48 protein-coding genes and 2 pseudogenes (1 of these 50 running past the window's edge) are annotated in these 57,671 nt (G+C 42.0%); 27 read left to right on the top strand and 23 right to left on the bottom strand.

Annotated elements, in window-relative coordinates:
• Together ABMY41_RS08250 and ABMY41_RS08245 are read right to left on the bottom strand one after the other, a co-directional pair.
• Positions 1–377, bottom strand: the 5' end (the start) of a protein-coding gene (locus ABMY41_RS08250) for a TonB-dependent receptor (RefSeq protein ID WP_349274477.1). It extends 1,756 nt beyond the left edge of the window; 377 of the gene's 2,133 nt are visible here — the first part of the coding sequence; its start codon is at positions 375–377; its stop codon lies beyond the left edge, outside the window.
• Between the two features lie 104 nt (positions 378–481).
• A complete protein-coding gene (locus tag ABMY41_RS08245; protein WP_062565077.1) occupies positions 482–1,333 on the bottom strand; it encodes a universal stress protein in 852 nt (283 codons plus the stop codon).
• A 267-nt stretch (positions 1,334–1,600) separates the two neighbouring features.
• Between ABMY41_RS08245 and ABMY41_RS08240 the strand changes: the two genes are divergently transcribed.
• A complete protein-coding gene (locus ABMY41_RS08240; RefSeq protein WP_289096800.1) occupies positions 1,601–2,791 on the top strand; it encodes an MFS transporter in 1,191 nt (396 codons plus the stop codon).
• A 46-nt stretch (positions 2,792–2,837) separates the two neighbouring features.
• Here the strand turns inward: ABMY41_RS08240 and ABMY41_RS08235 are convergent, their stop codons facing one another.
• Positions 2,838–3,029 (bottom strand): helix-turn-helix transcriptional regulator, encoded by a 192-nt coding sequence (locus ABMY41_RS08235; RefSeq protein WP_054551820.1) that lies wholly within the window; start codon positions 3,027–3,029, stop codon positions 2,838–2,840.
• Positions 3,026–3,454 (bottom strand): hypothetical protein, encoded by a 429-nt coding sequence (locus ABMY41_RS08230; protein ID WP_289096801.1) that lies wholly within the window; start codon positions 3,452–3,454, stop codon positions 3,026–3,028. Before ABMY41_RS08230 ends, ABMY41_RS08235 begins: the two co-directional genes overlap by 4 nt.
• A 401-nt stretch (positions 3,455–3,855) precedes the next feature.
• Between ABMY41_RS08230 and ABMY41_RS08225 the strand changes: the two genes are divergently transcribed.
• The 5 genes from ABMY41_RS08225 (at position 3,856) to ABMY41_RS08205 (ending at position 11,969) form a co-directional block, all read left to right on the top strand.
• The gene (locus ABMY41_RS08225; RefSeq protein ID WP_289096802.1) at positions 3,856–7,098 is read left to right on the top strand and encodes a winged helix-turn-helix domain-containing protein; all 3,243 of its coding nucleotides are present in this window, start codon (positions 3,856–3,858) and stop codon (positions 7,096–7,098) included.
• Between the two features lie 15 nt (positions 7,099–7,113).
• Positions 7,114–7,491, top strand: a complete 378-nt coding sequence (locus ABMY41_RS08220) for a DP-EP family protein (RefSeq protein ID WP_289096803.1) — start codon at positions 7,114–7,116, stop codon at positions 7,489–7,491.
• A gap of 158 nt (positions 7,492–7,649) precedes the next feature.
• A complete protein-coding gene (locus ABMY41_RS08215; RefSeq protein WP_349274476.1) occupies positions 7,650–8,630 on the top strand; it encodes a diguanylate cyclase in 981 nt (326 codons plus the stop codon).
• A 134-nt stretch (positions 8,631–8,764) separates the two neighbouring features.
• The gene (locus tag ABMY41_RS08210) at positions 8,765–11,284 is read left to right on the top strand and encodes a TonB-dependent receptor (RefSeq protein ID WP_349274475.1); all 2,520 of its coding nucleotides are present in this window, start codon (positions 8,765–8,767) and stop codon (positions 11,282–11,284) included.
• Positions 11,285–11,420: 136 nt separating this feature from the next.
• A complete protein-coding gene (locus ABMY41_RS08205) occupies positions 11,421–11,969 on the top strand; it encodes a hypothetical protein (RefSeq protein WP_251602530.1) in 549 nt (182 codons plus the stop codon).
• Here ABMY41_RS08205 and ABMY41_RS08200 read toward each other — a convergent pair.
• The 3 genes from ABMY41_RS08200 to ABMY41_RS08190 form a co-directional block, all read right to left on the bottom strand.
• A complete protein-coding gene (locus ABMY41_RS08200; protein WP_289096806.1) occupies positions 11,966–12,871 on the bottom strand; it encodes a tetratricopeptide repeat protein in 906 nt (301 codons plus the stop codon). The genes ABMY41_RS08205 and ABMY41_RS08200 overlap by 4 nt on opposite strands.
• A gap of 67 nt (positions 12,872–12,938) precedes the next feature.
• Positions 12,939–13,676: a hypothetical protein gene (locus tag ABMY41_RS08195; RefSeq protein WP_349274474.1), complete on the bottom strand. Its 738-nt coding sequence runs from the start codon at positions 13,674–13,676 to the stop codon at positions 12,939–12,941.
• A gap of 157 nt (positions 13,677–13,833) precedes the next feature.
• Positions 13,834–15,186 (bottom strand): magnesium transporter, encoded by a 1,353-nt coding sequence (locus ABMY41_RS08190; RefSeq protein ID WP_349274473.1) that lies wholly within the window; start codon positions 15,184–15,186, stop codon positions 13,834–13,836.
• A gap of 425 nt (positions 15,187–15,611) precedes the next feature.
• Between ABMY41_RS08190 and ABMY41_RS08185 the strand changes: the two genes are divergently transcribed.
• A complete protein-coding gene (locus ABMY41_RS08185) occupies positions 15,612–15,974 on the top strand; it encodes a hypothetical protein (protein WP_175078575.1) in 363 nt (120 codons plus the stop codon).
• A gap of 36 nt (positions 15,975–16,010) precedes the next feature.
• Here the strand turns inward: ABMY41_RS08185 and ABMY41_RS08180 are convergent, their stop codons facing one another.
• Positions 16,011–17,009: an AraC family transcriptional regulator ligand-binding domain-containing protein gene (locus ABMY41_RS08180; RefSeq protein WP_175078576.1), complete on the bottom strand. Its 999-nt coding sequence runs from the start codon at positions 17,007–17,009 to the stop codon at positions 16,011–16,013.
• Positions 16,993–17,910: a sensor domain-containing diguanylate cyclase gene (locus ABMY41_RS08175; protein WP_175078577.1), complete on the bottom strand. Its 918-nt coding sequence runs from the start codon at positions 17,908–17,910 to the stop codon at positions 16,993–16,995. The genes ABMY41_RS08180 and ABMY41_RS08175 overlap by 17 nt, the downstream gene beginning before the upstream one ends.
• A 284-nt stretch (positions 17,911–18,194) precedes the next feature.
• Here ABMY41_RS08175 and ABMY41_RS08170 point away from each other — a divergent pair, with 284 nt between their 5' ends.
• Both ABMY41_RS08170 and ABMY41_RS08165 read left to right on the top strand, forming a co-directional pair.
• On the top strand, positions 18,195–20,495 hold the full coding sequence (locus tag ABMY41_RS08170; protein ID WP_349274472.1) for a TonB-dependent receptor: 2,301 nt from the start codon (positions 18,195–18,197) through the stop codon (positions 20,493–20,495).
• A gap of 57 nt (positions 20,496–20,552) precedes the next feature.
• Positions 20,553–22,481 carry a phytase gene (locus tag ABMY41_RS08165; RefSeq protein WP_349274471.1) on the top strand — a complete coding sequence of 643 codons (1,929 nt, stop codon included), beginning with the start codon at positions 20,553–20,555 and terminating at the stop codon, positions 22,479–22,481.
• A gap of 58 nt (positions 22,482–22,539) precedes the next feature.
• Here ABMY41_RS08165 and ABMY41_RS08160 read toward each other — a convergent pair whose 3' ends face one another.
• The 3 genes from ABMY41_RS08160 to ABMY41_RS08150 form a co-directional block, all read right to left on the bottom strand.
• Positions 22,540–24,126: an L-lactate permease gene (locus ABMY41_RS08160; protein WP_349274470.1), complete on the bottom strand. Its 1,587-nt coding sequence runs from the start codon at positions 24,124–24,126 to the stop codon at positions 22,540–22,542.
• 81 nt (positions 24,127–24,207) lie between these two features.
• Entirely contained in the window at positions 24,208–24,792 is a 585-nt protein-coding gene (locus ABMY41_RS08155) for a VTT domain-containing protein (RefSeq protein WP_055021262.1), read from the bottom strand.
• Between the two features lie 59 nt (positions 24,793–24,851).
• Positions 24,852–25,760, bottom strand: a complete 909-nt coding sequence (locus tag ABMY41_RS08150; protein ID WP_289096813.1) for a GGDEF domain-containing protein — start codon at positions 25,758–25,760, stop codon at positions 24,852–24,854.
• 236 nt (positions 25,761–25,996) lie between these two features.
• Here ABMY41_RS08150 and ABMY41_RS08145 point away from each other — a divergent pair, with 236 nt between their 5' ends.
• Positions 25,997–27,229: a TMEM143 family protein gene (locus ABMY41_RS08145; protein ID WP_175078582.1), complete on the top strand. Its 1,233-nt coding sequence runs from the start codon at positions 25,997–25,999 to the stop codon at positions 27,227–27,229.
• Between the two features lie 141 nt (positions 27,230–27,370).
• Positions 27,371–29,410: a S9 family peptidase gene (locus ABMY41_RS08140; RefSeq protein WP_175082728.1), complete on the top strand. Its 2,040-nt coding sequence runs from the start codon at positions 27,371–27,373 to the stop codon at positions 29,408–29,410.
• Positions 29,411–29,443: 33 nt separating this feature from the next.
• Here ABMY41_RS08140 and ABMY41_RS08135 read toward each other — a convergent pair whose 3' ends face one another.
• Entirely contained in the window at positions 29,444–30,574 is a 1,131-nt protein-coding gene (locus ABMY41_RS08135; protein WP_252948727.1) for an ROK family transcriptional regulator, read from the bottom strand.
• A 155-nt stretch (positions 30,575–30,729) separates the two neighbouring features.
• On the opposite strand from ABMY41_RS08135, the gene fucP reads away from it, so the two are divergent.
• From fucP to ABMY41_RS08095, 8 genes are all read left to right on the top strand, one after another.
• A complete protein-coding gene (gene fucP, locus ABMY41_RS08130) occupies positions 30,730–32,019 on the top strand; it encodes an L-fucose:H+ symporter permease (protein WP_289096814.1) in 1,290 nt (429 codons plus the stop codon).
• Positions 32,020–32,099: 80 nt separating this feature from the next.
• Entirely contained in the window at positions 32,100–32,450 is a 351-nt protein-coding gene (locus ABMY41_RS08125; protein WP_054561182.1) for a hypothetical protein, read from the top strand.
• The gene (locus ABMY41_RS08120) at positions 32,450–32,830 is read left to right on the top strand and encodes a hypothetical protein (RefSeq protein ID WP_054560682.1); all 381 of its coding nucleotides are present in this window, start codon (positions 32,450–32,452) and stop codon (positions 32,828–32,830) included. Before ABMY41_RS08125 ends, ABMY41_RS08120 begins: the two co-directional genes overlap by 1 nt.
• Before the next feature lie 84 nt (positions 32,831–32,914).
• Entirely contained in the window at positions 32,915–33,691 is a 777-nt protein-coding gene (locus ABMY41_RS08115) for a transporter substrate-binding domain-containing protein (RefSeq protein ID WP_349274469.1), read from the top strand.
• Positions 33,661–33,831: a hypothetical protein gene (locus ABMY41_RS08110; RefSeq protein ID WP_287242792.1), complete on the top strand. Its 171-nt coding sequence runs from the start codon at positions 33,661–33,663 to the stop codon at positions 33,829–33,831. Before ABMY41_RS08115 ends, ABMY41_RS08110 begins: the two co-directional genes overlap by 31 nt.
• Before the next feature lie 145 nt (positions 33,832–33,976).
• Positions 33,977–35,860, top strand: coding sequence for an acetate--CoA ligase (locus ABMY41_RS08105; RefSeq protein WP_349274468.1), 1,884 nt, complete (start codon positions 33,977–33,979; stop codon positions 35,858–35,860).
• Between the two features lie 112 nt (positions 35,861–35,972).
• Entirely contained in the window at positions 35,973–36,101 is a 129-nt protein-coding gene (locus tag ABMY41_RS08100) for a hypothetical protein (protein WP_349274467.1), read from the top strand.
• 119 nt (positions 36,102–36,220) lie between these two features.
• Positions 36,221–36,790 carry a DUF2799 domain-containing protein gene (locus ABMY41_RS08095; RefSeq protein WP_119852219.1) on the top strand — a complete coding sequence of 190 codons (570 nt, stop codon included), beginning with the start codon at positions 36,221–36,223 and terminating at the stop codon, positions 36,788–36,790.
• On the opposite strand, the gene ABMY41_RS08090 is transcribed toward ABMY41_RS08095, so the two are convergent.
• On the bottom strand, positions 36,776–38,458 hold the full coding sequence (locus ABMY41_RS08090; RefSeq protein ID WP_287242796.1) for a sensor domain-containing diguanylate cyclase: 1,683 nt from the start codon (positions 38,456–38,458) through the stop codon (positions 36,776–36,778). The genes ABMY41_RS08095 and ABMY41_RS08090 overlap by 15 nt on opposite strands.
• A gap of 115 nt (positions 38,459–38,573) precedes the next feature.
• Positions 38,574–39,887: a DASH family cryptochrome gene (locus ABMY41_RS08085; RefSeq protein ID WP_175082719.1), complete on the bottom strand. Its 1,314-nt coding sequence runs from the start codon at positions 39,885–39,887 to the stop codon at positions 38,574–38,576.
• Between the two features lie 234 nt (positions 39,888–40,121).
• Here ABMY41_RS08085 and ABMY41_RS08080 point away from each other — a divergent pair, with 234 nt between their 5' ends.
• The gene (locus tag ABMY41_RS08080) at positions 40,122–41,762 is read left to right on the top strand and encodes a hypothetical protein (RefSeq protein ID WP_287242799.1); all 1,641 of its coding nucleotides are present in this window, start codon (positions 40,122–40,124) and stop codon (positions 41,760–41,762) included.
• Here ABMY41_RS08080 and ABMY41_RS08075 read toward each other — a convergent pair.
• The 3 genes and pseudogenes from ABMY41_RS08075 to ABMY41_RS08065 all read right to left on the bottom strand — a co-directional run.
• Positions 41,759–42,232: a VOC family protein gene (locus tag ABMY41_RS08075; RefSeq protein WP_287242801.1), complete on the bottom strand. Its 474-nt coding sequence runs from the start codon at positions 42,230–42,232 to the stop codon at positions 41,759–41,761. The genes ABMY41_RS08080 and ABMY41_RS08075 overlap by 4 nt on opposite strands.
• A gap of 139 nt (positions 42,233–42,371) precedes the next feature.
• Positions 42,372–45,932: an ImpA family metalloprotease gene (locus ABMY41_RS08070; RefSeq protein ID WP_349274466.1), complete on the bottom strand. Its 3,561-nt coding sequence runs from the start codon at positions 45,930–45,932 to the stop codon at positions 42,372–42,374.
• 321 nt (positions 45,933–46,253) lie between these two features.
• A pseudogene (locus tag ABMY41_RS08065) lies at positions 46,254–46,619 on the bottom strand (MFS transporter); the annotation flags it as partial.
• A gap of 252 nt (positions 46,620–46,871) precedes the next feature.
• On the opposite strand from ABMY41_RS08065, the gene ABMY41_RS08060 reads away from it, so the two are divergent.
• From ABMY41_RS08060 to ABMY41_RS08050, 3 genes are all read left to right on the top strand, one after another.
• The gene (locus tag ABMY41_RS08060; RefSeq protein WP_289096821.1) at positions 46,872–49,241 is read left to right on the top strand and encodes a TonB-dependent receptor; all 2,370 of its coding nucleotides are present in this window, start codon (positions 46,872–46,874) and stop codon (positions 49,239–49,241) included.
• Between the two features lie 154 nt (positions 49,242–49,395).
• On the top strand, positions 49,396–50,316 hold the full coding sequence (locus ABMY41_RS08055) for an alpha/beta hydrolase (RefSeq protein ID WP_289096822.1): 921 nt from the start codon (positions 49,396–49,398) through the stop codon (positions 50,314–50,316).
• A 69-nt stretch (positions 50,317–50,385) separates the two neighbouring features.
• Entirely contained in the window at positions 50,386–50,565 is a 180-nt protein-coding gene (locus ABMY41_RS08050; protein ID WP_289096823.1) for a hypothetical protein, read from the top strand.
• Between the two features lie 14 nt (positions 50,566–50,579).
• On the opposite strand, the gene ABMY41_RS08045 is transcribed toward ABMY41_RS08050, so the two are convergent.
• The 3 genes from ABMY41_RS08045 to ABMY41_RS08035 all read right to left on the bottom strand — a co-directional run bounded on the left by ABMY41_RS08045 (position 50,580) and on the right by ABMY41_RS08035 (position 53,540).
• Positions 50,580–51,947 (bottom strand): alkaline phosphatase PhoX, encoded by a 1,368-nt coding sequence (locus ABMY41_RS08045; protein ID WP_289096824.1) that lies wholly within the window; start codon positions 51,945–51,947, stop codon positions 50,580–50,582.
• 111 nt (positions 51,948–52,058) lie between these two features.
• Positions 52,059–52,712 carry a hypothetical protein gene (locus ABMY41_RS08040; RefSeq protein WP_289096825.1) on the bottom strand — a complete coding sequence of 218 codons (654 nt, stop codon included), beginning with the start codon at positions 52,710–52,712 and terminating at the stop codon, positions 52,059–52,061.
• A gap of 15 nt (positions 52,713–52,727) precedes the next feature.
• The gene (locus tag ABMY41_RS08035; protein ID WP_289096826.1) at positions 52,728–53,540 is read right to left on the bottom strand and encodes a MipA/OmpV family protein; all 813 of its coding nucleotides are present in this window, start codon (positions 53,538–53,540) and stop codon (positions 52,728–52,730) included.
• Between the two features lie 371 nt (positions 53,541–53,911).
• Between ABMY41_RS08035 and ABMY41_RS08030 the strand changes: the two genes are divergently transcribed.
• The 4 genes from ABMY41_RS08030 (at position 53,912) to ABMY41_RS08015 (ending at position 56,602) form a co-directional block, all read left to right on the top strand.
• Entirely contained in the window at positions 53,912–54,841 is a 930-nt protein-coding gene (locus ABMY41_RS08030; protein WP_349274465.1) for a histidine kinase, read from the top strand.
• Between the two features lie 3 nt (positions 54,842–54,844).
• On the top strand, positions 54,845–55,480 hold the full coding sequence (locus tag ABMY41_RS08025; RefSeq protein ID WP_289096827.1) for a response regulator transcription factor: 636 nt from the start codon (positions 54,845–54,847) through the stop codon (positions 55,478–55,480).
• 89 nt (positions 55,481–55,569) lie between these two features.
• Positions 55,570–56,040 (top strand): DUF4920 domain-containing protein, encoded by a 471-nt coding sequence (locus ABMY41_RS08020; protein WP_054560702.1) that lies wholly within the window; start codon positions 55,570–55,572, stop codon positions 56,038–56,040.
• Entirely contained in the window at positions 56,033–56,602 is a 570-nt protein-coding gene (locus ABMY41_RS08015) for a PepSY-associated TM helix domain-containing protein (protein ID WP_289096828.1), read from the top strand. The genes ABMY41_RS08020 and ABMY41_RS08015 overlap by 8 nt, the downstream gene beginning before the upstream one ends.
• A 57-nt stretch (positions 56,603–56,659) precedes the next feature.
• Here ABMY41_RS08015 and ABMY41_RS08010 read toward each other — a convergent pair whose 3' ends face one another.
• Positions 56,660–57,469, bottom strand: coding sequence for a hypothetical protein (locus tag ABMY41_RS08010; RefSeq protein WP_289096829.1), 810 nt, complete (start codon positions 57,467–57,469; stop codon positions 56,660–56,662).
• A 40-nt stretch (positions 57,470–57,509) separates the two neighbouring features.
• A pseudogene (locus tag ABMY41_RS08005) lies at positions 57,510–57,671 on the bottom strand (IS30 family transposase); the annotation flags it as partial.

The raw sequence follows: 57,671 nt of genomic DNA, 5'->3' as shown, positions 1-57,671 counted from the left end.
CTGCTTACCGGTGATACACCAGCAACGACACTGTAAGAGGCAATTTGGTTTGCCGACACATATGAGAGTGGCGGATTCATTTGGTTAGCACACGCTGCTGTAACATCAGCACCATCAACTAAAACTTTAACTCTATCGCCCATCATGCCGTTCATCACCGGCAAGTTAGACACCCCTCCGGCCGCTGAAAAATCAACACCTAAATCTTTCAGTAACGCGTCTGCAGAGCCAACTAATTGATGGTTATTTTGGGCATGACCTTGTACTTCTATCACTTCAATAGAATCATCAGCAAAGGCCGAAATACTTAATACACAGCTAAGTGCTGCAGCAATTTTAGAAAATAAAAAACCAGGGCGAGAAGATTGCGTGTTCATAACTCTTTTAAAATCAAAGCAAATAATTAATGACGCTGATTATAAAACTCATTAATTAGTCTGAACACGTGACATATTGTCGCACCCTGTCACAGGTAAATAACTTAGCGCAACACCACTAAAGGAATACGGCTATCTTCAAGCATTTTTAAGGTCGTGCTGCCTAAAAAGAATTGTCGCCATTTAGAGTGACCAAATGCGCCCATCACCATTAAGTCAACGGCGTGGTCACTTTTATATCGCCACAGCGCTTGGTAAACATCGCCATCGAGCATGCGCGCTCTCACATTAAAGCCATTTTCTGCCAGCCTTGCTGAGGCAGTATCAAGTTTGTCTTGGCAGTGACCGTCTTGTTTATCAACCATCACCAAGTGGCAATCTAAGCCGGATAAAATCCCGCCATTGATAATTTGTGTAATCGCTTTGTCGGTACTTTCACTGCCATCATAAGCCAGCATAAAATTTGTAGGCTCATGAAATTGCGGCGGCACAATCGCAACCGGGGTATGCACCTGACGGATCAGCGTTTCAATATGCGAGCCCAGTACTTTAAAATCATCGTAATGGCCTTTACCAGAGCGACCAATAATCATCACACGGGCATTGTCTTCATGTTCAAGTAAGGCATCAACAAGACTCATTGAAAGCTGCTGTTGCTCAATCTCGGTTAGGCCTGCATGCTCGGCTTTTTTCATTGCTTCATCTAGCAATAATTGACCATGCTGTGACGCCACTTTGTTGCGTTCTTGCTCAAGTTTTGCCAATTGTTCTAACAATGAGGTTTGCGAACCTAAACCAATAATTGCGGTTAAATCATCACTGCCCTGCGGCAAAGGTGGCTCTAATGCATGCAGAAAATTAATTGGATGGCTGGAGCGCTTAGAAATCCAAATAGCCGCTTCTGTCACCGCATCGGTCATGCATGAACCGTCGATACAAGCAAATATCTTTTTCATTACACTCTCCTTCAAACCAATTTAATTAACCAAGTATAGTTGGCTTTTTCTCTGTGTTTATTTTGAACAGCAAAGACTTAAGAAGTTCAGGTTATTTTCTTATAGCAAACAAATATAGAACGTTCCAAAAAGTACTGTATCAACCCCATTAATTTGTATTACAATAGCTCTGGGCACACATCTCTACTCCAGAACAAAGTATTTGTTACTGGCATTTTCAATTATCAAAAATCTATTTTGTTTTTAAATTTATTTTAAAGGAATTACATGACTAACGTAGCCAACTCCCAAGGCAACGCAAGCACGTTTACCATTCTGATAGTATTGGCTTTAGGCACATTCATTTTAGGCCTATCAGAATTTTCTATGATGCCAATGTTGCCCCTGATCAGCGAAACATTTTCGTCTACGCCAGCGCAAAGTGGTTATGCCATTAGTGCTTACGCGATAGGCGTAGTCGTCGGTGCACCGCTATTTATGATCACAACCGCCAACATGCGTAAGCGCAATGCACTGTTGATGTTTGTCACTATGATGTTTTTATTCAATGGCTTAAGTGCTTTTGCAAACTCGCTTGAGCAACTTATTTTATTTCGATTTTTAAGTGGTTTACCACACGGTGCCTACTTTGCCGCTGCTATTTTATTGGCAGCCGACATTGCCCCTGCCGATAAACGCGCAAGCTTTATGTCAAAAGTATTTATGGGTTTAACCATTGCCACTATTGTTGGTGTGCCCATGGTCACCCTAGTGGGGCAAAACTTTAGCTGGCGTTATTGTTTGGCAGGTACCGCTGTACTTGCGTTAGTTGCCTTGGTATTGATTGTGAAATACGTACCTAACGTAAAAAATACCGCGCCAACATCGATTCTCGATGAGTTAAGTGTATTAAAGAACAAGCTCGTATGGACCATTCTAGGTATCATCATTATTGGTTTTGGTGGCGTATTTTGTGTTTACACTTACATTGCCGACACTATTTTAGAAGTCACCCATACCCCTGCTTACACTATCTCTATTGCGATGATCATGTTTGGTATTGGCTGTACTTTAGGTAACTACGTATTAGGTAAAGCCGCCGACCACTCACCGCTGAAAACCACAGGCGCAGCGCTGATTGGTGCGGTGGTATTTGCAGCCAGTTATGTAAGCGCAAGCCATAATATTTGGCTGTTATACGCGGTGATTTTCTTTATTGGTTTTAGTGTTGGTTTGGGTACCGTGATCCAATCGCTATTAATGGATGTATCACCACAAGGGCATGCCATGATTGGTGCGCTAGTACAGTGTGCGTTTAATACAGCCAATGCGATTGGCCCTTGGCTTGGCGGTATGGCTATTGCCGAAGGCGCACTCCCTAGTCAAACAGGCTATGTTTCGGCGGCACTATTCTTAGGTGGCTTTTTAATGTGGTCGTTAAGTGCGATGCAGATGAAAAGACAAAGCTGTAAGCCTTAAGCTCTCAGCTGTCAGTCTGATCGCTGAAGGCTGAAGGTTATCAGACTTACTCATCCTGAAATATCTCTTCGATACTCAGATTGAATAAACGCGCGGCTTTAAATGCTAATGGCAAACTTGGGTCAAATTTACCTTTTTCTATCGCATTAATAGTTTGCCTAGACACATCCAAAAGCTCTGCGAGTTTCGCTTGGGTGTAGTTATGCTCAGCACGGAGCACTTTCAAGCGGTTTTTCATTCTTCGCCCTCGTCGTTTAACTGCTTATTCATCATTAAAAGACTCACTAAATAGGTTAAGCCCATAAAGAGCACGAGATGCGATATATCTTCTTTAAAGCTTATTAAACCACTTGATTGCACCACCGAGTAAGCTAAACCAAATACCAAGCTTGCACCCAAGGTAATGGCCATTGCATTAAGGTGCATACGCTGCTGCAGCTCATCCATTCCATGTAGTTGTCGTTTATTAGATAAAATCATCATGATGCCAACTACTACATTAATTAAGATTGCCACAACACTAAAAACAGTCTGCTCTTGCCATAAAAGATGCGGCCCAAATGAGGCAATTGCTAAAGTAATCACCCATGCAGATGTCCATTTCGCGAGGTTTAGCGTGTTCTGCTTATTACGTTGTTTAAAGGTTAATCCTGTTTTATTCATTATTCTCACCTTAAAAGTAAAGTAAACTTGACTAAAGACTAACCTAGCAACACAAAAAGTCAAACAAACTTTACAAAAAGTTTTGTATAGACGACATTAATATGATTTTTTAATGTCAGAAAAGGCAAGGCGCTTGCTGTTAATCTCATAATATTGTATTAATCAAAGTGTTCCGTAATACCAATTTGCTTAATTAAGTGAGCTATTTTGAGGCAATAAAACCTCGTTGATAACAAGGCAAAAATTTTGTTGTTTAGTTGCTCTAAATGAGAAATTTTTAACGCAGTTAGCGACAGGTTTAATCCCTCAAAATGATTAAGTATTATTGCAAGTTGGTATGATCTTATAAAAAATCGGTCCACTCGGACTGCGTTTCTAACAATAACAATGAAGATAACACTATGAATACGGCACTGTTTTTCGTTGGCGAATGGCAAGTTACCCCGGCTACTAATTCAATCAGACGCGGTGAACAAACAAAGCATCTTGAACCTAAAGCGATGGATGTATTACTGCTGCTTTGCGAAAAACAAGGTGAGCTACTAACAAGTCAAGAAATTATCAGCCATTGCTGGCCAAATGTAGCGCTGGGTGACAACCCTCTACATAAAGTGATCACCCAATTACGTAAAGCCTTTGACGATAAAGCAAGTGATCCGCATTACATAGAAACCATTCGTAAACGTGGTTATCGGGTTATTGCCGAAATCAACTTTCCACTCAACGAAGAACAAAAAGCCAGCCAAACCAGTTGGCAAGGTGATTCGCCCTTTGTTGGCTTAAGTGCGTTTGCACCAGAGCAAGCCGATGTATTTTTTGGTCGTAACAAACAAATTGCCACTTTGCTACAGCGGGTATCGGCTCAAATAGAGTTTGGTCGCGCATTTTGCTTAATTTTAGGCGCCAGTGGTTCAGGTAAATCGTCGTTAGTTAACGCAGGTGTATTGCCCGCTTTAATGTCGAGTAATGGCTACGATGGCATTAGAGTACACAGTTACTGCCAACTCGACTTTGCCGATGTCAGCAAAGAGCGCTTACTGCTTGATTTAGCCTCAACCTTGCTCGATTTAGAAATAAACGACGCACCTGTACTTAGCGATATAAGCGCCGATGCGTTGGCTGAATTGTTATTAACAGATCCAGAACAGGTTATTTCTCGCTGTAAAGCAGCACTTGCAGTACTAAATGCAGAGCGCACTACGCCCTATTTATTTTTATTTATCGATAGGCTCGAAGTGCTATTGTCATCGCCGCTATTTAGCGATGACGAGCGCAACCAGCTTTTAGCACTTATTGAGCGCTTAGCAACAAGTGGCTGCATGATCATTTTTAGTGCCTGTCGTAATGACTTTTACCCGCAAGTAGTTAGTCAACCAAGTTTAATGGCAGGTAAAGCCAATGGCGCACATTTTGACTTATTAGCGCCAACTCGCTCTGAGCTTAAGCAAATGATCCGTTTGCCAGCACTTGCAGCAGGCTTAAGTTGGCAACATCACCCAGAGCATCACACACCGCTTGATGAACAACTTTGTAACGATACTGCCAATAACCCAGATGCATTGCCGATGCTGCAATACACCTTGCAGCAGCTTTACTTGCAGCGCAGCCCAGACAACATATTATTGTTTTCTGAATACCAAGCGCTTGGCACCATCGAAGGAGCCATCGGCCAAAAAGCCGAACAGGTATTTTGCCAATTACCCAAAGACCAACAAACTGAACTTGCCGCAGTACTTTCTAAACTGATCACCTTAAACCCAGATGGCGAAACGCTCACCAGTCGTGCAGCACATTGGAGCGAATTAACCAGCCCTGCTGCGACCAAGCTTGTTCAGGCCATGGTCGACAGCCGTTTGTTTGTGTCGCACCTTAAAAATGAGCAAGCCTGCTTTAGCCTTGCCCACGAAGCGCTGCTGCGCCATTGGCAACGCGCCATAGATTGGGTGCAAGAACACCAACAAAGCTTAGCAATTCAAAGCCGTGTGCAACTTGCCACCGAGCGATGGCTGCTAGAACATAAACACAGCGACTTTTTATTAGCGCAAGGCAAACCGCTGCAAGAAGCACAAAGCCTTGTGAGTAACCCTATGTTTAGCTTATCGAGTGACGAACAAGCGTTAATTAAAGCTTCTAACAATAAAGCGAAACGTAAAAAACGCATGTTACAAATAACGGCGGCTGCACTTGTGTGCTTAACCTTTATTGCCACATTTATGAGCGTGCGCAGCTATCACGCCGAACAAATAGCAAAACAAAAACGCAAAGAGGCCGAAAATTTATTGGGTTTTATGGTCGGTGAATTTGCCGATAAACTCAGAAGCGTTAAGCGCATGGATTTACTGGATGGTATTAGCAACAAAGCCCTTGAGTATTTTACCAATCAAGACGAAGAAGCAGCCTCGTTGTTTGACTTTAGCGATAAACAAGCCGAGTTTAATAACCGTTTTCAATACGCTCAAACCTTAGAGGCCATGGGCGAAGTGGCCTACTCTCGCGGCAAAACCGACGAGGCCTTCACCGCCTTTGATAATGCACGAACGCGCCTAGAATCATTACTAAAAATTCAACCCAACAACCTTGATGTTTTAATGCTTGCAGGGGCTAATGCTTTCTGGCTTGGGCAATTAAACTTTGATAACAGTGACTATACAGGCGCCGAACCTTGGATAAAACGCTACCAAGAGCACAGCAAACAAATGTACACATTAGCACCCAACGATTTTAACTCAATTATGGAGTTATCTTATTCTTATAACTCGTTAGGTTCATTGTACTTAAAGCAATTTGACTACGCTCTCGCAAAACAGAACTTTACTGAATCTTTAAAACTTAAAAACCAAGCCCTTGAGCTAAAACCTAATAACAAAAATCTATTACGCGATAAGACAGATACCATCAGTTGGATTGCAAGTACTGAAGAAAACTTAGGGCATTTCAATGAAGCTCTCAAGATTTTTGAACATGCAGAAAATGAAACAAATAAAATGTTAACTAAGTATCCGGCCGATGCTAGTGTATTAACATCGTTAGCATATAAACATATCCAACAAAGCTACTTATTAAGTTACTTCCCTGATAAATCAAAATCTTACGAAAAAGCAAAGCAAGCAACAGAAACGATGAACAAAGCGAGATTGCAAGATGTTCAAAATAAAACTATTGAAAGAACTTACTATCAGTTTCTAGCTTATCAACTCTCTCTCTCTGATAACCCAAATATAGATAATAGAGTTAGTGAAATAATAGAGTTTTTAGATACTAACAAGTCATCGAATAGACAAGTTATTGGTACAAAAATTAGCTTGATAGAATATTTCATTAATAGAAATAATATTAAAAGGGCTTTAGAACTTTTAAAAAGCCTGGATGAAAATAATATGCTACCCAGTGCACTGGATATAGACAATGCACGACTTTATACAAGAACCTTGTTAATTAGAGCGGGATTGGCTGAATCACAACAAGAAAAAAATGCTTTATGTGAAGACGCAGCAACCACTCTAAATAAAATAAGTAAAAAAACTAAAAGTATAAAATTTACTTACCCATTAATTCAGGCATATACCTGTTTAAATAAATCACACGAAATAGAAGCGACCATTGTTCCTGTAAAAGAATTGGGAATAATTAATTTTCAACTATAAAGTAAAGGAAAAAACATGATTGAAGGTAAAGTATACAATTTCACAGTGAATATTGAATTAGATAGCAACAAAAAAGCTGTATTTACATACTTCCAAGATGGTCAACAAGTATCTGGTGGTGGGGTTGTTACAGAAAGAAATAGTCTTGGTATTTACACCCTAAATGAAGAAACTCAAAAAAGAGGGTTCTTATTTTCTGCCGCTTCATTTAGTAATCATGAGGGTGACTGTGCTAAAGATTTCAGTTACGAGGTTACAAATGCTGGTACGGTAATCAATATTTCAGATACCGATGAAAACAGCGGTACAGCATGTATGATCTTCACGGTTAGCTGCAATGGTGAGGAATATCAAAGCGAAGATCCACAGTTTGAAAATAAAGAAGAAGTATAAAATCTAGAAATAACACCAACAAAAGGCTCCACCAAGGAGCTTTTTTACATTACAAAACAACAAATTAAAACCAGAAGATTACCAGAAGGTTAATTTGCACTTTTTTAAGTAACTTTATAGACACCAAAATCGTTTGCATCGGCAAAAAGGAAACGAACGTGTCTACTAATAAAAATGAACAACCAAACACTGCAAAACCAGAAGCGAAAAACGCACTACCGCAATCTATCAATTCAGAGCAACTTGCACTGATTGCCCAAATGTTTCAGAACATTCCTGAGGGAGTGTTTATCATTAATGGTCAAGGCACGTTTGAATTTGCAAACCCGATGGCGGCACAGCTTTTAGGTGATAACCAAGAAGCGTTAATCGGGCAAAATATTTTACATTACCTACACGACACCGACCGTGATAAATACATGTATACCCTACTTAGTTGGTTAGACCATAAAGACTCGCCGATAAGCCTTGGGCCAAACGAAGTTAAAATAAACCGTGCCGACAGTAAAACCCTTGAGGCGGATTTATGTATATCGAGCCTGCCAAAAAACATTGCCGTTGCAGAAAATTTATTTATTTGTGTATTACACGATTTATCATCACACAAAGAACAATATAATCGTTTAATTAAACAGGCTACCACTGACCATTTAACCGGCCTTGCAAATAGATTAACCCTTGAGGAATCATTAAAAGAGCACTGGCAAGAAAGCGTACAAACCAACCAAGCTATTAGCACTATATTAATCGACATTGATTACTTTAAATTATTCAACGACCGATTTGGTCATGTAAAAGGCGATAAATGCTTACAAAAAGTAGCAACTATAATCGCAGAATCACTCCCTTCTCGCGATTGTTTAGCAGCGCGTTATGGTGGAGAAGAATTCGCCATTATATTACCCCGCTGTCAAAAAGATACGGCCGCCGCCATTGCTAAACATATTCAAATAAAAGTAAATAACATGCCATTTACTGACATAGGTTTACCGAGTGATTTTAGAATAAGTGTAAGCCAAGGAATTTCTTGCGAATTTAATAATCAATATCGTACTTCAGAGGCATTAATTTGCGCTGCAGATACTGCTTTATACCGAGCAAAAACAGAGGGCAGAAATAAAATAAGCATTAGCGCATAGAGGTTAACAAAATGTAAACCCAGTGAGCTAAATAGCTTGCTAAGATAATCATATAGTATACTTTTATGTTATTTGTTTGTTCCTTTTTTATTGATAAACTGCGAAGCGAAATCAACGTTAGATGGGATCCAACAATGACAATTTTTAAAAAAGTACCTTTGCAACTTGCTATTGCAAGTACGCTAGCTACATCAGTGACTGCAATCGCTGCTGAGCAAACAACTGACAACACCGTTCAAGATGTTGAAGTTATTTCTGTTACAGGTACTCGCCGTAGCCTTCGTAGCATTTCTGAAAGTACCGTGCCTGTCGATTTATTAACAAGCCGCGATCTATCAAGCACAGGTCAGCTTGATATGAGCCAAGTATTGGCATCACAATTACCAAGCTTTAACTACCCAAGTGCCACCATTGCTGATGGTACTGACCACGCAAAACCAGCTGTTTTACGTGGCCTTGCTCCTGATCACACATTAGTGCTGATTAATGGTAAACGCCGCCATGCCGGTGCATTATTAAACTTAAATGGTACGGTTGGCCGTGGTTCAACGGCAGTAGATTTAAATAATATTCCGACTTCTGCAATTAAGCGTGTTGAAATTCTTCGTGATGGCGCTGCAGCTCAATACGGTTCTGACGCGATTGCCGGTGTGATCAATATTGTATTAAAAGATGCCGATGAAGGCGGTAGCGTGAGCTACACATACGGTGAATACGACACACAAATGGCAGGCTCTCCTCAGCTACTAAACACCACAACGGATAGCGAAGGCAACTTAAGCTTTGAAACTGGCAGCGACCGTGAAGTAAACGACGGCATTACGCGTACAGCAAGTGCTAATGCGGGCTTTGCACTAGGCGATAATGGCTTTATTAACGTGTCAATTGAGTCACGTAATAACGAGCCAACAAATCGCTCTGGCTTTGATGCACGTGAGCAATATAGCCGTGATGAGAATGGCGATTTAGATTCGCGTGAATTTGACTTCGACCGCTATAACCACCGTTTTGGTAAAGCCGATATCGAAGACTTCGCACTCTTTTATAACCTAGGTTACGAGTTTGATAACTCGCTATCGCTTTACTCATTTGCTAGTTACTCAAACCGTAAAGGTAACTCAGGTGGTTTTTATCGTCGTGCCAACGATTCACGTAACTTAACTGAAGTGTATCCTGATGGTTTCTTACCGCAAATTGATACCGATGTTGATGACTACTCATTTGCGATTGGCTTAAATGGCGAAACTAATGATTGGGCTTGGGATGTAAGCACCAATTATGGTCGTAACGATTTTGGTATTGGCGTAAGCAACAGCTTAAATACCTCGATGGGTGTTAGTAGCCCAACAGAATTTGATGATGGCTCGCTTGTGTATGAACAATACTTAGTAAACATGGATGCTAGCAACACACTAGATTTAGGTTTACCTGATGATGTGTTTGTTACGATTGGTGCTGAGTATCGTCACGAAAACTACCAAATCAAAGCAGGTGAAACAGCCTCTTACCTCACTGTATTAGATGACGATGGCAACCCAGTTGCTGCCGGTGGCGCGCAAGTGTTACCTGGTTTCTCACCAGAAAGTGCAACCGATAAAAGCCGTCATAACATTGCGGTGTTTGCAGAGTTTGATACTTACCTAACGACAGATTGGAACCTTGTATTAGCAGGTCGTTTTGAAGATTACAGTGATTTTGGTAGTACTTTTACCTCTAAACTTGCTTCACGCTACAGCATTAACGAGTCGCTGTCGCTACGTGGTGCAATTAGCACAGGTTTTAGAGCGCCATCACTTGCCCAAACTTCATATAAATCAGTAAGCACTGTCTTTGAAAATGGTGTGCCAAATGAAGTGGGCTTATTCCCTGTTGATGAGCCAGCAGCGCAAGCTTTGGGTGCACGTGAACTTGAAGCAGAAGAATCAGTAAATATGACAGCGGGTTTCATCTTTACGCAAGGCGGTTTTAGCTTAACCCTAGATGCGTATCGCATTGAAATTGACGACCGTATCGTTTTGTCTGAAAACTTAAGTGGCTCAGAAGTTGAAGCGATTTTAGCCGAAGCGGGCGAAGTAAATACGCAGCGCGTTCGTTACTTTACTAATGCCATTGATTCACGTACGCAAGGTGTTGATATTGTTGCGACCTACTCATTAGGTTTAGAAAACTATGGTGATTTACGCTTAAGTGCAGCAGTTAACTTTAACGACACTGAAGTGACGAATGTTAAAGAAAACCCAGCAGAGCTAGAAGCCCTTGGCGATAGCTACGAGTATTTTTCTCGTCGTGAAATCACACGCTTTGAAAAAGGCACACCAGCCGATAAATGGAACCTATCTGCAACATGGGATTATGAAAACTTCCAAACGACATTACGAGCAACTCGTTATGGTGAAGTAGTTGATACATCAAGTACTCCTGATGGAGATGAAGTACTTGATGCTAAATGGATTGCTGACTTAGAAGTGGCTTATCGCCCTGATGAGCAGTGGAAGTTTGCATTAGGCGCCAATAACCTGTTTGATCAGTACCCTCAAGATACTGTAAGTAATATTGGTTATAGCGATTTCAACCAAATTTTCCCTTATAGTGGCTTTGCGCCATACAGCTTAGATGGCCGTTTTATTTACGGTAACATCACTTATAGCTTCTAAAAAAGTCGGTGCTGGCTTAGGCTAGCACCGCAACCTCTTTTATAGCCAAAACCCTCGATTAAAATAATTCGCTTTAAACAACCTTTTTCACACTTGCGACGACTAACTAAATAACATAACCCATTAGGACATCATTATGAATTTAGTACGTATTAGCGTAAGTGCACTCTTAATCACAGCCACTACAGCGTGTATTGGCCTCTCTAATGCCAGCACAACAAACAACCAGGGTGATTATCGCGTTATCACTTTTAAAGACTGTAAAAAGGTAAGCGAAAGTACCCTCAATAACGAACAGATTGCTGCATACCTTGAGCTGGAACGTGAGCAGGTAAAACTAGAAGCGCTAGAACAACCTATTAGTGACATTGAGCTACAAGTTACTGAGTACTCTGAGCAAATAGAAGCAATCACTGAAGAAGCAGTAATTGAAGACGAAAACCATCTGCGAATTAATAAAAGCTTATTAAAAGAGCAAGATAAGTTGGCTAAAGAGCTCAATAAACTTATGGCTGCTCATGATGCCGATTTTAAAGCACTGGAACAGCAAGCAAAATTAATTGAACATGCCGCTAAGCAGTTTGATAAAACTATGAAGCCTTTGATGGAACAAGGTGAGTCAACCCATCTACAAATTTTAGCGCCGGGTGAAGACGAAAAACCAGGGTGTTTTTACACTATCTAAAGCACGTTACCTAGGTGTGCATAAAGTTTCGCATGTGATTGCCGAATGTCTTCTTTATGCACTTGCTTAAACCATTTTAATGCTTGATCTTGCTTTCCTGCTTGCCAATTGATTTCAGCAAGACGTAACTTATATATAGCAATCATATTTCGATCTGAGTCTGAGTCCATGTACTTAAGAGACTGTACATAGATTTCATCGGCTTGCTCATAATTTGCCAGAAGTTGGTGGGTACGCGCTAAATTACCTAAAGCAACAGAGATTTTGCGGTTATGGTTGGTTTTTAAAATCCAGTCAGCGGCGGTTTTTCGGCTTGCAAGTGCACCGTCTACATCACCTAATGAGTGATAAACATTTGCTTTATTCGAAGCCAATTCAAAGTGGAAAATGGGATCTTTGCTTTTGCCAAAGCGTCGCTCTGCCCTATCAAGAATTTGCAATGCCGTTTCTTTATTACCAAACACGTATTGCAAATTAGCCAATTCAACCATACGCATAGGGTTACCAAATGAGTCGAAGATTGCTTGCAGTTTTTCAAAAGCCTTTGTGGCATATTTACGACCAGTTTCAAAGTCGCCTAAATAGTGCATTGATTTGGCGTAATAAAAATACACTTGTACTTGAAAGACAACAGGTAACTCTTCACTGGTTATGAAAGGCTCAGTGCTATCTTTCAAGATTTGAAATTCCATTTTGTCGTAGAAATAATCAAACTGATAAGATTTAATCTCATACCAACGCGCAGAACCAAGTTCACTGCTTGCTAGCTGTTGGTTAATGTAATCTAAGCAACTAATTTGTGATTGTGGATCACAAAACATCTCATGATCACTAAAGTTTTCAGAGGCACTGGCATTAAGGCTCGATAATCCTAACAATAACAAGGCTAACTTTTTCTTCATGCACTATTTTCTCAGTGATAACTCACTCAGAAAACTAACAAAATTTAACAACTTATAACAGTAGTTTTTAATTAAATTGATAGGTGTAACCCAGCACTAAATTTTGATCTGAGCCATAATCACTGTCTTCTGTTGCAGCAAATAGTTTAAAACTTTGTTGCCTATCAAATTGATAACTTGCACCAATAGCGGCGAAATACCCTGAATAATCGTTAGACCCCACCGAATAAGCCGCAGCAGTCATTAATGTCCATTTTTCGGATAATGGCTTTAAAGCAAACGCGCCCAAGTAACCACCATCACTACTGTTTGGAATGAGCACCCAACCCTCAGGGCCAGGTATTTCTGTTGTTAAACACGCACCTTGCCCTGCTAAACAAGCAATTTCACCATCAACATGGCTATAACCACCCATAGCGAAAATTTGCCAACCATAGGGCGCAATATCAAAGTAACTCAGTGGCATAAAGGTGCCAACACTATAGGTTGTACGCTCAGCTCCCTGATCATAACTTTGCTTACCAAAGTTAAAATTAACAATGCCAATATCAAATAGCCACGAGCCACCAACACGCCATTCATCGCCATTGGCACTCACACTGGCATTAAGCTTTTTAACTGCTCCCAAACTTAGCGAACCGGTGATCCTTAATTCATCTGAATAACTTGCTCCAAACTGAGTGACGACCTTGGTGGGATCTTCGCTCAGCTTAGTTTGTTCACCAGTTGTAGTTTGCGCCGCTGATACATTAAACACTGAAATTACCGATAAAGCAGCGAGCGCACCTTTTTTACCTAGTACCATATTAACGTCCTTTTAGTTTGACTGAGTCACAATTCATAATAACTGTGTATTAGGTAAATAAAAGTGTTTATTTTATGTTCTTTGAAAAACTTCACATTAGAGGGAGGATAATCTAGTAAAAGCCGGCTAAACACTACTTTAGCCAGCATCCGATCCCTTAAAGAAGGAGTAAACTACCTAAACCTAGGAAGGTAACAAAACCGACGATGTCGGTGACTGTGGTCAGGATCACAGAACCTGAAAGGGCTGGATCGATTTTAAGCTTATCTAAAATCGATGGGATCACTACCCCTGATAATGAAGCAGCAACCAAGTTAAGTAAAATAGCGATAGTGATGGTTAAACTTAACATGCCATCGTTGAACCAAAAATAAGTGAGTACACCAATCACAAAGGCCCAAACACAGCCATTTAGCGCCCCTACTCTTAGCTCTTTTTTCAGCAGTGCTCTACGGTTGGAGTCGGTAACCTGACCGAGTGCTAAACCGCGCACAATAACCGTTAACGTCTGACTACCTGCAATACCGCCCATAGAAGCGACAACCGGCATTAATACCGCCAGCGCAACCACTTGCTCGATAGTTGCCCCAAACAAACCGATAAACCAAGAGGCCAAAAACGCCGTTGCTAGGTTAATACCAAGCCAAATACCGCGGTTTTTTGCCGATTTAGTGACGCTTGAGAACAGATCCTCGTCTTCACGAAGACCACCGGCTTTTGCAGCGGCTTCGTCGGTCACTTCTTGGCGCAATTCATAAGCTGATGACACTGATAACCGGCCTAATAGTTTGTTGTCGGCATTCACAACTGGCATCGCCATTTGCTCACTGTGAATAACCACTTCAGCAGCCTCGTATAGGTCGTCATCAGCATGTAAAGCCGATACATCAAGGCTCGCGTAATCCAGCAGGCTGTCGTTATCATTAGCTTTAAATAAAGCGTTGATAGCCACTTCACCAATGAGAGTGCCCTTACGGCTGACTAAATAAATCACCTCGGTATATTGCGGTAAACCTTTTTGAAAAATTTTACGCGCCCCTGCCACTGTGAGTTTTTCTGACACTTTTAGCGCATCAAAATCGAGCCAGTGACCTAACTGCTCTGGATTATATTGCTGTGCAAGGTCGTACTGCTTTGTTTGAACTTCATCGAGTTGTCTGCGTGCATAATCAACAAAGCGCTCAGGAATAATTTCTTCAAGTTCAAGTAACTCTTCTACGCTTACTTCGTCAAGTAGCTTAAAGCCTTCGGCTTCTTCTAGACTTTGCAATAACCAACGACAGCTATCGCCACCTAAGTTAATGAAGATTTCATGTTGCGTATCTTCATCGAGTAATTGCCAAATCTCTAAACGCTGTTCTTTAGGTAATGCTTCAAACAATAACGATAGATGTTCTGTAGAAAGCTTTTCTTTAGCATCAGCAAGTAACTTATTTTTGCGTGTTGTGGTGTCACACTGAAGCAAGTCATCAATTAACTGGGGAAGTTGGTCAACAGGATACTCAATCATTTGAGACCTCGGTTAATTACATCAATAACAATAGTCTAACGCAGCTCAGGAAAAATAACTGCTCTGAAAAGGTATATTTTTTGAAACCAAACAATTATCCCCCAGCTGTAAAACATCGTTTTTAAATCACTGTTTCAAGCTAGAGAATCACAATTGCATAAAAAAGCACACTTAAACGCAATTAAGATCTATTACCGTTCGTATTACAATAATAAAAACCAATACTCAATGCCTTTGGCAAAGAAGCGCTTAATAAAGAGCTATTAGCTCTATCGCTTGTTGCTTTTGAACGTACGTTTGATGTTCTTGAATCACTTTTCACGCGTTTTATCGATAAAGCGCAAACGCGTCCTAGTGAAGCTGTTGCACTTTTAGACGATCAACAACTTGAAGGCTTACATTTATTTAGAACCAAGGCGAGGTGTATGACTTGTCATGAAGGTGCTTTACTCAGCGACAATGAATCCCATGTTACGGGGCTACATTTTTATGGTAGAAAACTTCAAGATTTAGGCCGTTTTGATGCCACCCAAGACTCCGCTGATATTGGCAAGTTTAGAGCCCCTTCTCTTTTAGCGTTACAACAAAGTATGCCTTGGATGCACCATGGTGGCTTTCAAAGTTTGCTAGGGATAGTCAACTTCTACAACGCAGGTGGAGCAAGGCCAAAACCGAGAAAAAAATTTAAAGATGATCCAAACTACCCACAGACAACTGAGTTACTGCATAAGTTAGAGCTCAGTAAGGATGAAAAAAATGCACTCATCGCATTTTTAGAAACCCTTTAACTGCACGCTCGCTCTTAGCGATAAGAGCGGGCTTTCTTACCCCTTCAATTGACTTGGCGTAAGCCCGGTCCAGCGTTTAAATGCTCGTCTGAAATTAGCAATATCATAAAATGATAAGCGCATGGCGACTTGCTCATTGCATTGTTCCCGTATGGCAAGTAGGTAAATCGCTTTGCGCTTACTTTGCTCATCATACAAGGTAGAAAAACGTACGCCATGAGCTTTTAATTTACGCTTGAAGGTTGCAGGGCTCATGGCAAATTGGCTGGCTACTTGATCTAAATTTAACGCCGGAGTTTGATAAATTAATCGGCTCACGGCTTCAACAAAGGTGCTATTTGCAGAATTTAATGCCGCTAGTTGCGAGTTAATTTGTGAGAACCTAAAACTACTAAACGCGGGGTTAGTGAGCCTAAGCGCGTTTTTATTCAATACCCAACGGGTTATAGGCTTTTCAAAAGCGACTTTAAGGCCCAAATACTGCTCGTATTCTTGGCTATGTCTGGCGCGTTTATAGGCAAACTCAAACTGACAAGGGACTCGCTCACCCGCCACCTTTTTTAGAACTTGGTAAAACGCGGCGCTGTAAATTTCCATTACGTACTGGCTTATTTCATCATCCAAGCCCACAGCATTTTGCAGCACAATGTAATACTGCTCGTTGTGCACATAACTATAACTAAATAACAAAGGGGCTAGCTGCATGCGCAAATTGTGTAACTGCTTTAAAGCTTGGCCAATGTGCGCTGCATGTAACACGCCTTGGGCGGCAACAGAGGTATCGTTTGCCAGTTGACTGCCTAATAAAAAACCGCTGTCGGCGGACTTCATCAACTGCTTAAACTGCGTCAATAAACGCACTTGCTGTGAAATACTAAACTGATGCTGCACACTCATTAAGTCTTGCTCAAACACCCCAGTGCCTCTGAGTAACTTATGCAATGCAATGCCGCGACTTAAGGCCAGCTCCACCAGCGTGGTGATCAGGCCCTGTGCGGTGAGGTATTTGTCATCTTGATTAAGATACGGCTTCACAATGGCTGACTCTTTGTTGTTTTTGTTGTTGTAACTTAGCGTGTAAACGCGAGCTTAAACTTTGTGGTGTATCGCCTTGTATACTGCCTACTAAGGCCGCTGTTACATCTTGAAACTTTGCGTGTTTTGCACCTTCGACCTTAAATGCACAATGGCTCAGCGCCGAGGTAATTTGCGCCACCAGCTCTTTTGCTTGTACTGCGCTGGTATTTGGCATTAGCACCATAAAGCAGTCTCCTGCATAGCGACACACGACATCGCTAAGGCGGCAATTCATCAATAAAAGCTCGCTCACTTCACCTAGTAAGCGGTCGCCTTCGATAAAACCAAATTCAGCGTTAAAATCAGCAAAACCGCGAATATCAATGGCGGCTAGTTGCAGAGGCTGTGGCTCACTTAACTGCTCTTTTAGCACTGCTTGTAAGTAATCAGCCTTATACAGCCCTGTTATTGAGCACACTAACTCATGCTCACGATGCTGTGCTTCACGGCGCTTTAACTGCCTATTCAGTACGTATTGCTCTTGATGCCACTGATAAAGCCCAAGGCTTGTAAAAATCATGCCAATCGGCGCAGGCAATGATTCAATCCAAGTAAGCCACGTGTTGGTTGGTTGATGTAACCACTCATCAAATAAATCAAGGGAAGCTGAAAACATAAAAAGCCCAAGCCCAAGCACTAAAAAGCTGGTGACTTTGCCGGGCGGCCTCGAAATAAGCAGCGCAGCTATCCAAGTAAGGGTCATTAGCACAATGCCACCCTCACCTAAAATATCTAACCACGCGATATCAGCAAGAGGCTTTAATTCTCCTGCTTGTGCGCTTAGCAAAAACGCAATTACAAACAGAGCAATAACTGCATTGGTTAAAAGTCGATGATGAGTAAAAGGGTTATATCGCATTCTCAGTACCTAACAATAATTCACGCTGCCATGCTAACTCGTTAGCGTTTAAAGCAGCAGGGTCATATTAGCTCAATGATGTGACAGCAAAACGACAGTCAAACCTTGTTAAACCCTTTAAGTACTGTAATTGCCTTAAAAAGATGGGGTTATTGCAGCTCAAAAGTACTTTTAAAACCCTCTAATCACTTGTTTTTACTGGCTGTTAGCGATTTTCTGTCACATTTGCGTCATTTAAGCTGCGTACTTTGCTCATCAAACCAAGGACAACCAGGAGCAAACCCATGAAACAATTTAAAACGAAGGCGTTAGTAAGCGCCCTCGCCTTATGCCAATTTGCCGCTTACGCACAAGACGAACAAAGCAGCGATGAGAAAAAAGTAAAAGTCTCTGAAGAGCTTGTTGTATATGGCGAAATTGGTTATCGCAACCGCTCACAAGAGCTGGCACCGACGCTTGAATACTCACAAGAATACTTTCAACGTTTTGAACCGCTGACTGCCGGTGATGCATTAAAACGTGTACCGAGTGTGACGTTTTTATCAGATGTTTTAGAGTCTGATGGCGCCCGTATGCGTGGCTTAAGCCCAGCTTACACAAAGGTGCTTATCAACGGTGAAGAAGTACCTGGTGCAGGTGCTGACCGCTCATTCTTTGTTGACCGTATTCCTGCCGAGCTAATTGAGCGTGTAGAAATTATTCGTGCTTCAAGTGCAAACCGCTCTGCCGATGCCATTGCCGGTACGCTAAACATTGTATTGCGTGACGGTTACAGCCTAGATGGTGGTTACCTTCGTGCGGGTGGCCTGCGTTATGACGATGGCGAATTAAAAGAAAGCTTTGCAGGTGTTTACGGCACTGAGTTTGCTGGCGGCCGTTTACTACTTGGTGCGAACTTACAAGGTCGTTATAACCCAAAACAAAAATCAAGCCTACGCTATGGCGACAGCCCAGAGAATAACGCTAATTACAAAACCGAAGAATTCGATAACCGCGAAGATCAATCAGATATTCGCGACGGTGACGACACCTCGCTAAACGCCAGCTACGAAATAGCTTTTGATGACGGCAGCAAGTTCGATATCAGCGCAATTTGGGTTGATACCGACCGTACTGAAGATGAGCGTTCATTTGAATATGACGATCCAACAGCAATCAATAACTCAATTGTTGAAGGCGGTAACCTTGAGACCGACAACGCCAATGTGTCTTTCATCGATCAAACCAACTACAACATCAACTCGGGTTATGAGTTACCCATTTTTGGTGGCACCAGTAAATTCAAACTTGGTTTTGCAAGCTTTGAAGAGTCTGTTTACGAGCAAGAAGTAGAAATCGATACCTCTGAGCTACCTATGGTTTTTGAGGAAGAAGAAGAAACCGTAGACCTTGATGACAAAGAATGGTCATTACAATGGCAGCATAGCTTATTTGCAGGCGAGAGCAAAACGATTCAATTCGGTGCCTTTGTCCAAGGTAAAGAACGCGATACTGCGGTTTATCAAGCCGAAGGTGAAAGCGAACAAAGCTTTACCAGCTGGGATCAGTTCAGCAAAACACCACTGTCACTGGCAGGCTTTAACAACGAGTTTGAAGCAGCCGCTGGTGGCGTCAATAAACTCGAAGAAGACCGCCTAGATGTATTTGCATTAGTTAAGCACGAAGACCAAGACTTCTCGTGGGAGTTAGGTGTGCGCTACGAAACAACCGACTCAACCATTACTGACAAAGCAGAAGGTGTAAGCGCTAAAAACGATTATGACTTCTTCTTACCATCGGCACATTTACGCTACAACGTCTCTGAAAACGGCCGTGTCAGTGCATCGGTTGCTCGCAGCTTACGTCGTCCTGACTTTGATTACATCACCCCAGCTCTACTTGAAAAAGAATTAGGCGATAACGACTTTTTAGGTAACCCAGACTTACAACCAGAATCATCTTGGGGTATGGACTTAGGCTATGAATATCGCTTAGGTAAAAGCGGTGTCGTGGGTATCAATGTGTTCTATCGCGATGTCACAGACCTTATCGAAATAGCCAATACAGGCCAACAAGGTTCAGAAGGTGATGGTACTTACATTTTGCAACCGCGTAACACCGGTGATGGCAACGTAAAAGGTATCGAGCTTGATTTATCAACGCCGCTAAGCGCTCTTAGCATGCCAAACACCGGGGTATTCTTTAACTACTCATGGCTTGATTCAGAAGTAGATGACACTTTCGGTAGCCGTAAATTCAACGACCAATCTGACTACGTGTTTAACGTTGGTTTTATTCAAGACCTACCTGATTTAGGCGCTTCGTTCGGTGCAACTTACCGTAAACAAGGTGATGCTTATGGCCGTATCGTGGGTGAAGAAGTAACCACACACTACGGCGCAGACCTTGAACTATTCGTAGAAAAACGCTGGCAAGACGTCACACTTCGTTTAGTGGGCTCAAACCTATTAGATGCAAGTAAAGACGAAACCTTTAACAAGTTCGACACGGTTGATGACCAAATCAACCGCGACTTTGACGAGTATGAACTGGAGTCTGAAGAAGCAGGCCCTGTTATTCAGTTAATGCTGCGCTACGCATTTTAATAAACAAAAAGTTATTAAGGCAGCGCATTGCTGCCTTGTAGTATATTTGGGGATCCCATGAATTTTAAAAAACCACTTAATCTTGTTGCCAGTGCAGTAATGCTAAGCACCCTAGCTGCGTGTAGCCAAACAACGGCAACCGAGGCACCAAGTAAAAACCAATTAACAGCTTTTGGCACAACTGAAAATATGCAAGGCTCACAAGCAGCAGCCCTTGCTGATGACACTTGGCTATTGAGCTCACAAAGCCAAGGCCTGCAACTTATTGATGCCACAGGTAAACAGCACGGATTACAAAAAGGTAATTTCGAAGCGTTATCTGTTAAGGCGATCAACAAAAACAGCTATCTTGTTGCTAGCATCGACAACGAAGCTGACCAAGCGGTGATTTTTAGCTTACAAAAAGCAGCTAAATGGCAGCTAACTGAAATTAGCCGTATCAGCCCACCAAAAGCAAAACCTGAGGCGGTGTGTTTATTTGCTAACCCGACAACTCAAGCAGTTTCGGCATTTTTGGCAGACGCTCGTGGTCTTATCCGCGAAACACTGGTGTTTGATATGGCAAACAAACGCGCATTAAACCTTGAATTACGTGAGTTTGCTGGCGTAAGTGAAACATCAGGCTGTGCGGTTGATGATAACAGTAAAACTCTTTATTTAAGTGAAGGCGAGCTAGGCATTTGGCAAATTAACGCAGATGCTGAATCGCGCGCCGATAAAAAACCCGTGGCTTTGATGTCGCCATTTGGCAGCTTAGCGCCTGAAGTTGGCGGTTTAAGCACAACAGATGATGGTAGCTTATGGTTCACCACCTCTGAAGATAACCAATTACATCGCTACGAAAAGAGTACTAAACGTTTTAGCAGCTGGCAATTTGCTGGTGAACTGGCGATTGAATCTGCCGCAGTGCGCTTTAACAATAAGCAAGCTGATATCGTGTTATACGATGATGAATCAGGTCATTATGTAAAAGGTCAAATAGATGGGCAGGCTAAACAACATAATAGCGCTAAAACAGCCGCTGTTACTTACATCAATGCACAAGCGCAAACCGATGCAGTACGTGCTTTTGGTGATGCCGCCGATGACCCTGCTATTTGGGTAAACCCTAAAAATGCAGCAAAAAGCCTGATCTTAGGTACCGATAAACGCCGTGGTTTAATGGTGTATGACCTTGCAGGCAAAGAGCTACAAGCGCTAGAAACAGGCCGTTTAAATAATGTTGATGTGCGCCAACATGCCAGTATCAACAACGCAACAAATACCTGGATTGCAGGTAGTAACCGTACTCACAACAGCATCAGTGTTTATAGCGTCGATACTCACAATCAGGTGCAACATCTTGCTGAGCTGCCAACGACTCTAAAAGAAATTTACGGTATGTGTATGTACTCATCAAACACAGGCAACTATGTGTTTATGAATGACAAATCAGGCCTATTTCAGCAATACAAACTAACTGGTAATAATGAGAGCGTATCAGCACAACTAGTGCGCGAATTTAGTGTTCCAAGCCAACCTGAAGGTTGCAGTGCAGATGATAAAACCGCACAGCTATTTTTAGGTGAAGAAGACGAAGGTATTTGGTTTATTGGCGCTGAGCCAACAGCAGGAAATAAACCTGTAATGCTGCAAACCGTGAACGATATGTTGGTTGATGATGTAGAAGGCATGGAAATTTACCACGCAAAAGATGCCCGCTATTTAGTGGTTTCTAGCCAAGGTGATTACAGCTATGTGCTTTATAAAATTATTGATGGCAATACCCCTAGCCTAGAGTTTGCGGGTAAATTTGCAATCAGCAATAACCTAGAGTTAGCAATAGATGGCGTATCAGAAACTGATGGCCTAACGGTAACACCGGCTGCGTTACCGGGCTACCCTGAAGGGGTGCTAATTGTGCAAGATGGTTACAACCGTATGCCACAGGCACCGCAAAACTTTAAGATTATTGACTGGCGCGAAGTAAAAAAAGCTATTCAATAAATTACTCCGTAAGGGTGCTCGGTTTATCTGGGCACCTTTTTTATCTGAACATGTTTAATCAGTAAAATAGATAACTAAAACACCCAACTATTGCACCGTAAATTAGCATAGGCAAAAAGGTTTTCTTAAGCACTGGCCCTTCTTGATTATTCACTCCAACAATACTGGCTACAGCAATAATATTGCTAATGCAGATCATATTCCCCATCGCCGCCCCCGTTGATTGCAACGCAAGCACTAAGGTTTCTGACAAGCCCACTTGCTGTGCAATACCATATTGAATACCGCCAAAGGTAAGATTAGACACCGTTGCAGAGCCTGAAAAGAAAGTACCGAGTGCCCCCAAGTACGAGGCAAATAACACCCAGTGTTCGCCGCTTAAATCAGCAAAGGTACTCGCCATATAAAATATGGGCGCATTATGGCCACCTTGCATTAAAACATTCACCATCACCAGCGCCCCGATCAAAGCAATACATGGCATAGCAATACGGCCTAAGGTGTCGGAGCACATTTGCTTTACTTGTGACTTGCTCATTTTAAGTAACGGCACACAGATCAACACCACTAATACAAACGGGATCAACGCTGGTACAAACAAGGTTTTATATGACCACCCCACTGAGGTGCCGAATATCTCATGTAAAGATAAGATCAGTGCTTTGCTTAATTCAAATTGTGCAAAGCCCAAATGAATACTCAGCCAGAGCGTTTCGTCGTTAAGCAATGCTTTAATGCCCAACTGATGAATACGGGTTATCACCAGCACAACTATCAAAAGTAATAATGGTAATAATGCTAAAAATAGCGCTTTGGGTGTGAGCTCAGCTTTGCCTTTCGTGCTTTGTGCATTTACAGCTGACTTATCTAACCCCACTCCCCTACTTGCTAAATAGATAGTCACTAATAGACCCACTGCACCACCTATCAACGATGGAAATTCATAGTTCCACTGGGCAAACAACCAATAAGGAAAAACACATGAAAACACACTCAAATAAATGAATACGCTATTTTGATGCACCTTTTTTAGTGGTAAAACAAGACACAGCGCAATCATAGGAATAACCAAAGCAGCAATAACATGACAAAGCGCCGTCCATCTTGAGATAGCCAGCACTTGTCCGTCATCTAAGTTTAGCGCCGAAAAGCCAAACCATGTTGGTGTGCCAACTGCACCAAAAGATACGGGGATCGAGTTTAAAACAAGAGTGAAAATAATCACTTTAAAAGGCGAGAAACCAAGCCCGACCAAAATAGGCGCCGCGATGGCCGCAGGCGTGCCAAAGCCCGATGCGCCTTCGAGCATAAATGCAAACGCCCAACCAATGATCATCAACTGCGCAACTTGATTACTGCTAATTGATTCGAGCCAGTGTTTTATCGTGGTTTCGGCCCCTGATATTGCCAACATGCGGTTAAGTAAAATAGCCCCTGCAATAATCGAAATGGGCGTCATAACAGACAACACACCAGCAAACGAATTAGCAAGCAACAGCCTTAAATCAGCTTGAAAGTAAAACAGTTGCAGTAAAGCAGCAAGTAGCGCTGTGATGGGTAAGGCAATATAAGAAGCGATGGGGCTGCGTTTTACCATCATCCAGATCAGCACCAAAATAGGTAGTGCAGCCACTAGGGTATTCATGGGTCATCCTGTTGTTTTTATTAAGCGCTTTCCTTAATTCAAAGTATAGTCAGGATAACCATAATCAGTATTTTTTATTTATTAAATAAGAGTACTGAGCCACCAAAGTAACAGTACTAACACAGAAATAGCGACTAAAGCTTTGGTTTTGTGCTTTTGAATAACTCGCTCTGCCTGATTACCTGCGTAATAAACAACTGCAGCAAGGGCAAAGTAGCGGATTGAACGAGCAATAACCGTTGCCAGTAAAAATAGAAAAATTGAATACTTAGTTGCTCCAGCGGCAAGCATGGCAATTTGAAATGGGATGGGCACAATGCCGAGCGTCAATACAAACCAAAAGCCTTGTGCCTGCATTTTTTGCTTAACTTGCTCGAACTGCTCAGGGTTTGAGAAGGTATTAATCACCCAGTCCCCCACTACATCAAATAGATAGTAGCCGAGGGCATAACCAAAAATAGCACCAATAATACAACCAATGGTCGCCATTAATGCGATTAACCAAAGCTTTTCGCGACGGGCTTGCATTAACGGAACAAGCACAGCTTCAAGAGGAATAGGCACTATGGTTGACTCTAAAAATGATGCCACCGTTATTGATTTGAGCATATGTTTAGAGTCGATAAACTGCCGTGTTTTTTGCTTTAACTTTTTAGCAATTGCCATTATTCATCCCTTGGAGTTTTGTTGCGATATAGGTTACAACAAAAACCCTTAACCGTCCCTTACGGTTTATGAACATAACGGCTACGGCCTTGGTTTTTTGCCAAATAAAGCGCTTGGTCGGCACGTTTCATGGTGTTACTAAATGTCTCTGTGGCACGTTTTATAGCCGAACCCACACTCACGCTGAGCGTTTTACTCGGCGTCACCATCACATTATTAGCAAGGCTGAGCAGTTGCTCACAGGTAGCAAGTAACTCATCAGCGTCGTCGGTGGCTACATAAAGTGCAAACTCCTCACCGCCGATTCGTGCAAATAGAATGTCTTCATCTAATGCTTGATGACACTGATAAACAAAATCTATCAATACCTGATCACCAACATCATGGCCATATTCATCATTAATCGCCTTAAAGTGATCGATATCAGCTATCACTAGGCTATGTGGCTTATCTTGGTTTTGCTGCACATAATGATAAAAATAACGACGGTTATACGCCTTTGTTAATACATCGGTTTTTAGTTCTTCTTCAAGCTGTTCGCGGGTTTTAGCTAAGTCTGTAAGGGCAAGATAAAGACCAAACCCAGTTACTAGCATCCCTAAAGTGCGGGTAATATCTTCGATATAAATGCCAACCCAGATTGGTTGAAATACCAGCTCGTCTAAAAAATCAAAAGTAAGCCCAACACTCCAAAGGAAGATACCCACACTTAAAAATAAGTAACTGCGCTTAGCAACCACCGAGGTTTGCACAAACGCGAAAATACAAATCAAAATAAGCAAATTGATGGCGTCACTTAGCACGCCATTTAAGTAGATATCGTTTTCGAGCCGATTAAAGTAATACAGATAAGTGATCACTATCAGCAACAAAAAGACAATAAAAGAACTAATAAATAACTGCTTTATTATGAGTGGTACTGAGTTTAACTCAGCCTTTACTTCTGGGGGAGAGACTTGCTTATTCATAACTAATCACGACAACGTACTGCAATGAACTCAACATTAGCAAAGCAAATTTAAAAGTGCATGATAAAGCCGCTTTAAAGGGCAAAAACCAGCGTTTTTACTGGAGTAAAAAGTCTAAAAATAAGCCGTTTTAGTCAGTAAAAAAGTCTAAGTTCATGCTATTTGCCACTAACGGTCGCAATTCTGCTGTTATTTTTTTATCATCGCTGACAATTTAAATGACACAGCAAGAATCAATGAGCGACGCACGATTTATTCCTTTTCGAAAACACGACATCATTAACCTTTGCCAAGCCTATTTAGGTGAATCGCAATCAGGTTCGTTTATGGAGTTTGCTACACTTTTGCAAAGCGTGACTCATTACCAATATCACGAGCTGCTGGAGTCATTAAAAAACAACTATGCGCCATTTGACCCAAATAGCGACACCCGCACCCTAACACCGATTACTAACGAGCAACGTGCCAACTACCAATCTGCCTTTGCAAAAGACTTTGCCACCGTACTCAATGCTGCCAATTTTGAAACTATTACCAATCAAGACTTGCAAGATGCATTGAATGAAGAGTCTTTATTTAAAGTGCGTTTAGCCGTTGAGTTTGATGACTTCGCAGAAGTGGTCTTTTACCGCCGCGGCGAATCGCAAAAAACTGAGACGCTGCGCAGTTTTTGGGGTCTAAAGAAAAAGCAGATTCAATTTACTAACTATGACCGCGTTGCCATATTCATCCGCTTTAAAGACAAACAGTACTTTTTAGAAAAAGGCAAAATGCCAGTGGGCTTTGAACCAAATTCAACTATTGTCAAATTATTTCAGAATGTCCCAAAAGCCGATTTAGAAATGCTGTTTCCGAATAGCGAAGTAAAAATGCGCCCAATAGATAAACTGATTATAGGTTCATCAGCATTGATTGGCGGTGCTGTGGTGTTGGTAACAAAATTAGGCGCGTCAATTTTACTACTGATTGCTCTGATTGCCTTTTGGGGTGGTTGGCGCAGTGAAGAAGTGCATATGAGTCAGCAACACTTTATTACCTTTGCAATCGGCATGGGGGTATTTGGCAGCTTTATTTTTAAAGAATGGAGCAAGTTTAAAAACCGTAAAATTCGCTTTATGAAAGCACTAGCCGACAACTTGTATTTTAAAAACCTCGATAACAATGCAGGTGTTTTCCATACTCTAGTTGATGCAGCTGAAGAAGAAGATGTTAAAGAGGCGCTGCTTGCCTACACCTTTTTACTAAAAAGCGAATCAGCGATGACTGCAGAGCAATTAGATAATCAAATTGAGCAATGGTTTAAGGAGCAACATAATTGCCAGCTCGACTTTGAAATTGATGACGCTTTAAACAAACTCGTAAAGCTTGATCTAGTTAATCAGCAAAGTGATCTTTATTCAGCGGTTGATTTAGATGAGGCCAAACAGCGCTTAGATGCGCGCTGGGATGACTATTTTAAGTTTGCCTAAGCCTTTAAAATCAGCTACTAGCAAGTACAAATAAATTTAGAGTCAATTCAACTGGGGTAAATGCAACTTTATCTCAATGTGCTTGCGCAGCGAATGGTCTGCTTTTAGGATAAAATTTTACGGCTAAAAAAAGACCATTCCATGCAATTAAAAAAAACAATCCTTATTGGAGCAAGCTTGCTGTGCGCAGCAACAACAGCTCAAGTATATGCTAACGACAAGTTTGTCTCTGAAGATATTTTTCAACTTGAATACGCAGGCGACCCACAAATAAGCCCAGACGGTAAAAAAATCGTTTATGTGCGCAGCGGCTACGACATCATGAAAGATGGTAATAAGCGTAGCTTTTGGCTGTACGATATAAAGTCTGGTCAACACACACCACTGTTTTCTGATGAGCATAACTATAGCCAACCTACTTGGTCTCCAGATAGCAAGAAAATTGCCTTTACCAGCAACTCAAGTGGCTCAAATCAACTTCACGTTTATTGGTTAGCACAAGACAAACAAGCATTATTAACGCAACTACCAAAATCAGTACGTAACTTAACTTGGTCGAATGACTCTGCACAAATTGCTTTCACCATGAGCATCCCTGAAGGTAAATCTGCGTTCGCTAAATCAGTAAAATTGCCGAAAAAACCAAAAGGCGCTGAGTGGTCAAAACCAGTGAGAGTGTTTGAAAAAGCACGCTATCAAGCTGATGGCGCAGGCTTTTTAGAGCCTTCATATCGTCACGTTTTTGTTATTCCTGTTTCGGGTGGCACACCACGCCAATTAACATCGGGTGATTATCAGCACTATGGCCCACTTGCTTGGGATCCAAGTAACACAAAACTCGCTTTTTCTGCTGATCGCAATGATGAGTGGGAATATCGCACAACTGAGTCAGACCTATATGAAATTAATGTAAAATCAGGCGAGCTTACGCAACTAACCGATTTACCAGGTCGCGAAAGCAACCCGCGTTACGCACAAGACGGTGATGAACTTGCCTTTGTTGCGCGTGACAACGCCCCTGTGCCTTACATTAACTCGACACTATCTATGCTCGATTTAGACGATAAATCAATCAAGCATATTACTGAAAAATTAGACCGCTCAGTGGCTGATTATAAGTGGTCAGGCGATGGTGACTTTGTTATTCAGTACGATGATTTTGGTAAGCGTAAGCTCGCTAAAGTAAACAGCCGCGGTAAGGTCACTGACTTAACTGATACCGTATCGGGCACTTCAATTGGTCGTCCGTATATCAGTGGTAGTTTCAGCATGGCCAATAATGGCGCTATTGCGTACACCACAGGCAGTGAATACCGCCCAGCTGATTTAGGCTACATCTACAGAGGTAAAAGTAAAACGCTAACTTCATTAAACGAAGATGTATTAGGCCATAAGAAGCTTGGTAAAGTGCATGAGCTGAATGTTAAGTCGCAGTTCGACGGCCAAGCCATTCAAGGTTGGTATATCACACCACCTGACTTTGATGAAAACAAACAATACCCATTAATGGTCGAAATTCACGGCGGCCCACATCTTGCCTATGGCCCAAGCTTTACTGCTGAATTACAACGTTATGCCGCTGAAGGTTACGTGGTTGTGTATGTGAATTACCGTGGTTCAACAAGTTACGGTAAAGACTTTGCACTACTGCTAGATGGTAAATACAGCTCTGAAGAAGACTTTGCCGATCACAACTCGGCAGTTGATGCCATGATTGCTAAAGGCTTTATCGACAAAGATAACCTATTTATTGCTGGTGGTTCAGCAGGTGGTATTGCAACGGCTTATGCGGTTGGTTTAACAAACCGCTTCAACGCTGCGGCAATTACCAAGCCTGTGATCAACTGGTTAAGTAAAACTCTTTCTGCCGACAGCTATATTGGTCAAATTCGTAACCAATTCCCTGGTATGCCATGGGATAATGTGGAGCACTACTGGAAACGTTCGCCGCTTTCATTAGTGGGTAACGTAACCACGCCATCATTGATCATGACAGGTGAAGAAGACCGCCGTACGCCTATTTCAGAATCAGAGCAGTTCTATCAAGCATTAAAACTGCAAAAGGTAGATACCGTGCTTATTCGTGTGCCGGGCTCACCACATGGTATTGCGGGTCGTCCATCACGTATGATTTCGAAAATTGAATACACGCTTGCGTGGTTCAAACAATATCAGAAGTAATGAATTAAGCAGGAGTGAGCTGCTCACTCCTGCTTAAAAATAATGATGACTAAGCGCAAGTTGAGCAGAACCTATCGACTGCGCTTTTTCCCCGCACACGCCCAAACCCACTTCACAGCTACGTAGTCCACGACTATCTAAACGTGCAAATGCTGCAATTGATAACTGCTTGAGCTGTTCAAGCGCTTTACTCGGTAACGGCGAATCAATAATCACAGCTTGCATATCTAATAAACTTAAACTGTTATGCATGGCAATACTGATAGCCTCAGCAGATTTTTCAAGCCAAGGCTGAACTAGCAATTTATGCGTTGTAAACTGACTGTCGGTAAGCTCATACACTGAAATGCTAAGTTGCTGCTTATCAAACTCGCTTTGCAATGATAGTAATGAACATTGACTAAGTAACTGCTCCCGATCAGCGTTTAGCATTGAGCCTATAGCACCGGCATTACCACTTTTACCTTCGAGAAGTTGGTGGTTAATCACCACAGCTCCACCTAAAAAAGCCCCCAAATAAACATACAAAAAATCGCTGTAGTTATTAGGGTTACCAAGGCTTAGTTCTGCACAGCAGGCAGCGTTATTATCGTTACTAATATAAACCGGTAAATTAAACTGACTTTCTAAGTAACCTTTTAAGTCGAAATTTTGCCATTGGCTAAGGGTATTTGTTGCAGTATCTGAAGCGGCTTGCCATTGCCAAATATCAAACGGCATAGCGACCCCTAGCCCACACACATGTGAGCGCAGTTCAGGTTCTAATTGACTGATTAATTGTGGGATATGTGTTTCTAAGAATGATTTAAGCTCATCGACAGATGCTTCATTCACCTCAACAGATACCGATGCTCTTTGCGTGCTTTGTAAGTCAACGAGTATCAGGTCGAAGCGTCGTCGCCCGATTTTCAAACCAAAACTAAATGCGCCATCTGGATTGAGCCTAAACGGCACGCTTGGCTGCCCTACTCGTCCTTTTACAGGTGCATCACGAAGCAATAGCTTATCTTCTTCGAGCTTGTTGATGTTCACTGTTGCAGCCTGAGCAGACAAGGCTAACGCTTTTGCTATTTGCGCTTTAGGCATGCTTTGCTGTTGCCTAATTAAACTTAAAATTGCGCGCTCGTTCTTGCTTCTTGGTGCTCGCGATAAACTGCTCTTCATAACATCCTTCTTGATATAAGCTTGATAAGCGGCCTATTAGACCTGTTTGGCGTACTATCTACCAGTCAAAATAATAAATCAACTAGGTTGATTTATTATTTATAGTCGTGAATACTGTCGGCCACAACAATATGAACACATTAATCTGGTGAACTATGCAAACACAGCCTGCTATTGTATCGCGCCAAATGCTTTGGCCTTTTATTCTGCTTACAATTTGCTTTGCTGCTTGGGGTACTGCGGCCAATATGACAGACCCATTAGTAAAAGTTTTTAGCAAAACATTTTCGATGAGTGCGTTGCAATCAGCACTGGTGCAGTTTAGTTATTACGGCGCTTATTTTTGCTTAGCTTTACCGGCAGCCATGATCAATAGACGGTTTAATTATAAAACGGGGCTGTTAGTGGGTTTAGCCATGGCCGCCTGTGGTGCCTTATTGTTTTACCCTGCTAGCCAAACCATGCTCTATAGCCACTTTTTACTGGCCTTGTTTATTCTTGCTGGTGGCTTGTCTATTTTAGAAACCTCGGCAAACCCCTATGTCATGCAGTTAGGATGCGAGCAAACAGCAACCCGTAGACTTAACCTCGCACAAGCTTTCAACCCCGTTGGTACTAATATTGGTGTGTTTTTAGCGGCGACGTTGATCTTACCAAACTTAAATCAAGCTGATAGCGCAAGCCGTGCCCTGATGAGTGAAGCACAATTAAAAACCGTTGTGAGTGCAGAACTCGATGCTGTGATGGTGCCGTATGTGGGTATGGCCTGTTGCTTAATCTTACTATGGCTATGTATCTTTTTTAGCCGCTCTCCTGCCACAGTAACTAAAGCCGCAGCGCAGCCGCGTAAACTTAAAAAGACCTTTCAACATTTGTATCAAAATAAGCACTACCGATTTGGCGTGCTGGCACAGTTTTTTAATGTTGGCGCGCAAACCTGTGTATGGACCTACACCATTGGTTACACAATGGAAGCACTTAACACCACAGAAGTTACCGGCGGTCAGGTATTACAATATTCTATGTTGGTGTTTTTAGTGTCTCGCTTCATTATGACTTGTCTAATGCGCTTTATTAGCGGCGCGAAATTACTGCGTTTTATGGCTTTAGTTGCAGCCGTGCTTTGCTTTATTGTTACCACCCAAGTTAATTTTGTGGGCGTAGTCGCACTTGTCGCTATTTCAAGCTGTCTATCTTTGATGTTTCCAACCATTTACGGCACAGCACTAGAAGGCCTCGGCGAAGATGCAAAAGTGGGTGCGGCAGGTTTAGTAATGGCAATTTTAGGGGGCGCATTTTTACCTCTGATCCAAGCCGCAACTATAGATGCCTTTAACACTGCGGTTTCGTTTGTTGTACCACTTGTTTGCTTTTTAATTGTTGCTTTGTACGGCCACCATACCAAAGTATCAGCAATACCCGCCAAAGCGCAGTTGCAGGACTAAACGCATCAATGAGATAATGCACCTCGTTTACCTACTTAAGCGAGGTGTATCGTCAATTAATGGCACATATTACATTTTTCATGGTCAAGTTTTTGGCCTTTTCTGTTGGCTGTTTTTCCTGCTTTTTACTTCATGACCAAGCCAATGTTGCCCTTGTGTTATCTGCTGCATTTACTGGATTAGTTGGCACATTTATTCCTTTTCCTGCTCGTTTTGGTAACCATCCTTATGCAGCCATTTACGCTGGTAGTTTTGCTGGTATGTGCTCATCGAGTTTAATCAACAGCTACTGGGAGCTGAGTTTTATCTCTTTAATTGGTGCCAGCCTTTACGTATTAACTATGAACCTATTTGCAGGTTTTGGTGGTCGTCTTGGTAGCGTTGCTTTTGCCAGTGTGGCGCTTTACATGCTTGCAAAAGGAGTCTTTTAATGGATTTGTTTATTACAATTACCGCTTTACTTGGTGCCTACTCTACTTACTTTTTAGCACATCATAATCGCTTTGATGGCATTCGCGCCTCAGCCGCCACTAGCATTATTGCATTTGCAATTTTAAGCCTATTCCCTGTTGATGTAGAACTTTACAGCGTGGCGTTTTTTGGGGGGACTTTCATTGGCATGAGCGCACCAAAACGCTTTGGCATTTTTACATTAGCCATTGCTTCAATATTGTTTGCTTTGTTGTTTGAATACCTTGTGCCGCGCTTGCATGGCTATGGTGGTGCATTGGGCTTGAGTGCTTTTCTATCTGTGTGTGTTTGCCATATCGGTATCTTGCTAGGGGCACCCCGCAGTAAAAAAAGCAACTAAATCTGACTTGGCAATTAAAAACCTATACCTTTTCATTGAGATTCTTTAGTATGTTAATTACTTGTTTAAGGATAAAGGATCTTTATGCTGTTTCGCTCATTACTGATTGCTACCATGCTTTGTTTCATCAGTTGTGCAACGGCTGCGAAAACACTGACCTTTATCGCTGAAGATCTACCTCCTTACCATTTTAAAAATCAGCAAGGCGAAGCCGATAGTGCACTTGTTGAAGTAGTAAAAGCCGCCTTAACACACGCAAACATCCCCAGCGAATTCGAAATTATGCCAATGGCGCGGGCTTTTCATGAGCTCGAAAACAATCCAAACATGTTAATGATTTCGCTACTAAAAAACCCAGCTCGTGAGAGTCGCTTTCAGTGGTTAGCACAAACATATTTTTCGGACGCTTACCTCGTTGACCTTGCGAGCAAAAGCCACAAAATATATAGTTTAAAGCAAGCTCAGCAGTACCGTGTCGCGACTATTCGAGGCTATTCAAGTGAGCATTACTTGAAGCATGCCGGATTTAATGAAGATAAAAATTTGGTGCTAGTCAGTCATTACCATCAACTTTGGCAATTGCTTGAAAAAGAGCGCATAGACTTTGTGCTGACCAACACCCTGACTTTGCAAAACGAACTGGCATTATCTGGGGTTGATCCGAGTGATATTCATAAAAGCCTACACTTAGATGACTTTCCGTCAGGTCTTTATTTAGCTGCAAACCTTAATTTAGATAAACAACTCGCAGCGCAATTAAGAAACGCGGTTGAAGCTTTGAAGCAAAGTGGTCAATACCAAGCAATATTACAAAAATGGCAGTTGCCTTTATGCGAAATCAACAAGAAGTCAATCAACTGAGTGACGATAAGCAAATTCAAGCGGCCCAACTAAGCGAAAGTGAATGGCTATTTAAAGCGTGGTTATTGGGCTTAAGCAGTTTGATTTTACTGATTTCTGGCTTTGCTTACCGCTTATTAGTGAGCAACAGGTTTAATTAACATCACGATTCCCTAAAATCGCCCCTAAACAGGGCGATTTCACTACATTTAGCTCAATTAATGCCGACCAAGGTCGCATATTATTTAATCAAAAAAACACCTACATTTTTTAGGGTCTCTCACTAAAAAGTATAGGAGCCTCACAATGGCGGGCGAATATCAACAACAATATCAACAGTTCCAGCGCGATCCGGGTCAGTTTTGGCTTGAGCAAAGTAAACGAATTCCTTGGTTTAAAGAGCCAAGTGTCCCTTATCAATATGACGATAATGATTTTTACCATTGGTTTGCCGATGGTCAGTTAAACACTTGTTACTTAGCCCTCGACCAACACGTCGAAGCAGGCTATGGCGACCAAACAGCACTGATTTACGACTCCCCTGTTACCAATACCAAACAACAATACACTTATGGCGAGTTACAAACTCAAGTTGCTAAATTTGCAGGACTCATGCAATCCCTTGGCGTAAGCAAAGGTGACCGTGTAGTCATTTATATGCCAATGATCCCACAAGCGGTTATTGGTATGCTGGCGTGTGCGCGCCTTGGTGCCATTCACTCCGTTGTATTTGGTGGTTTTGCACCGCACGAACTCGCGGTGCGTATTGATGATGCAAAGCCAAAGCTTGTGCTTACTGCGTCTTGCGGGGTCGAAATTAACCATGTGATTGAATATAAACCACTGCTTGATGAAGCACTCGAAAACGCCAAGCATGCTGTTGAACACTGTATTGTATTTCAGCGTGAACAAGCCAATGCCGAGATGCAAGATGGCAGAGACATCGATTGGCAACCAGCCTCTGATGCAGCAAGTGCAGTCGATGCAGTGCCTGTTGCAGGCGACGACCCGCTTTATATTCTTTACACATCAGGTACCACAGGCACACCTAAGGGGGTGGTTCGAGAAAACGGTGGTCACGCAGTTGCAATGCATTACAGCATGGAAACCGTGTATGGCATGAAACCCGGCGAGGTATTTTGGGCAGCTTCCGATATTGGCTGGGTGGTTGGTCACTCATACATTGTTTATGCACCGCTCATTTATCGCTGTGCCACCGTACTTTACGAAGGTAAACCCATTAGAACCCCAGATGCCAGTGCGTTTTGGCGTGTTGTAGAAGATTATAAAGTCACCGCCTTATTCAGTGCTCCAACTGCATTTCGCGCAATTAAAAAAGAAGACCCCACCGCCGAGGGCTTTAAACAATACGATACCTCAAGTTTAAAACGTTTATTCTTGGCCGGTGAGCGCCTAGATCCACCCACGTATGAATGGCTGAAAGACAACACTGGCTTGCCTGTACTTGACCACTGGTGGCAAACAGAAACAGGTTGGGCAATTGCGTGTAACCCAATTGGTATTGAACAACTTGCCACTAAGCCGGGTAGCTCAACAGTGCCAACACCGGGCTTTGATGTACAAATTCTTGATATGAATGGTGAGCAGTGCGCAGCAAACGAAAGCGGCGCAGTGGTTATTAAACTGCCTTTACCTCCTGGCTGTTTACCAACAATTTGGCAAAACAATGAACGCTTTCAAGCGGGCTACTTAAGTGAGTACCCTGGTTATTACCTCTCTGGTGATGGCGGCTATATTGATGACGATGGGTATCTATTTATTATGGGTCGTACCGATGATGTAATTAACGTTGCAGGTCATCGCTTATCAACCGGTGAAATGGAAGAGATTGTAGCAGCCCACCCTGCTGTTGCTGAATGCGCAGTATTTGGTGTTAATGATGCACTCAAAGGGCAATTACCTATGGCGATGATAGTGCTCAAAGACGATTATCTTGGTGATAGCAAAGAAGTTGAGCAACAGTTAGTTCACTCGGTAAGAAATCAAATTGGCGCCATTGCCTGCCTGAAAAACATTTTGCATGTTGAACGCCTCCCAAAAACCCGCTCAGGGAAAATACTCAGAAAGAATTTACGCCAATTGGTCGATGGTGAAGAACTGCAAATTCCATCAACCATTGATGATGCGAGTATATTCGATGAAATCAACCAACAACTTAACAATCGCTGATCTGCGTTTGTAATTTTGTAATGTTACCAAAGGCCTTGTTTAAGGCCTTTATTCGTTTTGGCCTATGGCTTGCAACTTTACATGTAAGTTAGCAAACGAAAAGGTGGTTAACATGGCTGTTATCGCAGGTTATATCCAATTCAATGAATTAGGCAAAACAGAATTTCATTATATTAATCAACTAGCTGATGTATTTAATCGCTATAAAAAAGCAGATGTTCAGCGGTTCTGTCAGTGGTAATTGATAGTCATAATGCCCTCATCTGAGGGCATTATTATGAAATACAAAAACTACTTTCTAAAAAATAATATTACAGGCTAGAATCAATTCAGTTTTTAATAATTTAAGCTGAGACTTTAATGAGAAAATGGACACTTCCTCTACTGCCATTAATCGTATTAGCAGGCTGTACCTCAGTCAGTAAAGATGAATGTTTACAAGCCAATTGGCATGGTATTGGTTATAAACATGGTGCAGATGGCACTGAGTATCGTGATGGCATAGATGCCTTATCACAATGCAGCGAATATGGCGTAAGTGCCGATATTGCTGAATATAAAGTGGGATACGATCAAGGTCTGGCAGTGTATTGTGAGCCCGAAAATGGCTTTACCCTTGGTATGCAAGGCGCATCTTACAATGGTGTTTGTAATAGCACGGCGTTTCGTAAAGCATGGCAAGAAGGTAACGACAGGTATCAAGTACAACAAAGGCTGATATACATTGATGACCGAATTGACGACATTGACCGTCGCCTAAAAGATATTCGTGCAGAGCTTAACAGCAATCAGCTTGATAATAGCCAGCAAAAAGCGCTATATCGAGAGCGTAAAGACTTAGAAAACGAGCGCAAAGACTTACGCAAAGAGCGCGCTTTACTGCCGCTTTTAAATAAATTGCCGAGTGTCGAAATATCAACCGAGTGGTGATGCTTTATGTTTAAGCTTCATCTTATACATTTGCTCGTCAGCTGTGGCGAGTAACTCTTTGGCGTTTTTACCATCTTCTGGGTAAAGCGCGATACCAAAACTAGCACTCACAGGCACTTTTGTTGCGTAGCGCTTTGCTACGCCTTCAACTGCTTTTTGGCAGCGTCCAGCAATGTCTTGGCAAACAGAGAGTTTTGCTAACGTTGGCAACACAATCACAAACTCATCGCCACCAATGCGCGCTAATATGTCTTTATCACGCAGTTGAAGTGAAAGCTGCTCACTGATTTCTAGAAGTAGATTATCGCCCTGCTCGTGACCAAAGGTATCGTTCACCAGTTTAAAGTTATCAAGGTCGACATAAATCAACGAAAACTGGTTACCTTCATTCGCCGCATGATGAGAAAATGAGTGTAACTGAATATCTAAACCTCGCCGATTTAACAGCTTAGTCAGTGGGTCTTGATTGACTAATTCGTCAAGCAGTTGGCGCTTTTCTACTGCCTGCGAAATATCATCAAATGCACCAATGTAATGACTCACTTGGCCATGTTCGTCATACATGGCATCTATGGTTAACGACTCAGGAAATACTGCACCGGTTTTGCGCTTGTTCCATATTTCACCTTGCCAGCGCCCAGTATTTAATAAACGCTCCCACATCAACTCAAAGAACTCTGTGGGTTGCTGCTTAGCTGAGAGAATAGATGGGTTTTTATCAAGCACTTCTGCCTTACTAAAGCCTGTAATTTGCTCAAAAGCAGGGTTAACATCCACAATTTTAGGCTCAGGGGTGGTGATCAATATACCACGGCTTGTTGTTGAGAAAACGGCTGTAAGCAGCTGTATTTTTTCGTTGCTTTTAACTTCTTCAGTGACATCTTCTGAATAACCATTCCACTCAACACTGCCATTAGCACGGGCAATAGGTGAGGACTTTCCTTCAACCCAAATCACCCCTTTTGTTGGGTGATTAACTCTATACACCTCATGCCAATCGCATAATTCGACTCGCGATTTTTCAATGCTTTTTATAATGCGCTTTAAGTCATCTGGATGAATAATATGCATCATTAAATCAGCAGACTTTTTTATATCCTCTGCCGTGCAGCCATAAATGTTGAAGACTTTGGAGCTGGCAAAAGGGAAATATGTGGTGCCATCATTTTCGACCACATACTGATAAACAAACCCCGGTAAGTTATCAGTAAATTTTTGCAACTTAGCATGTAAAAACTCAATTTCACGCTCTTTTAACCACTGTTCAGTAATATCGATATGAACGCCTAACATCCACTCAGGGTTGCCATTTTCATCCCAACTTTGCACTTTGCCTTTATCGAGCACTTTAACCCAGTGCCCTTGTTTATGCTTCATTCGTGCTTCGCAAATATAGCGCTCAGAGTCACCTTTAAAGTGAGCGTTTAATAGCTGTTCCGATTTTGACAGGTCGTCAGGGTGAGCAAAGCTGAGCCAAGTTTCAATTGAAACTGGCAATAATTCTTGCAGTGAATAACCGATAATATCGGCCCACTTATCATTGAAAATGGTTTCGCCTGTTTGTACATTCCAAAGCCAGATCCCCGCATCCCCACTGTCGAGAATTAGCTGAGCAATGTCTAATCCAAGCTGCGATTTAATCGCATCATACCCTTCACTAAATGCCATAATTAGCCTTGTTAACTAGCTCACCCGAAATAAAAGTAAGCCTTAATTATTATTTTAGTTAACAAAATAAAAAAACACTAAAAATCCGTGAAGAATATTGATCTAACGCAGGCTATTACATTTTTGGCCAATCCACCTCATCAACACTGTCGATTGTACTTACTATGCTTTGATCTCCTTGCCATTTTCGAATGTAACGCGCCAGAGGATCATAAAGGGCTGTTTGCTTATTAATATGAAAATGTCGACCGCCTCTAGGGTCAACGCCGACCCCCGCTATATATTGCCAATTACCCCAGTTTGCAGCCACGTCATAATCAATGAGTTGCTGTTCGAAATACGCTGCACCATAGCGCCAATCAAGTTCAAGCTCGTTAACTAAACAACTTGCCGCAATTTGCCGAGAGCGGTTAGCAATATAGCCTGTCGCATTAAGCTCATGCATTATTGCATTAACCAAAGCAAATGGCGTGCGACCTTGGCACCACGCATTAAAGCGCTGGCTGTTAAAAGTCGTCAGCGGTGCACTGTGCTTTTGCCCTTTAAACTGGAAGAGTGTTGCGCCAGAGCGCATTGCATGCCACTTAAAATATTCGCGCCACAGTAATTCAAACTTTATCCAATAGCTCGACTCATTTGCACCGTTTTGTAACTCATACACTTCCACTTCTCGGTACAGCTGTTTTGCGCTAATTGTGCCACCAGCGAGCCATACACTGAACTTAGTACTGTTACTAAAGCCGTCTAACTCATTGCGTGTTTCTTTATAACTGCTTGGCGCTTGAGATGAAAAGTACGCATTACAATGCTGCTGAGCTGCAATTAAGCCACCTTTAAAACTTCCTGAGTGAACAGGGACAACATCTATAGCTTGCTCAGGGCATAGTTGAACTGGGTGAGGTAAGTAGCTAACCGCTTGCTGTGGCGCCGCTATAAAGGTTGGCTCAGCTTCTACCTTTTTGCGAAAGGCAGTAAAGTTTTTAGGTAAGTCATCAAGCTGAAAAGGCAAATCCGTTGCTTTAAACAAGGTATCTTGCTGATAGGTTTTTACTGTCACTTCTGGGCATAACACTTTGATTTTATCGAGCTGTTTTTGCTCATAAACGCCAACTTGCTCGGTACAAACCAATGTTTCAATATCATACTTTTGTAATCGCTGACTGATTACTTGCTCAGGCTCACCACTTAGCACATGGAGTGTTTGCCCAAGCTTCTCAACAGCTTGTGCAAATGCTGCTAGGCTTTCACGTAAAAAATGGTGTCTATGCGTGCCATACGGTTTTGATTGATAGTTAGTTTGCCTAAACCAGCGCGGCTCAATCACAAACACTAAGTCAAGCTCGCCATCAAAATCAGCTAACTCAGATAGAATTTCATTGTCGACTAGGCGTAAATCATTTTGCAGCCAATATAAAACACGCTTTTTCATTATTTACTCTATTAGAAACCTTAAGAAATTATACGTAAGCCAGCTATTTATCGATTAACTTCGCCACAGTTAGTTAGCATAACTTTTATTAATCATAAACTTACAATCTTCAATGAAGTTTAAGTTTTAGTTAAGTTTTTCTTAAGTTAGCGATTTTATGCTGATAACTGTAAAGAATTTAAAGGTTGATAAAGCCAAACATGCTGCGTCTCCTTGGTATTTAGTAGGCATAAAATGATGAATAAAATAACACCTGTTTTATTAATAACATGCACTGCTACAGGGACTGTTTATGCAAACGAGCCTTTAAGCTTAGATGTGGTTTGTGAAGTAAAAAGCAAAACCACTGCAGAATTAAGTGAAGACAAAGACATCACGGTTGATAAACTCAACATTGATACGCATACGATTTTCGATCCAAATGACCCTGAAACAACCGCCCTACATCGCTTTATAAACTGGCTGCACATAGATACCAAAAACAAAGTTGTTAGTGAGCAAATAACCTTCAAAGAGGGTGACCAAGTCAGTGAGCGTCAGCTACAAGAAGCTGAGCGTATTCTGCGCAGCAAAAAATACTTAAGAGATGCCAAGGTTAGCTATACAAAAGATTGCCTTGAAGATGAGCCTCGCGTGGTGCAAATCGATACCTGGGATACATGGAGTTTATTGCCAACCATTAATTTTGGCCGTAGTAGCGGTAATAATAAATACAGCTTAGGCTTTAAAGAAGAAAACTTTTTAGGCTACGGTATTCGCGCATCATTAAAGTATAAATCAGATCATGAACGCTCAGGCTACCACTCAGTGCTGCAAATGCCAGTGCCTTGGCAGCCTCATGCAACCCTCACTTTACAAGCTGATGATTACGATGACGGGCAAGTCTTTTTAGTGGATTATCATCAGCCTTTTTATCAACGCAGCAGTGACGCACTAATGCGCTACTTTGCTAAATCACAAAAGCAAAAAAGTTATATTTATCAAAATAGTATAACCCGTTCAGAGTTCTTTACCGATGAATTAATCGCCCAGTTTGCTTACGGCGGAATTTTATCGCAAGACAGTCAGCAAACCTTTCACTGGCTTGCCGGGATTGATTACCAAGATGTCAGTTACCGCCCTTTTGAAACAGAACCTTTGCTTGACGGCCTTAACGATTACACCATTGCAGCGCCTTGGGTCGGATTACATTGGCTAGAAGACAATTACGCCGTATTGCACGATATTGACCTAATAAACCACAACGAAGACGTTAACCTCGGTTGGGAGCTAAATTCAAAGTTTGCCATCGATACCGTAAATTTTGGCCAAGGCTTTTTATTTGATACAAACCTTACCAAAGCGTGGTTTAACAATAACGCCTTGTATCGATTTGCCGCTGGCATCAAAGGCAATGTCGGAACTGAGCTTGATGACCGTTTAGCGCTTTATTCAAAAGCACAAATGAACTATCGCTGGTCAGACTCATTTGCCTTTTATGCGCATCTAAATGGTCATTGGCAAAACCATGAGTTTGCTGATAAACCACTGGCTGTTGGCGGTGAAGAAGGTATGCGTGGCTTCCCAGAAAGTTACCAACATGGTACTTCAAGCTTACAAGCAACGGCGGAACTAAGAATGTACCCTAACATCAATCTGTATCAGTTTGTAGATGTAGGCTTTGTTGGCTTTGTTGATGTAGGCCAAGCTTTTGGCAGCACTGAAACTGCGAATATTTCAGATTCAATGCTAACCAGTGCTGGTCTAGGTATTCGCCTATATTCATCGCGCTCAAGTAACGACAATGTGATCCATATCGACTTTAGTACGCCTCTGGGCAGTTACCAAGACGTTGATTCATGGCAAATAGGAATGTCGGTTGAAACAACTTTTTAAGCATCTTGCTCTTTACTCATAAGCTCGCCCATACGCTGCATAAGTTCTTGTTCACTGAGGTCTTCTTTGTGTGTGCCTATAGTCCAAATGTGACCAAAAGGGTCTTCTAAAGTCCCTGACCTATCACCATAAAATTGGTCATGTACTGGGCGCAGCTCTTTTGCCCCAAGCGACAAAGCTTTAGCAAAAACAGCATCGACATCTTCAACATACAGCATAATGCTCACCGGTGTACCGCCAAGTTGTTGCGGCGACTTAAATTGCACATCAGGGCAATTATCAGAAAGCATAATATGAGAGTCGGCTATTTTTATTTCAGCATGCGCCACTCCACCATCAGGCAAGGGCATTTGCATTACAAGTTCAGCAGCAAAAGCGTGTTTGTAGAACTCTATCGCCTTAGTGGCACCTTCAATAACCAAATACGGGGTTACCGCATGGAAGCCTTTTGGGATTGCAGAAACAGCCATGTTACACCTCAACGTTCAATGTGTGAGTTATAAAGGTAGCAGTTGTAGCTAATTTCACTAATCTAATGATAAAAACGCCAGCGAAATCTTTCGCTGGCGTTTTAAATACAAATACCAATCAACTTAACAAAGCGGTGTATTATTCAGGCCAGCTTTGAGATCCATCAATTGCAATCTCTGTTTGATTTAACGTCGTGCAATAACCTGTGGCAGATGAGGCATAGTAAACATCACCTAATACCGTGTAGTTTTTTGCTTTAACCTGCTGTTTTGCTTTGTCTGACGTTGCCATGCCCCACATGCTGAAGTAGTTGCTCAAATCGAGCTCGGTTGCTTCTGAAAGCGCTATTAATAACCAATCATTGTTGCCTATGCTTTGTGCCTCCGACAAGCTGTAGCTTGAAAAGCCAAGTGCATCTTTTTGTGCCTGCCAATTAGTCTCGCTGTTATCAGCTAGATTAAACGCACGCTCCAAAATGTGTAAGCGAGGGTACAAATGCCAGCCGTTTTCAAGCTTATTGTGTGCCTGTGAGGCCATCATAATTTGTAAATAAATAGCGTGGCTTTGCGACCACTGAGACATTGCTAAATCTTGCATATAAGCAAATGCATCTGCACTTTGTTTACTGGCTTGTAAATGATCAAACAAGTTCTCGAATGGCAAGTTTTGGCACGATGCCGAAAAGCCCGTTTCATCTTCAAACTTCGACTTACTGTAGTAAGAGTAAAAATTGGTATTTGAATGGCCACCAAACCCTTCGATACGGAAGCGCCCTCTCTCAAGACCATGTCCTAATTCATGGATATCGCCATGCCCAGTTGGATTAAAATTCCAACCTGCGTCATACGGATTACCAGAACAACCCCAACCACAGGTCGGTTGGTCAGCATTCATATGTTTTACAATATCTATTGTTTGTACTTCGATATTGCGTGCACTCGCAAAGTCATGAATTTCGCTAACCACATCGATGCCCGGCCCTTTAAAACCAGCAAGTACATGCGGATAGTTATGAGTATAACGCTCTACAGCATGGGCGAAGTCAGAGGCTACAGGCCAATAACCATCATTAATTGAAATACGCATTTTCTCGAGCTTTGAATGCACTTCAAAGCCACCGGTTGCCACCTCAGCCCAATCATAGTCCCCTTTTTCAAGCAACTCAGCAAAACGCGCATCATCACTGCTGCTGCGCCAATACGGGTGTTCACCTACATTGCTAAATTCAAAGCTGACATCTAAATCATTTTGATCAAACTCAATTTGAATTGGTCCACCATAAGGTGACGTAAAATAGACTGTTTCATTTGTCTCTATAGGCACATGAACTGACTGCAATTTAGCGGGTCGATTATAACCATTGCTGCTCATGTAATGTGTTGCACCATCACGCAGAGTATTAACAAACACCTTAGTATTCACTGCTTGATTATCGGTGCGTTTAATAGCAAACGTTTGCCCCGGCAAGGCATACACACCCGTTGAGCGAAAATACGCCTTACTCTGCATATTCACGGTGACGGTTTTAGGTGTTACATGACTAAAATCACTACGGCTGAAATTACCCATATCAACTTGAAGTGGGTTAACTTTACGTATATTTAATACCGCATGATCAGTAAACAGGGCACGAAAGAAGCTTGTATTATCAGTGCTTAGCTTATCCATCGGGAAGCTTACAACTTGGCGATAATGATCTGCAAGCAGCGCCAGTAACTGATAAAATCGATAGCCCTGCTCAGTAAAGATATCTATTTTCGCTTGGTCAAAACCTCTAAACAACGAATTAATGATAGTTGCCGCATCACTAAATTGTTGCTGATATTGGCTTTCAGCTGGGCAACTACGGTTATCACAGGCACTTAAATCAACACTAAATTCGCTGTTTTTAAAGCGGCTAAGTAAGTCTTTAATAGTTTGCGCATCAGTTGGTAAGCTGTCGTTGATAGCAATTGGGTTCCACTGTGCCAGTTCTAATCGGTGCCAATAGTTATCACCTGCAACGCTCACATGGAGTAATTCAAATAACGCTCTACCTAGTGCAGTTTGGCTACCATCACGCTGAATATAGATCACTGCTATATCGTTTTCTTGCGCTTGCTTTACTGCAGCCACAACATTATCAATATTTAATCCTTCACGCTCATGCTGAGAGATAATCAGTACATCCGTGTCAGTTGTTAAACACGCCGCTAAAGCGTCGTTGTCACAACTCACATTGTCGTTATAGCTCACCATGCCTTCATATTGACTATCAAACCACTCTCGCGTTTTGATCCTATCTTGAAAGTAATAGCTTTGATCAAGTTGCGCTAATACAAGTTTAAGTGGCTGCTCTGTGGTTATTTCTCTACCAGCTAACCATGTGGTGCTGTTTTTCAAAAACTGAGTCATTTGCTCGTTAATGGTATTTCGATATGGGTTACTACCAAATACTAAGTAACGGCCCTGCTCCCCATCACTAGTACCGACAACTGCAAGGTTTCTGACTTTTGTCTCGTAACCATCTTGCCAACTATTATTGGTAAGTAGAACTGGCTCATTGAATGGATAAGTGGCATTTAATAACGTTGCATCCCATGTTGGATACCAGCTTAATTCATCAAGAGCGGAGCTTGAGCCAAAAGCAAATAAGCTATTTTTAATGCTTTGAAAGCGCGCTTTGTGGGTATCAATTTCATTAAGTGTCGCATCAAGTAGCAATTCACTGTTCGGCACAACTAGCGCATTACCCGTTTCGAGTGCCTCAGCTACATAGCTTTGAGTAATGTTTAACACAAACTCGAAGCTTGCTTGTACACGTGAGTCAGAGGCTGTGATTGTGAATTTATGCTCACCAAGGTCTGCATTACTCGCGGTGCCAGATAAGATGCTAGTTTGCTCATCAAAACTTAGCCACGTTGGCAACCCTGTTACGGTTAAGCTCACTTCATCGTTGTCTGCATCGGTGCTGATTAACTGCACACTCAATGCCTGCTCAGCACGAACTTCACTACTCAGTGGAGACACCACAGGCGCTGAGTTTGCTCTGGCAGCGATGTTAAATGTTTGCTCTGCCTGCTGCGTTACTTCGCCATCTGAATAACGAAAACGGATTTGCTGTTCGCCCGTATTCGCAAACAAGGGCGTGCCGCTAAAACTGAGGTTAGTCGCATCAAAGCTAAGCCAATCAGGTTTACTAACTTCACTCACTACAACAGTGTCATTTTGTGCATCAGCAAATGTTAGCTGGTAAGTATAAGCTTTGCCTTCATTGCTATCTGATGGAGTAGACGTGAGCGTTGGCGGTGTATTTTCAATAAGTTTGGCTTCTACATTAATATCAATCAAAAGCTGTGCAGAGAGCTGCCCATCAGTGACCGTAAACTCAATGTTTGCATACTTACCTACTTGCTCAGGCGTGCCACTGATACTTGCTGAGGCTTCATTAAAACTTAGCCAACTTGGTAAGTTTGTTACAGACAAAGTAAGTGGGTCATTATCTGGATCAGAGACTTCAGGGCTAAAACTCAAGGTTTCACCAACACGTAAAGTCTGTGATTGACCGCTGATTTGCGGCGCTTGATTTTGTGGTGTTTCGGTTACAGGAGGGGTTGTTGTTTGTTTTTCATCTGAGCCTGAGCCGCCACAAGCAGCAAGTGTTAGCAATACAGCCGAGCATAATAGCGAGCGTATGCACAAAGAGTAAGGTGCGTTCATTGAGTTCTTATCGGTATGGTAAACAATTTTTTAACATTATAAGCCGATACTACAAACTAATATCTCGGAAAAAATACGTAAATTGATATCGCTGTCATTAATTGTTAAAGCGTAAAAAGCCCCATAAAGCGGCTATTTAAGGGTTACGAGCTTGGGTTTGCAAAATCGGGTCTGGGTAACTTTTCGAGTATGGCGTATAAGTAAATCACCACAAGGCAAAGCCCTCCCGCTACAAAGAATAAGGTTGGGCCATCGTAATAATCTAAAATTAAACCACCACCGAGTGGTGCTAAAGCAAATCCTAAATCATAAAACGAAGCTGCGCCAAAGTGCAGTCGCAATCGAGCATAAGGTCATCACAATCACATAACCGGCCACGGTTTCTACCTCAGCCAACAGCGAGAAAGAAATAATATACAACACGCCGGTAATGTACATCAGCGTATGCCGGCCCACTTTATCTGAGAGGCTACTGCCAATAAAACTGGTAAACACAGAAATCACGGCTGCACTGGTAAGTACCAAACCAACTTCTGTCGCCGATAAAGCAAACTTTTCATACAAGATCACCGCAAGAAATGGCCACACCATGTAATAGCTGCCACGGGTAATAAACGAGCCAAATAAGAAGATCCACATAAGCACTGGAAACTGCTTAAAGCGCGCTAAAGAGATATCTGAATTCATTATTTTAATTTTTATGATGATGATTAAAACACTATACAGGAACTGAATCTGCCTTGGGTATTTAATCTAAAACTTGTTTGTAACAGCGTATTAATTAGCTAAAAAACAAACGCAACTTAATTGTGAATACTGTTAAGCCAACTTGAAAAAGATTAATCTAAATAAGAATAGTTATTGATTGTATTTTTCATTTCTGTAATATACGCAGCGTTCCTCAAAGGGATAACCAACAAAAAGAACTGGAAACCTACAATGAAATCAATAAAACCAAGCTTACTGGCACTTGCCATAGCAACACATTTTTCAGCCTTTGCTGATGACGCTAAGCCGAAACAAGATATGGAACGCTTAGTTATCACTGCAACAGGTTATGAACAAAAAGTTACCGAAGCACCTGCAAGTATTTCAATTATCACTAATGAAGATATTAAGTCTCATGCCTTCACCTCAGTACTAGATGCTGTGCAGTATTTAGAAGGTATCGACATTGGCACAACTCGTGATAAAACAGGCCAAGGCAGTGTAAGTATGCGTGGTTTAACAGGTGAATACACCCTGTTACTTATTGATGGTAAACGCCAAAATAACCATGGCGACATATACCCAAACAATTTTGGTGGCAACGCGTTTAACCACGTACCACCGGTTGATGCCATTGAACGTGTTGAAGTAATTCGCGGCCCTGCATCAACGCTTTATGGTGCAGATGCACTGGGTGGTGTAATTAATATCATCACTAAAAAGCACACAGACAGCTGGAGTGGTGCAGTATCTTTTAGCCGTTCATTACAGCAAAACGATGATTTTGGTGATGACATTACCACTGACTTTAGTGTGATGGGTCCGCTTATCAAAGACGTATTAAGCTTAGGTGTACGCGGCAGCGTTTACGAGCAACAAGCATCATCGCCAACATTTGAACCAGCAACCGATCCTAATGGTGTTGTACATGCTCGTTCATTAGGTTTTGGTAGTGGCGGTCGTACCGTTGATAATACAAACGAGCAGTATGGTTTTACTTTAACTTATACACCGTTTGAGTCGCATCATTTACGTTTTGATTACGATAACTCAAGCCAAGTGTACGACAACACGCCAAGTTACGACATTGAGTCAGGCACCATTACTTACCCGCTTGGTACTAAAGATAACATTGAATCAATTTGGCAAGACCGCCGCGGCCAAGTAAACCCGCGCGCAGGTTATGCGGCAGACCAAGAGTTTGACCGTGAATGGTGGTCACTCAGCTACGATGGTGAACTTAATTGGGCAACGGTTAAGGCCTCTGTATCTTATGTTGATACGCAAAACAATGGCCGTACTTTACCACTGAGTGTAAGCGAGCGATTAGAGCTACAAGCTATGTACGATGGTACAGGCGAATACGAGGGAATGGACGAACAAGCACGTAAAGACTTAGCTGAAGAAACATTCTTACCGCGCCCTGCTCGCCCACTTGAAAGCAGCCAATATACTTATGACTTACGCTTTGATATTCCTATCACAGGCAGCTTTGGTAGCCATAACCTAGCAATTGGTGGTCAGCTTATCGACGGTGAATTAAAAGACGGCGTATTTGGCCTTGAAAGTGACCAAGCAGGTCAAGTACAAGAGCAAAACATGTACTCAATCTTTGCCGAAGATAACTGGATGGCAACTGACAACTTCACCTTTACATTAGGTGCTCGTTACGATGACCATGATGTATTTGGCAGCCAAGTATCACCGCGCGTTTACGGTGTATATAACCTCTCTGACACTTGGACCTTAAAAGGTGGTGTAAGTACAGGTTATAAAACGCCGCAAACCACCGATCTTTACGACGGTATCACCGGATTTGGTGGTCAGGGCACAAGCCCATTTGCGGGTAACCCAGATTTAGAACCAGAAACCAGTGTGAACTCTGAAGTTGCACTTTATTGGACTTCGCTTGATGGCGATCACAACATTAATGTGACTTACTACAACACCAAGTTTGAAGACAAAATTGCCCGCGGCGACACTATTTTAAGCTGTGAACAAACTAACGATGTTCGCCCTTGTGTGAACTTAGGTCAGTACGATCAACTTGGCTACGATAGCTACAGCCAAAAGATCAATATCGACGAAGTAGACCTTCAAGGTGTTGAAATTGCGGGTCAATACACTATCACTAAAACAGTGTCTGTTAACGGTAACTACACGTGGACTGATAGCGAACAAAAGAGCGGTCCTGAAGAAGGTCAGCCATTAACTAACTCAGCTGAGCACATGGCAAACCTTACCCTAAACTGGGAAGCGACTGACTTTATGAACTTATACCTACAAGGTGTATATCGTTCAGACCGTTATCGCGGTTGGGATAACGTGCACGACAAAGCGCTGTATTACAAAAACTACAACCTACTTAATTTAGGTGCGCAGTTTTATGTAAATGAGTACGTGCAAATCAATGCCCGTGTAAACAACCTATTAGACGAAGATTTCACCTCATATAGCACTAGCTATACCGACCTAAATGGCGATGGTGAGTACGAATACCTAACAGGTCGCGGTGTAGTTAGCGAAGTCACATTCACAGACGACTATAACGTTAAAGATAAAAGCCGTAATTTCTGGATTGGCGTTACCGCTTACTTCTAAGAAAACTCCCTGAAAATAGACAGCATGCAGTCATGTGCTGTCTATTTTTCTAACTACACTATTACTCCTACTGTCAGTATTCTTTTTACTGTCACTAAACTGCCAACTTCACACACTAAGCTGATAATACCTGCGTAAGCTTATTTGTCAGTCTATGGAACATATCCTTACAGCCAGTGGTATCTGTATTAGTTATCAAGATGAAGGCGATAAAAATGCGCCGGTGATCATCTTAATTATTGGCTTAGGAGCTCAATTTACCGTTTGGCCAGAGTCGCTTTATTTTGGCTTGGTAGAAAAAGGCTTTCGGGTTATTCGTTTTGATAATCGTGATGCAGGGCTATCCTCATCGTTAGATGAGTTAGGCAAGCCGAGTCTCGTAAAGCATTGGCTTAGCCGCAGATTACCCATTCGCTCAAAGCTGCCCTATTCGCTCGATGACATGGCTCGCGATGTAAAAGAATTAATGGATGCACTTGCTATCAAAAAAGCGCACTTAGTGGGGGCTTCGATGGGTGGCATGATTGCGCAAATTGCCGCGGCAAAGTATAAAAAACGTGTACTGAGCTTAACTTCAATTATGTCGAGTAGCTCGCCGTTATCGTTTTCGGGTTCAAACATTAATCTGCTAGTAAAGCTCGCTAAAATACGCCCCCGAAGCAGTAATAAAGAAGCCGCGATTGATTACAATGTTAGGCTCAACCAACTCATTGGCAGCCCAGCCTACCCACAAGATGAACATGCTTTATACGCCAACGCAGAACGCTATATTGAGCGTGCCCACACGAATCAAACAGGCTTTAAACGTCAGCTTGCAGCCATTGCCGCAACGCCTTATCGCGAGCAGTTACTAAAAAAGATTAAAGCTCCCACATTAGTAATTCATGGCAGCGCTGATCCTGTTATGCCACTGTCTGCGGGTATCAACACCGCACTGTTAATAAAGCGCAGTAAGTTAAAAGTTGTGCCTGGAATGGGCCACGATTTTCCGCCCGCTTTAATGAAAAAAATGACTAAGTGGATTGCCAAACACGCCGCTAAAGTCAGCGCCAAAAAAGCCGCTAACAAACCCTAAAAGCATGATAGAATTATCATACAATTTATAAGGTTAGCGTTTTATGCAAAACGCGGTGTTAAGCATGACTTGCTAACCATTGGTTTATCTGAAGAGCTAAAGCGTGCAGCTGTGGCACAAAAAGCCAGAGGCTGGAGCTACTCAAAAAAAGCACTCAATACACTGAATGTCAGCAATATTGAGTTTGCAGATTGGCAGCCCCGCTCGGCAAAGAACTTTCCGTTACTAATAATTGATGAATTAGAGTAAAGCTCTTTTATTTGTTAAACACTAAACTGATGCCATGGGCCTGTTATAGCTAGCGTTTTTGAAGGTGAGTAAACATTTACAAATAAAGTGCTACCATCTGGTGAAAAACAGGCACCTGCCAGCTCGGTTTGCGCCACTAAACGGGCAAAATTATAAACTTGCCCTTGGGGTGTCACACCTCGAAGATGATTATCAACTAAGTCGGTGTATTGGTCTTCACAGACAATTAAGTGACCATTAGGTGACACGGTTAGGTTATCGCCAAAGTTGTAGAGGGTTTTACTAGTACTTTCTACAAACAACGAGATTTTACCTGGTTGCTGTGCTTCTTTATCTGTGCCCTCAAATTCTGATGGCTGATATTTCATAACCTGACCAAGTTGTTTTTTACCACCATTGGTACAGCAAAAATAAAGCTCTTTATCACCCCAGTGAATACCTTCACCGCGAGCAAACAGTGCAGCTCCTTGTTTATAGCCGCGCAGGCGTAAGTCGTCTTTCGGACTTTCAGGGGTATCTAGATTGACCCACTCAACCTCAAGCTCTTGATGTAGCCCCATGGCTTTATTATTCCAGTTACGGCTATCGAATTGTGGCTTACCTTTTACCACCATCGCTTGTAATTGCCCGCCTTTATGCAGCTTGCCATATTCATTTGGAATAAAACGATAAAAGACACTATCACCTTTATCTTCAGTTAAATAAACAATGCCGGTGCGCGGATCAACAGCAGCCGCTTCGTGGTTAAATCGACCCATGGCTTTTAATGGCTCAGGTTTAATTAAGCCTTTGCTATTTGCGGGTACTTCAAAAATATAACCATGATCTTGGTTAAATCCATCGGCTTTGGTATCTGTGGTTTCTTCGCACGTAAGCCAGGTACCCCATGGCGTAATACCACCAGAACAATTACGAATAGTGCCGACCAATGACAAGTATTCTTGCTCTTTTTGATGGGTTTTTAAGTTATAAACGATATGACTTGTGCCACCCGGTAACGCCACACCGTCACTGTTAGTATCAAAAGCCAGGGGCGTTTTATGGTTGGCAATACTTGCTTCAGCTTTCGCTAAATCTTTTGGTTTGAGCTCATGGTTTCGCACTAATGCAACGCGGTCATTCCCAAGCGCTAGGCAACCCATGCCATCGGCTTTGTCCGGAACCGTAAACCCATCAGACATTTTCTCACCTAGGCTTGAAACTACTTGATAACTAAAGCCCTCGGGTAAGTCGAGCAATTTATCTGGATCAGGAATTAACGGGCCAAAGCCCACAGCCGTTGTTTTTAAATCACCTAACGACACTTTACCTATGGCACTTTTTGATAACCCTAAAAAGGCCAATGTGCCCGCCCCTACTAAAAATTCTCGACGTGAAACCATGCTAACTCCAAGCTAAAACCAGCTTTATCATACAAATAAAAAAGGCATTATAAAGCAATGAAACGATAAAAGGTTACATTATCACAATATTCACGAAATTGTCATAAAGCACTACTCTTTGATGATTGCTAGTTGCTCATTAGGTAGCAGCACAATTAAGTAACCACGCTGCTCTAAGTTACAAAAATCAAATTCAAAACCGGCAATTTGTAAGTCACTAGCGCAATGAGTTAGCGGTATATAAGCTGTTGCTGATGCTTCAGTTAATTCACTATTAGCAAGTTTATAGCTGTAGTTCGTATTGCCGATAAAACTAACCAGCCTAACCACAGGGTAATCACCACTATCTACAGCCTCAGTGCGTGCTAAAAAAGCCAGTTTCAGCGTTTCGCCATCCATATAAATGATCACATAATTAACTATATCACTAACAACCCAGTTTTGTAGGTGAGCTTTTATTTCAGCATCATAAAAAGCTGCAAAGCCAACCTTTCCGACCACAGAACGCTTAAAGTTAAGCTTTTCAAAACCACCGTAGCCATCGATTGATTGTTGGAAGTTCTGCTCCTTATAAATTGCGCTTGTTGGTGTGTTTTTTCGTAGGTTCATCATATAAAAATCAACGGGGTACTCGCTAAAGTTATAAACATAATAGTCATTTTCATAGACACCTTGGTATAAATCGTCTTCGTCAAACACTTCCTCTTCAGCGCTATTGCAACCAGTAAGTAAGAGTAAAATGCATAATCTCAGTAGATAATTCATTGCTCATCCCTTTTTCTAAAAACGATAATTTATAGTTGCAGCGAATTGCTGCTTGGCAGTTTCACCCACGAGCGGGCTTTTTTTGATAGTTGAGTCAAGTTGCTCATACCGCAAGCTCGTAAAAACAGACCACTGCTCATTAAAAACATAAGTCACGTTTAGCGAGGTAAATGGGCTAAGGGCTGCACTTGGCTGATATTCATATCTGCCAAACTCAGGGGCGATATTGCCATTAGCTATGCCATACAGGTATTGAGTGTATTTTTTATCTTGCCAATAAAAACCGAGATCAGCACTTAGCTGTAACCCTAACCCTTGGCCATAAATCGCTAGGTTATAGCGGGCAAGAAACGTAAGTCCATCGGAGTGATTCGAAATATCTTGCGCTAAACGAACAAAAAGCTGTTTATATTGCAGCTGAGTTCTGAAGGTTAGCTCACCTTTGCCGTCTTTATAGTCAGTGAAAACCTCATCATCCGACAACTCATCACTAAAGATTAAACTGCTATCGTAGGTTTCATCTCGGAAACTAAGCCCCATTGACGCTTCAAATTCTGCGCCTTGTAAAAAGACATATTGCACTAAGCCATATTTAGGCCCTATGCGCCAGTTGCCTTTTCGGGCGTTGAAGTATGGCAAGACCATGGTTTGAATATCGTAATCTCGCCATGCTGTATCAATGGCCAATTGTGCAGCACCGACCTCCATTTGCCATTGCTGTGATTGCTCATCGGCCTTGGCATCATCAACAAATAATGCAGCTAAACAATAAGCTGTGATCAACAGATAAGAAAAAAGACTATTTCGCAGAAATTCATGTTTGGTCATGATAATGTCCCTATATTGGTGTTTTAATGCAGTTTAGCGCCTCACCATTAGGGCTGACTTGCTGCAAATGTCACATATTTAATCGTGACATTTGTCATATACATAAACGAATAATTGCGGATTAAACTAAGCGTATGAACAAACTCTTGCAAACGTTGATACATCGAAGCGATTTCATACTCTCAGCAATCACCTGGGGGTTTGTGTTTATTTATACTCTGCACGCTTGGTCGCAAAGAGCAGAATCGGCGCAGCTAAGTTTTAGTACAATAAATACGTTTTTGATCAGTGTGTTATTTATAAGCTTTTTTGCTTTTTTAATTTATTTTGAGTTTTTTAGATCACGATTTAAGCACTATCAAACCCGTATTTTGAACTTCACTATCGCTAATGTTGTGCTATTGATGTGGCTATTTAATATTGGCTTTGTTGCAATTCTATTGATCATCTTCTTAGTTAAATTCAGCGATTACGAGCCAAACAAAGCCAGCCTCTATTTACTCATTTGCCTGCCCTTTTTGATGGCGCTGACGCTTCACTATGGCTTTGATAAGCAATTTGTATTGCTCAACGGGTTGGCTTTCACTTTATACAATAGCTTTGCCTATCGCTTTGCTACTCGGCTTATTTCTGAGCGTAAAGCCAAAGAACAAGCAGCCCATTTATTACGTGAATTAAAAGCAACTCAAGCACTTTTAAACGACACCGCAACTCGCGATGAACGTATTCGTATTGCCAGAGATTTACATGATACCCTTGGCCACCACCTTACGGGACTCAGTATTCACCTAGAAGTCGCCAATCATTGTGCTAACCATGAAGCACCAAAACACATAATTAAAGCACAGCAAATTACCCGCTTGTTATTAAATGATGTGCGTGACTCTGTCTCGTCAATGCGAGAAAACCAAACTATTGATTTACATGCATCGCTTAATTCACTGTGCAGCCATGTTACAGGCTTAAATGTCACACTCAATTACGATGAAAATATAAAAATAAGTGATACGTTATTGGCACAAACGTTATTTCATACTGTGCAAGAAGCGATTACGAATTGTATTAAACACAGTGATGCGACCGAGCTGTCGGTAAGCTTAGACCTCCAAGCTAATTCAGTGCATCTCACTATTTATGATAACGGCGGCGAAATGCCCAAGCTGAACTTAGGCAATGGCTTAACAGGCATGCAAGAGCGCTTAGCTTTAGTGCGAGGGGCAATCGAGTTTGAACAAAATAATAATGGGTTTGCGATTGCTGCAACGTTACCTCATAAACTTAATCCACATACTTTGGCGTAAAAAATGATTAGGGTATTACTCGTTGATGACCAAACATTGTTAAGAGAAGGCTTAAAAAGCTTACTCGCCCTTAAAGCAAATATTCAAGTCGTGGCTGAGGCTGACAATGGTCGAACGGCTCTTGAGATGCTCAAGCAACATTCTATTGATGTTGTACTCCTTGATATTCGCATGCCTATTCTAGACGGTATTGGCGTACTGAAAAGTATGCAAGCACAACAGCTGAGGCAACCAGTACTGGTACTCACGACCTTTGATGATAGTGAACAAGTGCTAGAATGTATTCGCTATGGCGCTAAGGGTTATGCGTTAAAAGATATTAATTTAGAGCGCTTGGTCAGCGCCATCGAAACACTTGCTAAAGGTGGCTCAGCGCTAGCTCCTGCGATCACCGAGCGAATTTTGAATAAGCCCACTAAAACAACCGATACTTCTTTAGCAACTCCTGATAAATTAAGTAAAAGCGAGCTTAGAGTGCTCAATTTAATCGCTGCAGGCTATTCAAATAGTGAAATCGCCGAGGCACTTTATAAGTCTGAAGGGACTATCCGTAATCAAGTGTCTTTTATTCTCAGAAAGCTAGATGTACGTGATAGAACCCGTGCAGCATTAAAAGCAATTGATCTAGGCTTGATATAATTGCAAATCATTTTTAATCTCATTAAGCTTTTATCATACAAGTAAATCGCTTAAACTAAGGCTTAATTTTATTTCAAGAAGCAACGGCTATGTTCCTAAAATCAAAAACATTTATTGCATTTTCATTGGCGCTTTTAAGCTTTAGCCAACACGCCTTTAGCTTACAGTTTGGCAATCCAGTCGACAGTGACAAACTCATTAAAATTTCGACGGTTATGGCCTCACCAGACGATTACCTTGCAAGTCCAATTACCGTGGAAGGGACTATCACTGGGGTTTGCGAAAAACGTGGTTGCTGGATGACGCTTGCATCTGACAAACGCTTTGAAAACTTACGTATCAAAGTTGAAGATGGCGACATGGTATTTCCGATGACGGCTAAAGGCAGTAAAGCTATCGTAACTGGTAAGCTCGATAAAATTCAGCTTAGCCTTGGCCGCACTAAAGCGCTACTTGCTCACAAAGCGCAGCAAGCCGGCGAAAGCTTTGATGCAAACTCAGTGACTGAAGCAATGGCTATTTATCAGCTCGTACCGAGCGGAGTTGAAATCATTGAGTAATAAATCAAGAATCAACTGGTTTAAGTTAAACAGAAACTTACACCGCGATATTGGTTACTTTTGTGTTGGTTTAGTAATTATCTTTGCGGTTTCTGGCATTGCAGTGAACCACAAAGATGATTGGAACCCAAACTACAAAGTAAGCCACCAGCAAATCAGTGTGAGCGATGAAACTTGGCAATTAGATAATGACGAGTTGCTGATTGAGCAAATTATCTCCCATGCTGATGTAAGCGAGCCGGTAAAGGCCTCTTATTGGGTGTCGCCGCAAGAGTTTAAGGTGTTTTTAAAAAACGGTAACAACCTCAGCCTTAAACTCAATAAAGATATCATAAACTATGAAGCCATTGAGCCTCGTCATGTATTTCAAGCATTTAACCGCTTACACTTGAACGAGACAACCGCTTCGTGGGTGATTTTTTCTGATATTTTTGCTGGGCTGCTGCTGTTTTTAGCAATCAGCGGCTTGTTTATGATCAAGGGTAAAAATAGCCCATGGGGCAGCCGCTCTGTATTAGTCATTAGCGGTATACTGCTTCCAGCAGCTTATGTGTTTTTATAACAATCATTACAAAAAAGGCACTAGCGATTGCTAATACCTTTTTCTCGAAAGCCGAACCTAGAACCTAAATTCAAAGTTTACATTTGCTGCTGTCTCGCTTTCACTGCGATCAAACCAGTTCATCGATTTATAAACCGCTTCACCTGTAATAGCGAACCAATGTGTAAATGCATATTCAAGTGCAATGCTGACACCAGCATTATGACCGTCGTGATCAGCGCTAAAATCAAGGCATTGCTCTGGCGTATCACTGCACGCTCGAGTTAACATAGCCCCTTCTTCGCTGGCAAGGTAATACATCTGTGTATAATCAACATCGATCGTGCCTTTTTGATAAAAGACACTGCCGTATAATAAGGCTTTTGAACTTAATCGGTATCCTGAAATAAGTGCAATATCATAAGTATCGTGCGATAAATCCCAATCATAGGTATCGTCATCATAATTACCCGCTAATAGTGGACCATACCCCGCATCTTCACTGCGAATATAGCCAAGGCTGACAGCCATAGAGAAGTTTTTCTCGACGGCCGATTCTAAAGGGCTGCCATAAAACTGATGATTAATAGCATATTTTTCATAATCATGATCGCCACCAATACCAGCCCCTACGGTAAGCTCCGTCGAATAACCTAAGGTCATACTCATCGAAGTCGTTATCGCTGTACTCGTTGAAGTACTCTCGCTGGTATCTTTCGCAATGATCTTGCTTGTATCTGTACCAACGGTTGCACGAAAATGAAAGGGATCACTGTTGATCTCTGGGCTCTCAAAGCGTGCCATCGATACACCAGTTTCGGTTGTAGATTGACAGCCAGCTAATAAACCTAAAGCTATGAACGCCAAAAAAGGCTTAAACGTTTTCACGTAATCGCGAATTCAACCCCGAAGTGCACCACTCGCTAAATTAGGCCGCATTGCGTAATTCGTTAAACACAACGACAGGCTGTTTGTAACCTAGGCACTTTCTAGGTCTGGCGTTTAGCGCACGTTCTATATCGGCCACCTGCTTATCCGTTACCGTTCTTAAATCCGTGCCTTTGCGTATGTACTGGCGCAGTAAACCGTT

It is taken from the genome of Pseudoalteromonas sp. BZA4, assembly GCF_040104395.1.
Lineage (GTDB): Bacteria > Pseudomonadota > Gammaproteobacteria > Enterobacterales > Alteromonadaceae > Pseudoalteromonas.
This window is presented reverse-complemented; position numbering and strand designations above follow the sequence as displayed.

Bases quoted from the DNA above. Each gene is read 5' to 3' on its own strand.
- ABMY41_RS08245 (WP_062565077.1), bottom strand. From the start codon at position 1,333: ATGAAAAAGATATTTGCTTGTATCGACGGTTCATGCATGACCGATGCG.
- ABMY41_RS08240 (WP_289096800.1), top strand. From the start codon at position 1,601: ATGACTAACGTAGCCAACTCCCAAGGCAACGCAAGCACGTTTACCATT.
- ABMY41_RS08235 (WP_054551820.1), bottom strand. From the start codon at position 3,029: ATGAAAAACCGCTTGAAAGTGCTCCGTGCTGAGCATAACTACACCCAA.
- ABMY41_RS08230 (WP_289096801.1), bottom strand. From the start codon at position 3,454: ATGAATAAAACAGGATTAACCTTTAAACAACGTAATAAGCAGAACACG.
- ABMY41_RS08225 (WP_289096802.1), top strand. From the start codon at position 3,856: ATGAATACGGCACTGTTTTTCGTTGGCGAATGGCAAGTTACCCCGGCT.
- ABMY41_RS08220 (WP_289096803.1), top strand. From the start codon at position 7,114: ATGATTGAAGGTAAAGTATACAATTTCACAGTGAATATTGAATTAGAT.
- ABMY41_RS08210 (WP_349274475.1), top strand. From the start codon at position 8,765: ATGACAATTTTTAAAAAAGTACCTTTGCAACTTGCTATTGCAAGTACG.
- ABMY41_RS08205 (WP_251602530.1), top strand. From the start codon at position 11,421: ATGAATTTAGTACGTATTAGCGTAAGTGCACTCTTAATCACAGCCACT.
- ABMY41_RS08200 (WP_289096806.1), bottom strand. From the start codon at position 12,871: ATGAAGAAAAAGTTAGCCTTGTTATTGTTAGGATTATCGAGCCTTAAT.
- ABMY41_RS08195 (WP_349274474.1), bottom strand. From the start codon at position 13,676: ATGGTACTAGGTAAAAAAGGTGCGCTCGCTGCTTTATCGGTAATTTCA.
- ABMY41_RS08190 (WP_349274473.1), bottom strand. From the start codon at position 15,186: ATGATTGAGTATCCTGTTGACCAACTTCCCCAGTTAATTGATGACTTG.
- ABMY41_RS08185 (WP_175078575.1), top strand. From the start codon at position 15,612: ATGACTTGTCATGAAGGTGCTTTACTCAGCGACAATGAATCCCATGTT.
- ABMY41_RS08175 (WP_175078577.1), bottom strand. From the start codon at position 17,910: ATGCGATATAACCCTTTTACTCATCATCGACTTTTAACCAATGCAGTT.
- ABMY41_RS08170 (WP_349274472.1), top strand. From the start codon at position 18,195: ATGAAACAATTTAAAACGAAGGCGTTAGTAAGCGCCCTCGCCTTATGC.
- ABMY41_RS08165 (WP_349274471.1), top strand. From the start codon at position 20,553: ATGAATTTTAAAAAACCACTTAATCTTGTTGCCAGTGCAGTAATGCTA.
- ABMY41_RS08160 (WP_349274470.1), bottom strand. From the start codon at position 24,126: ATGAATACCCTAGTGGCTGCACTACCTATTTTGGTGCTGATCTGGATG.
- ABMY41_RS08155 (WP_055021262.1), bottom strand. From the start codon at position 24,792: ATGGCAATTGCTAAAAAGTTAAAGCAAAAAACACGGCAGTTTATCGAC.
- ABMY41_RS08150 (WP_289096813.1), bottom strand. From the start codon at position 25,760: ATGAATAAGCAAGTCTCTCCCCCAGAAGTAAAGGCTGAGTTAAACTCA.
- ABMY41_RS08145 (WP_175078582.1), top strand. From the start codon at position 25,997: ATGAGCGACGCACGATTTATTCCTTTTCGAAAACACGACATCATTAAC.
- ABMY41_RS08140 (WP_175082728.1), top strand. From the start codon at position 27,371: ATGCAATTAAAAAAAACAATCCTTATTGGAGCAAGCTTGCTGTGCGCA.
- ABMY41_RS08135 (WP_252948727.1), bottom strand. From the start codon at position 30,574: ATGAAGAGCAGTTTATCGCGAGCACCAAGAAGCAAGAACGAGCGCGCA.
- fucP (WP_289096814.1), top strand. From the start codon at position 30,730: ATGCAAACACAGCCTGCTATTGTATCGCGCCAAATGCTTTGGCCTTTT.
- ABMY41_RS08125 (WP_054561182.1), top strand. From the start codon at position 32,100: ATGGTCAAGTTTTTGGCCTTTTCTGTTGGCTGTTTTTCCTGCTTTTTA.
- ABMY41_RS08120 (WP_054560682.1), top strand. From the start codon at position 32,450: ATGGATTTGTTTATTACAATTACCGCTTTACTTGGTGCCTACTCTACT.
- ABMY41_RS08115 (WP_349274469.1), top strand. From the start codon at position 32,915: ATGCTGTTTCGCTCATTACTGATTGCTACCATGCTTTGTTTCATCAGT.
- ABMY41_RS08110 (WP_287242792.1), top strand. From the start codon at position 33,661: ATGCGAAATCAACAAGAAGTCAATCAACTGAGTGACGATAAGCAAATT.
- ABMY41_RS08105 (WP_349274468.1), top strand. From the start codon at position 33,977: ATGGCGGGCGAATATCAACAACAATATCAACAGTTCCAGCGCGATCCG.
- ABMY41_RS08100 (WP_349274467.1), top strand. From the start codon at position 35,973: ATGGCTGTTATCGCAGGTTATATCCAATTCAATGAATTAGGCAAAACA.
- ABMY41_RS08095 (WP_119852219.1), top strand. From the start codon at position 36,221: ATGAGAAAATGGACACTTCCTCTACTGCCATTAATCGTATTAGCAGGC.
- ABMY41_RS08090 (WP_287242796.1), bottom strand. From the start codon at position 38,458: ATGGCATTTAGTGAAGGGTATGATGCGATTAAATCGCAGCTTGGATTA.
- ABMY41_RS08085 (WP_175082719.1), bottom strand. From the start codon at position 39,887: ATGAAAAAGCGTGTTTTATATTGGCTGCAAAATGATTTACGCCTAGTC.
- ABMY41_RS08080 (WP_287242799.1), top strand. From the start codon at position 40,122: ATGATGAATAAAATAACACCTGTTTTATTAATAACATGCACTGCTACA.
- ABMY41_RS08075 (WP_287242801.1), bottom strand. From the start codon at position 42,232: ATGGCTGTTTCTGCAATCCCAAAAGGCTTCCATGCGGTAACCCCGTAT.
- ABMY41_RS08070 (WP_349274466.1), bottom strand. From the start codon at position 45,932: ATGAACGCACCTTACTCTTTGTGCATACGCTCGCTATTATGCTCGGCT.
- ABMY41_RS08060 (WP_289096821.1), top strand. From the start codon at position 46,872: ATGAAATCAATAAAACCAAGCTTACTGGCACTTGCCATAGCAACACAT.
- ABMY41_RS08055 (WP_289096822.1), top strand. From the start codon at position 49,396: ATGGAACATATCCTTACAGCCAGTGGTATCTGTATTAGTTATCAAGAT.
- ABMY41_RS08045 (WP_289096824.1), bottom strand. From the start codon at position 51,947: ATGGTTTCACGTCGAGAATTTTTAGTAGGGGCGGGCACATTGGCCTTT.
- ABMY41_RS08040 (WP_289096825.1), bottom strand. From the start codon at position 52,712: ATGAATTATCTACTGAGATTATGCATTTTACTCTTACTTACTGGTTGC.
- ABMY41_RS08035 (WP_289096826.1), bottom strand. From the start codon at position 53,540: ATGACCAAACATGAATTTCTGCGAAATAGTCTTTTTTCTTATCTGTTG.
- ABMY41_RS08025 (WP_289096827.1), top strand. From the start codon at position 54,845: ATGATTAGGGTATTACTCGTTGATGACCAAACATTGTTAAGAGAAGGC.
- ABMY41_RS08020 (WP_054560702.1), top strand. From the start codon at position 55,570: ATGTTCCTAAAATCAAAAACATTTATTGCATTTTCATTGGCGCTTTTA.